Consider the following 43,330-nt stretch of genomic DNA (forward strand, 5'->3'; position numbering starts at 1 on the left):
CGGCGCTGTCGCCGGGGTTGCCGACGCGGTGGACGCCCGCCCGCATGCAGCGCAGCAGCCGGAAGTCGCGGATGTCGCCGAGGAAGACCGCGCCGCTGTCGCCGAGCAGGCCGAACGCCTTGCCGATGACCTCGGTCAGGTAGTCCGCGCTCGGGAAGTACTGCGCCACGGAGTTGATGACGACGGTGTCGAACGTCCCCTCCGGCACGCCGTCCAGGCGGTGCGCCGGGGTGGCGGTGAACCGGGTCCGCGCGGACAGCACCGGGTCGTCCGCGGTCTGGCGCCGCAGGGTCTCGATGACGGTGCCGGACAGGTCGGTGCCCCAGTACAGCTCCACGTGCGGGGCGACCGGCGCCATGATCAGACCGGCGCCGACGCCGATCTCCAGCACGCGGCGCGGTCTCAGCTCCATGATCCGCTCGACGGTGGCCGCGCGCCAGGCGCGCATCTCCTCCTCGGGGAGCACGGAGCCGTCGTAACTGCTGTGCCAGCCCGCGAAGTTCTCGCCGAGCGGTGGGCCGTCCTCGGCGGTGGCCCCGTACACCTCGTCGTTGACGACCTGCCACTTGTCGACCTGGTCGGTCTCCAGACCGGTGTCGCGGGCGTCGCCGGCGTCCTGGGCGGGCACCACGTACCCGACGAGCTTGCGCTCGCCGGGCCGGTCCTCGCGGATCACGACGGCCGCCGACGCCACCTGCGGCTGGTCGGTGAGCACCCCGGCGATCTCGTCCAGCTCCACGCGGAAGCCGCGCAGCTTGATCTGGTCGTCGGCGCGGCCGACGAACTCCAGCCGGCCGTCGGCGCGCCAGTACACGACGTCGCCGGTGCGGTACATCCGCTCCCCCGGCGTGCCGAAGGGCGCGGCGACGAACCGCTCCGCGGTCAGGTCCGGCCGGTTCAGGTAGCCGCGGGCCAGGCCGACACCGGACACGTACAGCTCGCCGGCGACACCGACCGGGACCGGGCTGAGCCGGGCGTCGAGGACGTACGCCCGCATGTTGGCGATCGGGGCGCCGATGGGCGGGACGGCCGCCTCGGTGAGCGGCTCGCTCATCGTGGCGCACACCGTGGTCTCGGTCGGGCCGTAGGCGTTGATCATGCGGCGGCCGTGGGACCAGGTGCCGGCCAGTTCCGCCGGGCAGGCCTCACCGGCGACCGTGAGCACCATGCCGGCCGGCACGGCGGCCGGGTCGAGGCCGGTCAGCGCGACCGGCGGGATGGTGGCGTGGGTGACGCGGTACTCGGTGAGGAAGCGGGCCAGCGCGTCGCCGAGCAGCAGGCCGGTGTCGACCGGGAGCACCAGCGCGGCACCCCGCAGCAGGGCGATGCAGGTCTCGGAGACGGCCGCGTCGAAGCTGGGCGTCGCGTACTGGACGACCCGGCTGTCCCGGCGGATCGCGAACCGCTCGATCTGCGCGGCGGCGAGGTTGCCGATGCCCCGGTGGGTCACGACGACGCCCTTGGGGCGGCCGGTCGAGCCGGAGGTGTAGATGACGTAGGCGGCGTGGTCGACCGAGGCGGGCCGGACCCGCTCGGTGTCGGTGAGCCGGGTGTCCGCCCGTGCGGCGATCTCCGCCGCGGTGGCGGCGTCGTCGACCACCAGCCGGGGCGTGTCCGGGATCACCTCCGCGGCCATCCCCGCGACCTCGGCGCAGGTCAGCAGCAGGGCGGGCGCGCAGTCCCCGGCCATGAACGCGACCCGGTCGCGCGGGTAGGCGGGGTCGACCGGGACGAACGCGGCGCCCGCGGTGACCACGGCGAGCTGGGCGACGACCAGGTCCACCGACTTCGGCATGACCAGCAGGACGCGGTCCTCCGCGCCGATCCCCCGGGCGACGAGCTGCCGGGCGAGCCGGTTGACCCGTCCCTCCAGGTCGGCGTACGACAGCTCCTCGGCCCCGGCGACCAGGGCCAGGGCCTCGGGCGTGCGGGCGACCTGGGCGGCGAACAGGGCGGGCAGGGTGTCGAAGTCGACGGCGCGCGCGGTGTCGTTCCAGTCGACGAGGACGCGGCGGCGCTCGTCGTCGCGGAGCACGTCCAGTTCGCTGAGCCGGCTGTCCGGCCGGCCGGTCGCCCCGTCCAGCATCCGCACCAGCCGCTCGACGAGCAGCTCGACGGTGGAGCGGTCGTACAGGTCGGTCGCGTACTCGACGGCGCACACCATGTGGCCGGGGTCCTCGCCCTCGCCCTGGACCTCGCGGAAGTCGAAGAGCAGGTCCAGCTTGGCGGTGTGGGTGACGGCCGGCTCGATCCACGCGTCGAGGCCGGGCAGGTCCAGGGTGGGCGTCGCGTTGTTCTGGAAGCCGAGGCCGATCTGGATGAGCGGGTGCCGGCCGGCCGACCGCTCGGGGTTGACGGCCTCGACCAGCCGCTCGAACGGCAGGTCCTGGTTGGCGAAGGCGGCCAGGCCGTCGGCGCGGGCCTTGCCGAGCAGGTCGTCGAACCGCGGGTCGCCGCTCAGGTCGGTGCGCAGGACGAGGGTGTTGACGAGGAAGCCCACCAGGTCGTCCAGCGCCTCGTCGGTGCGGCCGGCGATGGAGATGCCGAGCGGGACGTCGTCCCCGGCGCCGAGCTTGCTCAGCAGCGCGGCCAGCACGGTCTGCACGACCATGAACGGGCTGACGTCGAACTCGCGGGAGCACTTCAGGAGCTGCTGGTACAGCTCCGGGGTGAGGTCGAACCGCAGGGTCTCGCCGCGGTAGGAGGCGACGGCCGGCCGGGGCCGGTCGGTGGGCAGGGTGACCTCCTCCGGCAGCCCGGCCAGGTACCGCTTCCAGAAGGCGAGCTGGCCGCGGATGGCGGAGGCGGGGTCGTTCTCGTCGCCCAGGATCTCGCGCTGCCACAGCGTGTAGTCCGCGTACTGCACCGGCAGCGGCCGCCAGTCGGGGACCCGGCCCTGGCTGCGGGCGGTGTAGGCGGTCTCCAGGTCGCGGGTGAGCGGCACCAGGGACCAGCCGTCGCCGGCGATGTGGTGCACCGGCATGAGCAGCGCGTGGTCCTCCTCGGACACGCGGAACAGATGGGCGCGCACGGGCGCCTCGGTCGCCAGGTCGAAGCCGATCCCGGCCCGTTCCGCCATGGCGTCGGCCAGTTCCTCCGCGGCGATCTCGGTCACGCCCATGACCGGCGTGGCCTCGGCGGCGGACAGGATGTGCTGGCGCGGGGTGCCGTCCCGGTCGGGGAAGACGGTGCGCAGGCTCTCGTGCCGGGCGATCACGTCGCCGATCGCGGCCTGCAGCGCCTCCTCGTCGAGCGAGCCGCGCAGCCGCACCACGAGCGGGATGTTGTACGTGCCGGCCCCGCCGTCGATCTTGTCGACGAACCACAGCCGCAGCTGGGCGAAGGACAGCGGGATCTCCTCCGGCTTGTCCATCACGGTGAGCGGGCGCCGGGCCTCGGGCACGTTGCCGGTGCCGGCCAGCCAGGAGATCAGTCCGGCGGGGGTGGGGTGCTCGAAGACGGTGCGGATGGCCAGTTCGACGCCGAACGCGGCGCGGATCCGGCTGACCAGCCGGGTCGCGAGCAGCGAGTGGCCGCCCAGGTCGAAGAAGTTGTCGTCCACGGAGACCGACGGCAGGCCCAGGAGCTCCGCGAACAGGCCGCAGAAGATCTCCTCCTCGGGGGTGCGCGGCGCCCGGCCGGACGTGGCGGCGCCGAGGTCGGGGGCGGGCAGCGCCCTGGTGTCGAGCTTGCCGTTGGTGGTCAGCGGCAGCGCGTCCAGCTGGACGAACCAGGACGGCACCATGTGCTCGGGCAGTTCGGCGGCGGCGTGCTTGCGCAGCGCGGCCGTCTCCACCGCGGTGCCGTCGCCCTGGCCCACGACGTAGGCCACCAGCCGTTTGTCGCCGGGGGTGTCCTCGCGCACCACGACGGCGGCCTGCCGCACGTCGGGGTGGCGCAGGACGGCGGACTCGATCTCACCCGGTTCGATCCGGAACCCGCGGATCTTGACCTGGTGGTCGGAGCGCCCCAGGTACTCCAGGTTCGCGCTGCCGTCCTCGGCCCAGCGCACCACGTCGCCGGAGCGGTACATGCACTGGCCGGCCGGGCCGAACGGGTCGGCGACGAACCGGGTGGAGGTGAGGTCCGGCCGCCCGAGGTAGCCGTCGGCGACACCGGGCCCGCCGACGTACAGCTCGCCGGGGACGCCGGGCGGGGCCGGGCGCAGCGCGCCGTCGAGGACGTACAGGCGCAGGTCCCGGATGCCGAGGCCGATCATGCTGCCGGTGCCTGCCGTGGCGTCGGCGGCGCCCAGCATGTACTCGGTGGAGTGCACCGTGGTCTCGGTGATGCCGTACATGTTCACCAGGCGCGGCGCGTCCTCCGCGTGCCGCTCGTACCACTGGGCGAGCCGGCCGAACTCGAGGGCCTCGCCGCCGAAGATGACGTGGCGCAGGGCGAGCCGGGCGCCCGTCTCCGGCTCGTCGACGTCGGCCTGGATCAGCTGGTAGAAGGCGGACGGGGTCTGGTTGAGCACGGTGACGCGTTCGGCGGCCAGCAGCCGCAGGAACTCGTGCGGCGAGCGGGTCACGTGGTGCGGGGGCACCAGGAGCCCGGCGCCGTGCAGCAGGGCGCCCCAGATCTCCCACACGGAGAAGTCGAAGGCGTAGGAGTGGAACAGCGCCCAGGTGTCGTCGGGTCCGAAGCCGCTCCAGTGGTGGGTGGAGTCGAGCAGCCGGATCACGTTCTGGTGGGCGACCACGACGCCCTTGGGGCGGCCGGTGGAGCCGGACGTGTAGATGACGTAGGCGGCCTGGCGGGACAGCACCGGACCGCCGCGCTCGTCGTCCCCGACCGGCGCGTCGGACACGGCGGCGAGGGCGATGCGGATGAACGGGTCGTCCAGCACGATCGTGGGGACGTCGCCCGCGGGACGCGCCGCCAGGGTGTCCTGGTGCGCGGTGACCATCGCGGTCGGGCGGGCGTCACCGAGGATGTAGGCGGCCCGGTCGGCGGGCGAGTCGGGGTCGATCGGCAGGTAGGCCGCGCCGGCCTTCAGCGTGGCGAGCAGGGCCACGGGCAGGTCCACCGAACGGGGCATGGCCAGGGCGACGAGGTCGCCGCGCCGTACGCCGCGGGAGATCAGCAGCCGGGCCAGCCGGTTGGAGCGCGCGTCGAGTTCGCGGTAGGTCAGGGTCCGCCGGTCGTCGCCGTCGAAGGCGATCACGGCCGTGTTGTCCGGGTGGGCGGCGGCCGCCCCGGCGAAGCGTTCGGTCAGGGTCGACAGCACCGGCTCCGGCGTCGAGCCGGCTCCGCCCCACTCGTGCACGAGCCGGGTCAGCAGCTCGTCGTCGACCGTGTCCAGGGCGCCGACCGGGCGGTCGGGGCGGGCCGCGAGTTCGCCGAGCAGCCGCATGACGAGACGGTGGTGGCGCTCGGCGGCGCCGGAGCGGTAGACGTCCGGGTTGGCCGACATGTCGAAGCGGAAGCCGCCGTCCGGCTCGGCCACCACGATCAGCGAGAAGTCGTCGTCGTGCCCGGCCGTCAGCGGGTGCAGGGTGGCGGGCAGGCCCGCGAACTCCACTCCGGCGGACGCCACGTGGAGGTTGAGGCGCGGGCCGAGCAGTCGGCCGTCGGAGCCCAGGAGCTTCAGGTCGCGTCGCAGGTCCTCGTAGCGGTAGCGCTTGTGCCGGGTCGCCTCGCGCATCCGCAGGTGCGCGTGCCGGACGAGTTCGGCGGCCGTCATCTCCGGCCGCACGTGCAGACGTACGCCGATCACGTTGGAGACCATGCCGGGCACGGCGCGGCCCGCGGCGGTCGTGCGGGCGGCGACGGACAGCGCGATCACCACGTCGGCGCTGCCGGTGACGCGGCTGGTGTAGGCGGCGAGGGCGGCCAGGACCGCGGCCGGCCAGCCGACGCCCACCGAGCGGGCCGCGTCGCGGACCGCCGCTCCGGTGGCGGCCGGGACGTGCGCGCTGCCGCGGACCTGGCGGTCGGGCATCGCCGTGGGCCGGTCGCCGAGGCTCGCGACGGCCGGGGTGTCGGCGAACTCGGCGGTCCAGTGGTCCCGGTCGGCCTCGAAGGCGGCGGAGCGCCGGTAGGCGGCCTCGTCCTCGACCAGCTCGCGCAGCGGCGGGAACGCCTCACCGGTGGTGTCGTCGCCCGCGACGAGCCGGGTGTAGATCTCGGCGACCCGGGACGCGATCAGACTGGCGCCGGCGGCGTCCATCACCACGTGGTGGTAGCGGTAGTAGAACAGGGTCCGGTCGTCGGCGACCTTGATGAGCGCGAACCGGTACAGCGGCCCGCCGTCCATGTCGAGCGGGGTGTCGGCGTCCGCCCACATCCACGCCCCGGCCTCCTGCCGGGGCTGCTCGGCGGACGTGAAGTCCAGCACGTGCACCGGCTGTTCGGACCAGTCACCGACCGGCTCGATCACCTGCACCGGGCCGGTGCCGTCGTCGGTGATCCGGGCCCGCAGGGCCTCGGCCTCGGTGACGGCACGGCGCATCGCGGACACGAACAGCCGCTCGTCGACGGCTCCTTCGATGTCCAGGTAAAGGGCCGCGTTGAAGGTCGCGTTGGGGCCGCTCAGGCTCTGTGCGTACCAGATTCCGGCTTGGCCGGCGGTCAGTGGCAGAACCGTGGCTGACGAGTCAGACATCTGTCCTCTGTTTTCTTCGGGCCGGGCCGATCCGGTGTGCGGGCGGTCAGGGCGTGAAAGGCCGGTGCTCGGGCGTACTGACTCAACGGATACACGATCCGGATAATCGCTGTCGCGGGCCGGTGCAATTTCCGGAAACGACCCCGCTCACCGGCAATTCAGTTCCTTCGGACCGACCCGTCTGCAGCTAGCGGCAAACGGGTCCGGCAAGCGCCGGAAGCTCCTTAGGATCGGCCCGCAAGAAATGACCTCAGCTTCAGATTTAGGGGTAACGTCATGACCGACGCCGAGACGAAGATGGCGAAGTGCCCGGTCGCCCCGCACGGCTGGCCCAACCCGCTGCTGCCGGAGTACGACCAACTGCCGGAAGGCCGGCCGCTGACGCAGGTCACCATGCCGTCGGGCAGCAAGGCGTGGCTGGTCGCACGGCACGACCAGATCCAGCGCCTGCTGGCCGACAACCGCTTCAGCGTCGAGCCGCACCCCACGTTCCCGATCCGGTTCCCCGCGCCGCAGGAACTGCTCGACATGATCGCCCGCGACGCCAAGAACCTGCTGGTGACCATGGACCCGCCGCGCCACACGCGGGTCCGCCAGATGGCGCTGCCGGACTTCACCATCAAGGCCGCCGAGAAGCTGCGCCCGCGCATCCAGGAGCTGATCGACTACTACCTGGACAAGATGGAGGCCGAGGGCGCCCCCGCCGACCTGGTCCAGGCGCTGGCGCTGCCCCTGCCCGCCCAGGTCATCTGCGAGCTGTCCGGCATCCCCGAGGCCGACCGGGACACCTTCACCCGCAACGCGGTGATCATGGTGGGCACCCGCCACTCGTACACCATGGAGCAGAAGCTCGCGGCCAACGAGGAGCTGATGAAGTACTTCGCGGCCCTCGTCACCGAGAAGCAGCAGAACCCCACCGACGACATGCTCGGCAACTTCATCGCCCGGGCCGGCAAGACCGACGAGTTCGACCACCACGGTCTGACCCTGATGACCAAGATGCTGCTGCTCGCGGGCTACGAGTTCATCGTGAACCGGATCGCGCTGGGCATCCAGGCGCTGGTGGAGCACCCCGAGCAGCTCGCGGCGCTGCGGGCCGACATGCCCCGCCTGATGCCCAAGACCGTGGACGAGGTGCTGCGTTACTACAGCCTCGTGGACGAGATCATCGCCCGTGTCGCGCTGGAGGACGTCGAGATCGACGGCGTCACCATCAAGGCGGGCGAGGGCATCCTGGTCCTCAAGGGCCTGGGCGACCGCGACCCGGCCAAGTACGCCGACCCGGACGTCTTCGACATCCACCGCGACGCCCGCGACCACCTGGCCTTCGGCTACGGCGTCCACCAGTGCCTCGGCCAGCACGTCGCCCGCCTCATGCTGGAGATGTCCCTCACCAGCCTGGTCGAGCGCTTCCCGGAGCTGCACCTGGTGGAGGGCGACGAGCCGATCGAACTCGTCGACGGGCTGCCGCCGGTGCACAAGCTGACGATCGGCTGGTGACGTCCATGAAGGTCCACGCCGAGCGCGACCGCTGCATCGGGGCCGGGCTGTGCACGCTGCACGCCCCGTCCGTCTTCGACCAGGAGGACGACGGGATGGTGGTCGTGCTGAACGCGACGCCCACCGGCGCCGACGCCGACGACGCCCGCAAGGTCGCCGAGCACCTCTGCCCGGGCAAGGCCGTGCACATCACCGGCGGCTGACCCCGCTCCCCCGTCCCCGGGCCGCGGGTCCGGTGCCCCGTCGACGCGACGAGGGCGCCGGGCCCGCGGTCGTTTCCCCGTGTTCCCGCCCCCGTACTGGAGTGGACAGCCCCATGACACAGCTCAGCGGATGGAAAGTACTCAGCCCCGGCCGGGGCGGCGACCTGGTGCTCGCCGTCGACTTCGCCACCACGGGCCGGTCCGACTCGGCGTTCTCCGACCTCGCCCCGCGCCTCGACCCGGCGTTCGCCGTGTGGGAGACCCGGCAGCCGCCCGGCACCGCCGCCCTGCCCGCCGAGGACTACCTCGCCCTGTGGGACGGCGCGGCGGCGGCCGACGGCCGTCCGGTGCGGGCCGTGCTCGGCTACTGCGCCGGCAGCGTGTTCGCCGGTGAGCTCGCCGCCCGGGTCGCGGCCCGGCAGGGCGAGGCGCCCCACCTGGTGCTGTTCGAGCCGGAGGTGCCGGACACGGCCGGCCTGTACCGGGACTTCGCCGCGATGATGGGCCAGTTCGCCTCGGTCCTGACCGCCGGGGAGGTGACCGCCGCCCAGCAGGAGGCGGACGCGGCCCGGGCCGGCGCGGCGGACTTCGGCGCGTACGGCGACGTCCTGGTGCGGATCTTCGTGGAGCGGGCGGGCGCGGCGTTCACCCGCGAGGAGCTGGACACCGAGCTGCTGGACGAGTTCGTCGCGGTGTTCCGGTCGTACGTCTCCTACCTGGACGCCGCCCGCCGCATCGACCCGGCCGCCGCCTGGCGCACCGGGACCGCGGTGAGCTCCCGTACGCCCTCGCGGGCGGCGGCGCTGGCGGGGCGGACCGTCGACGTCGACGTCGCCCACGGCGACATGCTGCGCGACGGACGGGTCGCCGAGGCGGTCAACGGGATCATCGGCTCCCACGTGGCGTCCTGAGGCCGACGGCGGACCGGCCCCCCGCCTCGCGGGCGGGGGGCCGGTCCGGTGTCCGCCGCCCGGTCAGGAGGCGGCGGTCATCGCGCGGTCGACGCGCTCCCGCGGCCGGCTGGAGCCGACCAGGGCACCGACCGTCATCACGCACCGGTCGCCGTCCCAGGTCTGCCCGGACACGAACACGTTGTTCGCCATCAGCCGGTCGATGCGCGACACATGGCGCAGGACGGCGCCGGGGCGCACCTCGCCGAAGAAGCGGCAGTCGCGGAAGGACGCGGCCACGGGCACGCCCTCGGCGGTGCCGGTGGACAGCCACAGCAGCACCGAGGCCTGTCCGAAGGACTCCAGCATCAGGCACCGGGGGTACATGTACCGCGACAGGGGCAGCCCGTCGGCCATCCCCTGGTAGCAGGGCTCGGAACCGGAGACCGCCTTGGCCACGGTGATCACGCGGCCGGGGTCGAGGGACTCGACCCGGTCCACCAGGAGCATGGGGTGGCGCACCGGCAGCAGGTCCAGGATGCCGGTGTAGTCGGGTCCGGGCGGCCCGCCGGTCGCGGGGGGCGCCGGGTCCGCCGGCGGCCGCCCGGCGAGGACGGCGTCACGGTCGCCGAGCGTCACCTTCACCGCCGCGACGGGTGTGCCGTCCCGGCGGGTGCCGTCGGCGGTCACCCGCCAGCGTCCCGGGCCGGCGGGCGTCACCGTGACGTCCAGGCGGATCTCGTCGCCGCCGTGCATCGGCGCCAGCCAGCGCCCCGACCGCACCTCGAGCAGGTTCAGCGGCTCGACCGCGCCGACGAGGGTGGTCACCGACTGGCGCAGCGCCTCCAGGACGAACACGGCCGGCAGCAGCGTCAGTCCGGGGAAGTGCCCCGCCATGTACGGGTCCTCGGGGTCCACGGTCTTGTACAGCGCGAGCCTCGCCCCGGGCCCCTCGGACAGCACCTCCATCCGGTCCACCGCGCGCAGCGGTGCCGCGTAGGTGCGCCGCGCGGAGGCAGCGCCGGTCATACGAACCACACCTGGTCGTACTCGGGCCAGCGCAGCGCCAGTTCGGCCTGGCCGACGCAGACGGTCCCGGCGACGAGCCGCTCCGGCGGGAATCCCAGCGCGGTCACCGCCTCCCGGTCCACGTAGACGGTGAAGCCCTCGGCGATCAGGTCGCGCACGGAGCCGCGGTAGTCCGGCAGCGTGTCCAGCGTCATCGTGCCGAGCCGCACCGACGGCCGGTAGACGTCCTCCTCGACGGCCATGGTCACCGCCGCGCCGCGCAGCGCCACGTCCACCCGCTCGAACTGGCCGTGCAGGTCCAGCAGTCCGTACAGGGCGTGGAAGAACTGCACCTCGACCGCGCCCCGGTAGGCGCGGTCCAGGACGCACAGCACGGGCGGGCCGAGGCCGGTGCGAGCGGTGGTGGTGCTGCTGCTCATCAGGCCCCTCCGAGATAGAGCGTCTGCCGGGCACCGGCGATGGTCGTCGCCAGCCGCAGCGGGGAGCGGTGCCGTACCTGCGGTACGTGGTGCACGGCGCCGCGCTCCTCGGTGCAGGCGGTGCAGGCGATCCAGCCGAAGCGGCCCTCGCCGTCGGCAATCATCCGCTGTACGACGGCCGACGGGGACGGGTAATGGCCCTGCGGGTCACGCGTGTTGGGCAGCTTGGTGTCCCCGAAGGTGTCCTGGGTCATCATGTTGGCGTAGCCGCACGCCCAGACCCGTACCGAACCTCCCCGGTCGAGCACCGCCTGCGACAGGCGCAGCGCCGAGGTGACCACGTCGCCGGAGTGCGGGGCCGCGGTGAGGATCAGCAGCAGGTCCCACATCCGGCGTTCCATGCCCGCCATCAGTGCCACACCCCCCGGCAGCCGTCCTCCGTCAGCGCGGCGGCGGCGACGTCCATGCCGGCGAGCCTGACGTGCGGCGACAGGGTGGTGGCGGACAGCGCGCGCTGCGCCGCCGAGAAGTCGTCCACGAGGATCTCGGCCCCGGCCCCGGCCAGCCGCCGGATCTCGGGCACGCCGGTGCCGACGGCGGTCAGCACGCCGTCCTCGACGAGGAGGACCCGTACCCGGTGGCCGGCCTCGGCGAGCACCGCGGCGTCCCGCAGGAAGGCTTCCGCGCCGGGGCCCGCCCAGTTCCCCTTGCTCTCGACCAGGAAGTAGCCGGGGTCCGCCGCCCGCCCGGTCATCAACCGCCCAGCTTCCGGTTCAGCAGAGCGAGGATGTCGGGGAACCTGCGGACCGTGCCGAGCTCCTCCTCGGGGATCCTGATCCCGTAGCGCTGCTCCAGCGTGACCGCGAGCTCCAGGGCCACGACGGAGTCGACCCCCAGTTCCTCGATGAGGAGGACGTCGTCGGTCAGCGTCGCCAGTTCGACATCCAGCGTGTCCGCCACCAGCTCGCGAAGTTCCGATACGTCCAGCGTGGTTTCGGCACTCACTGGAATTCCCTTTCCTCGGGCCGCTCGCGCGTTTTCCTGAATACTGAATTGTGTTTCGCCGACGGATGCTAGGCCAGCGCGCCGTAAGGTGACGAGGCACCCGGCTGATCACTGCAGGTACTTGCAAGCGGCGCGGGCCGGGAATGGCGGTGAATGCATGCTGAATGCCATCGGCCATTGTGCCGTGCCATCGGGGAAAGAACGGACAGCGAGGCGGGTACTCAGGTGACGGTGGTGGTCACGGGACTGGGCGCGGTGAGCTGCTTCGGCAGCGGCACCGCCGCCCTGTGGGAGGGGCTGCTGGGCGCGAGCCGGCGGCCGGATCCCGCGCCGGACGTCTGCGGCCTGCCGGCCCGCCCGCACCTGTACGCGGTGCCGGAGGGCGTGGTGCCCGAGGACGGCACCGGGCGGACCGGCGCGCTGCTGACGGCCGCCGTCGCCGAGGCCGTCACGGAGGCCGGGCTCACCCCCGCGGACCTGCTCGACGCCGGGCTGACCGTGGGCACCTCGCTGGGCGACATCGACCTGGCGGAACGCGCCGCGGGCACGGAGCCGGCCGCCGCGCCCGCCACCCACCGCGTCGCCGCCGCGCTCGCCGCCCGGTTCGGCACCGGCGGCCCCGGCCAGACCCTCTCCACCGCCTGCTCCGCGGGCGCCTACGCGGTCGGCTGGGGCGCGGAGCTGATCGGGACGGGCCAGGCGGACATCGTCGTCGCGTGCGGCGGGGACGCCTTCTCCCGCGTCGCGGTCGGCACGCTGCAACGGTTCGGGCTGCTGGACGGCGAGTGCTGCCGCCCCTTCGACGCCGGCCGCGCGGGCATGGTCACCGGCGAGGGTGCCGCCGCCCTGGTGCTGGAGTCCGCCGAGTCCGCCCGGCGGCGCGGCAGGACGCCACTGGCCGAGCTCGCCGGACACGGCTGGAGCTGCGACGCCCACCATCCGATGGCGCCGGAACCCTCCGGCGAACAGCTGCGCCGCTCCGCCGCCCGGGCGCTCGCCGGGATCGACGGCGCTCCGGGCGCCGCCGTGCTGCACCGCGCCGGTGTGGCGCTGAACGACGCCGTGGAGGCCACCGCGATCAGCGAGGCGGTGACCGCGGCCGGCGGGACGGGCGGCGAGGTGCTCGGCTACGCGCCGAAGGCCGTCATGGGGCACACGGCGGGCGCGGCGGGGGTGTTCGGCTGCGTGATCGCGGCGCTCGTCCTGCGCCACCGCCTGGTCCCGCCCAACGCCCACGTCACCACCCCGGACCCGGACTGCCCGCTGACGGTCCCCCTGGACGGACCGGCCCCGCTCCCCCGCCCCACGGTCCTGGTGAGCGGCACCGGTTTCGGCGGCAACAACGCCGTACTGACCTGGCGGGCCGCCGCGTGAGCGTGCTGATCACCGGTGTCGGCGCCGTCGCCGAGGAACCGCGTCCGGGCGGCGGCGAACCGTGGTTCGACCCGGCCGCCCACCTCGGCCGCCGGGGCTGGAAGTACCTCACCCCGGCCACCCGCTACCTGCTGGCGGCCGGCAACGAGGCGCTCGGCAGGCGCCACGACGACCCGCCGCTCACCGGCGCCGCCGCCGAGCGGTTCGGTGTCGTCACCGGCACCCAGTACGCGATCACCCGCGTCCACCGCCGGATGAACTCCGTCCTGAGCACCGAGGGCGTCCACGGGATCAGTCCCGCCGAGGTCCCGGGCTTCTCCATGAACACGCCCGGCAGCCAGCTGGCCATCAGCACCGGCGCCCGCGCCTTCTCGGTCACGCTCACCAACCCGGTGACCGCGGGTCTGGAGGCCGTGCAGTTCGCGGTGACCGCGCTGCGGGGCGGCCGCGCGGACACGGTGGTGGCCGCCGCGGCCGACCAGGCCCCGGAGGACCACGGCGCCCGCGGCGAGTACGACGCCGCCGCGGCCGTCGTCCTGACGGTGGGGGGGCACGCTCCCGGCCCGGCAGGCGCCGCCCGCCCCCTCGCCAGGGTCACCGGCGGGCTCTCCCGGTTCCTCCCTCCGGGGCCCGCCGGTGACCGGGATCCCGCGGCCCTCGCCGCGACCGCCGCCCGCGTCGCCGCCCTGGCCCACGACGCCGCCATGACCCCCGGCGCGGACGGCGTGCGCCTGGCCGTCGGCGCGCCGGCCGCCGCCGCGCCGCTCGCGGCAGCGGTCCGCGACGCCGTGGCGAAGGTCCTGGCCGGCGACGGGATCCCGGTACGGGACCCGGCCGGCGACGGGACCCGGCGGGCACGGCACTGCGCGGCCTCGGGCCTGCTGGACCTGATCGGGCTGGTCCGCGCGGGCGAACCCGCCCTGCTGGTGTCCCTCTCCGAACTCGGGCATCTCACCGCAATAGGAGTCAACGGCGCCGGTGCCGTTGGTCCAGAATTCATCTGAGGGGCGGATATCCGCAGATGCACCGGGACGCTTTGACCCGTCCACCGACCCCCGGATAGCGTGCCGATATGACAGTAAGGGCAGAACAGCCGACCGACCGATTGTCCAGGTTCCGCCGAATCGGCGGCCTGGGGGCAGCGATAGCGGTAACACCGTACCTGCTCATCAAAATCGTCTGGACTTTCGGTTTCTTCATTCCGACCGAGGAAATGGGCGGCGCCGACTGGCGCGCGATCAACGCGGCGACCGCGTTCCTCGCCGCGGTCGGCATCGTGCTGGCGATGGCGTTCTCCCGGCCCTGGGGCGAACGCCTGCCCGCGTGGCTGGTGGCGCTGCCCGTGTGGGTGGGCACCGGTCTGCTGGTGCCCATGCTGCTGCTGGCACCGGTGCTCGGACCGGCCGCCATGACCCGCGACCAGGACGCCGGCTCCCCGGACTTCTGGATCTACGAACAGATCCTCGTGATGATCTCGCTGGTCGGCGTCGGTGTCGGTCTGCCCGTCGCCCTCGCGGGCTACGCCAGGGCACGCTGGCCGGAGGCCCTGGGCGGCCCGCTGACGTTCGACGAACCGGTGGGCGGCACCCGCGAGTTGCAGGTGACACTGGCCAGGCTGGTCGCGGTCGGCTGCGTCCTGCTGGCCGGCGTCAAGATCTTCTGGGCGGCGGGCGGCACCCTCGGCCTGGAGGCGGACCAGCTGGACCGCCGGGACCTGTGGTGGCACATGCTGTCGCTGAGCACGGCCGCCTGGGCGCTCGCCGGGGCCTGGGGCATCCTCGTCCTGACCGCCCGCCGGGGCACCCGCGGGTTCCTCCCGCCGATGGCCGCCGCGTGGGTGTCCTCGGGCATGCTCTTCGCCTACAGCGTCTACAACCTGCTCACCCTCACGGACATGCAGCAGCCCTCCCCCGAACTCCCCATCGCGGGAGCCCTGGCACGGGACGTCAGCGCGGTCCTCGGCGTGATGATGGGCATGATCCTGCTGCTGGTCCTGCACGACCGCAGGCGAGCCCTGCGCACCGCGGCCTGACCCGCGCCGCCGGCGCCCCGCGCCCCGCACCCTCTGCCCACCTGCCCCTCCACCGGGGCCGGCTGCCTCCGCCGCGGAGGCGGCCGCCCGTTCGCGCGCCCGGGGCACCACGGCCCGGCCCGCGCCGAACGGCCGGACGAACGGAAACCGCCGTGTGACTCCCCGCCCCGCGACGCGGGAGGAGGAGTCACACGGCGGTGCCGTACGAGGCGCTGCCGCGCACCCGGTTCAGGGGGCGGCCGGCCGGGCGGCCCCGGGGACCGGCAGCACGCACCACTGCGGCAGCGTGGACCACACGTCGGGCGTGTAGAAGTGCCCGCCGGGCAGTTCGACGGCCTGGAAGGCACCGTCCGTCAGGGTCCGCCAGTGCCGCTCGACGTCGGCGAAGGGCGCGGTGTCCTCCGTCCCGTACAGCACCCTCAGCGGTACCGACACCCGTGTGCCCGGCACGTAGCGGTAGGACTCCGACACGGCGAGGTCCGCGCGGAGCAGATCCACCGCGATCTTGACCAGCTCCGGTTCGGCCGCGATCGCCGGGGAGACCTGCCCCAGGTCACGCATCCACCGCACCAGGGCGTCCGCGCTGTCGTCCGAGCGCGGCACGACGTCACCGGGCACCTCCCGGCGCTTGGGCGGCGCCACACCGCCCGACACCACGAGCGCCTCGGGCGGTGCGACGCCCAGCCGCTCGAGTTCCGCCGCGGTCTCGAAGGCCACCCAGGACCCCATGCTGTGACCGAACAGGAGGTAGGGACGCCCGGTGAGGCCGCGCACGGCACGCACCACGTCGTCCCGCAGATCCGTCCAGTCACGGGCGAACGGCGTGCCGAACCGCGCCTCCCGCCCGGGATAGCAGATCAGCGCCAGTTCCACGTCGTCCGGCAGGGCGTTCACCCACTGCCGGAACGGTGCGGTGCCGCCGCCGCAGTAGCTCAGGCACACCAGTACCCGCTCGGCGTCCGGCCGCGGCCGTGGCCGGTGCACGGCGGCGCCGCCACCCCTCTGCACGATCGTCGCCCTCCCCACCGGCCTACTGGGCGCCTTCCATCTGGCGGACCAGGCTGAGCGGGCGCATGTCGGTCCAGTTCTCGTTGACGTAGTCGAGGCAGGCCTGCCGGCTGTCCTCGGGGTGCGCCTCCGTCCAGCCCGCCGGTACCTCGGCGAACGCCGGCCACAGCGAGTGCTGGCCCTCGTCGTTGACCAGCACGCGGTACCGGGCGTCGTTGTCCTCGAAGGGATTGGTGCTCATCGTCCACTCTCCAAGCGGTTCGCTTTACGTTCCCTGAACGGCGATGTCAGGCGGTGTCAGGCGCTGCGCTCCAGGTCCCGGCCCGCGCCGGACCGCGCTCCGTGCACGTCCCGCATGCTGTCGATCAGCAGCAGCACGGCACGCACCGACGGCAGGATCATCCGCCCGTCCCCCGTCAACCGGGCACCACTGGGATGCCGGGTGAACAATTTGAATCCGAGGGACTGCTCGAGACGCTGGACCTGGTAGGTGATCGCGGGCTGGGAATAACCCAGCCTTCTCGCCGCGACATCCATGCGTCCGGTTTCCGCGATCAGCACGAAAGCCCGGAACTCGCGCTCATGCATCCTGCCCCCATCTGTGGTCATAGGAACGGCAGAAACCGACCACAAACCCGCCGCACCATCACGCTACAGACCCCCGCCTCAGCCGCCCCGGCCCTTTCCTGAACCTGCACGGACGCCGCACCCGGCACCTCCCGGCACCTCCCGGCACCTCCCGTCGCCGTCCGCGACGACGGCGGGGAGTCCCCCCGGCCGCTCCGGACGGGAGCCGCGCCCCTCGGACCGGTCGGTCCCGGGGCTGGGTCCCGCGCGTCGCCCCGGCGCCCTCCCCGGGTGCGAGCCCGATCAACGACGGCGACGAGCGGGCCGACGCCCGGCGCCTCCCCCTCTTCGCGGAGGGCTGGGTACGGGGCACCGCCCCGGCGGGCCCGGGCCGTACGCCCGTGCTCGCCCTGCACCATCCGGACTCCGCCCTCACCTGCGTCGAAATCGACGACCGCGGCGCGCCGCTGCCGGTCGACGAGGCCGGCGCGGACCTGATCGACCGGGTCGAGGCGTCCTGGCCCCGGCCCGGGTTCACACCGGCCGACGACGGGGCCGGACGTGGCGGAGCCCGGGAGTCGTATCCAGCTCCCGGGCCCCTGGGGATGCCACCCAATTGCGCACGCCGGCGGCGTTTAAGAGGACGGATCAGTCGTCAAGCCGTCGTGTTCTTCCTTTGAACTACCGCGCCGTGCAAGAGGCGCAGGCGAGAGTCGAACTCGCATCCGACGGCGTGGGTCCGTCCCCGGTCGGTCCGGCGATCGGCGGCGATGCTGAGACTGGAGCGAGAGTCTGAGATTGACACGGCCCTTTCGGCGGGCCGCTCTTCAGGCTGAACCTCAGTGTCAGCTTGCGCTCCGTACGCGGGCCGGTCCTCAGTTCCGGCCCGCGTGGTTGCGCACCCCCGCGCTCGCACGCGGGGGCGATCGTGGGGGCTACCCGTGCCGGCGTCAGCCGAACAGGTAGCCGAACACCGCGTCGCCGACCCGCCGGTCGGTGACCTCGGCACCGTTGGCCTCCTCGCGGGCGAACTTGACCGCCTGCTGGAGCTTCTCGACCCGGTCCACCAGCTCGTTCACCCGCCGCGCCGGAAGGGCGCCGGAGAACTTCACGGTGGTCCAGTACCCGATGGGCACGTCCTCGTAGTACACCTCGACCTGCGCCGGGTGCTTGTCCGTCGCCTCCGCCTTGACGTGGTTGCGCGGGACCTTCTTCGTGCGGATGGTGCGCACCGGGTCCGTCTTCCACCAGTCCGTGGACGGGTCGTGGGACCAGGACTCGGCGGCGTCCAGGGTGGGCAGCTTCTTGACGAAGGTGTGGAGTTCGGCGAGCTGCTTCTCCAGGAAGAGCAGGTAGCCGACCGGCACGTCCGCGACGACGGTCCGCCCGTCGACGGTGACGTCCGCGCGGGCCGCGCAGTTCGCCCAGTCCTTCGTGGCGGTCACGTCGAACAGCCGGGTCAGGGACACCGACATCTCCCGCAGCACGTCCTCGGCCTGCACCTGCACCCGCGTGGACTCGGGCGGCAGCTGCTCGCCCTCCTCGTCCTTCGGCTGGTACGTGCGCGAGATGCCGGACAGCAGCGCGGGCTTCTGCACCTTGGCGTGCGCGGCGTTGATGTCCTGGAGCGACTTGCTCTTGACACCCTTCTCGACAGCGATGATCTGATTCAGCTTCGCCACGTGGCTCCCCCTTCGAACACCAGGAAACCTACCGTTCGTACGCCCTGGAGTCCGCTGGTTTTTTTCTCCGCCCGGCCGGACGCGCCGGCATACCGCGGATCAGCCGTGGACCGCTGCCCCGGCGGTCCGGGCGTCCACCGGAACGGGCTGGGCACAGCCGGGCGCATCCGGGCGACAGCGCGTCAACTGCCTTGTCAGAGAAGGCTTTTGATTCACGCGGAGAGGGCCGGGGATCATCCGGCGGCGAAGGTGGTCGCTGATACGTCAGGTTGCGCCTGCGCCGGACCGCACCACCCTGGCACACTCCGCCCGTGGTCCACCCCGTCACCGACAGCACGCGTTCCCGCACCGTTCACCGACGCCAGACTGGAGACGCACATGCGGGTTCTCTTCACCACCGCGCCTCTGGCCGGTCATCTGCTTCCCCTCGTCCCCGTGGCCTGGGCCCTGCGAGCCGCCGGTCACGACGTGCTCCTGACGACCCGGCGGAACGCCGTTCCCATGGCCCTGCGGTCGGGCCTGCCCGCCGTCTCGTGCGGTCCGGCCGCCGAGTTCACGGACCTGGTCGACGGCGAACCGCCGCCGGACGTCATGAGCCCGCCGCACGACAGGGGCGGACAGCGCCACGCGCACGGCCGCGTGCTGGCACGCATGGCGGGCGGAAGCCTGGCGGGGATCGGGAGAATCGCCCGGGCGTGGCGCCCCGATCTGATCGTCAGTGAACGCGCCGAGTCCGCCGGGCCGCTGACCGCCGCCGCCCTCGGCATTCCCTGGGTGCGGTACCACTGGTCGGTCTCCGAGCTGCGCGAGTACCGCCACGCCGCCGACGCCGAACTCGCCCCCGAACTGGACCGGCTCGGCATCCCCGGACCACCGGAGCCGGCCCTCGTCCTCGACCCGTGGCCGGCGGGTCTGCGCGCGGCCCACGCCGTCGGCCACCACGGTGTCCGGCATGTCGCGGCCAACGGTGACGCGGCGCTGCCGGACTGGCTGTTCGAACGGCGCGGCAGACCCCGGATCTGCGTGACGCTCGGCACCCTCCTGCCCCGCTACGGGGCGACCGGAGCGCCCGGCCGCATCACCGGCCTGATCGACGAACTGGCGCGACTGAAGGCCGAGTTGCTGATCGCGGTGGACGACGACGTCGTCGCCGGCTGGCCGCCGCTGCCCTCCGCCGTACGGCACGCCGGGCGGCTGCCGCTGGCCGATGTGCTGCCCACCTGCGACGCGGTGGTGACGCACGGCGGGCAGGGAACGGCGCTGACCGCGGTCGCCGCAGGCCTGCCACAGGTGGTCGTGCCGCACCTGGACGACCAGTTCGACAACGCCGAGGCCCTGTCCGCGGCGGGCGCCGCCGTGCTCGTCCCGCCGTCGGACGCCACGCCCGCGGCCGTGTCGGCGGGCTGCGCCGAACTGCTCGGAAACCCCGCGTACGCGAAGGCGACGGCCCGGCTCGCCGACGACATGGCGCTGATGCCGGCACCCGCGGACGCCGTCGCCCTGCTGGAACGCATCGGAGGAGGTACGCGGTGAGGACCGACCTCGAACCGCTCAACCGCTCGAACGACCCGCGCGGACCGCTCATCGCCGTGCTCGGGGCGTCCGGCTACATCGGGTCCGCCGTGGTCGGCGAACTCGCCCGTCTCCCGGTACGGGTGCGGGCGGTGACGCGCGGCACCGGACCGCTCCGGGCGGACGCGGCAGCCGGTGCCGCCGACATCACGGTGTGCCGGGTGGATCCGGCCCGGCCGGGTGCGGTCGGCGAAGCCGTCGACGGCGCGGACGCGGTGATCCACCTCGCCGCCGAGATCGGCGGGGCGCAGTCGTGGAGGTCGGCCGCGCAGGGGTCGCAGGACGTGGCCGCCGCCCTGATGCGGGACGTCGTCGGGGCACTGGGCGGCGGCGCGGGAACACCGCCGGCGCTGGTCTTCGCCAGCACCGTGCAGGCCGCGGCGACGGGCGGTACCGGGCCGGGGCCGTACGCGCGCCAGAAGATCGCCGCCGAGCGGGTGCTGGCGCGGGCCACGTCCGAGGGGACGGTCCGCGGCGCAGTGCTGCGGCTCGCCACCGTCTTCGGCCGGAGCACGCCGGCGGGTTCCGTCGGGCGGGGCGTGCTCACCGCGATGACCCGGCGGGCGATCGACGGTGAGCCCCTCACGATGTGGCACGACGGCTCGGTCGAGCGAGACTTCCTCCACGTGCAGGACGCGGCCCGGGCGTTCGTCGCCGCGCTGCCGCGGGTGGACGCGGCGCGCGGCGGCGGGCCGTGGGACGTCGGCACCGGCACCACGGCGCGGCTCGGCGACGTCTTCTCCGACGTGGCCGCGCTGGTCGCCGAGCACACCGGACGGGCGCCGGTCCCGGTCGTCTCCGTGGCCCCTCCGGAGTACGCCGACACGGGCGACTTCCACAGCCCGCGCTGCGACCCCTCCGCCTTCCGCTCGGTGACGGGCTGGCGCCCCCGGGTGCCGCTGCGCGAGGGGCTGGACGATCTGGTGACGGCGATGACGGCCACCACGGCCACCACGACAACGGCCACGACGGCCACGACGGCCACGGCTACGACGACAACAGCGCGATCGAAGGACGGGAGCCGGCAGTGAGCGAGAAACGCGGGCAGGGACGGTACACCCGGCTGGGGCGCAGCGCGACGCTGGTGAGCCGGCTGTGGCTGGGCACGGTGAACTTCAGCGGGCGGGTCCCGGACTCCGCGGCCATCCGCCTCATGGACGAGGCCCTCGACCGGGGCATCAACTGCGTGGACACCGCCGACATCTACGGCTGGCGCATCCACAAGGGGCACACCGAGGAACTGCTGGGGCGGTGGCTGGCCCGCAGCGGCGTACCGCGCGAGGACATCGTGATCGCCACGAAGGTGGGCGAGGAGATGAGCCGGCGGGTCAACGACGGCGGTCTGTCGGCCCGGCACATCATCTCCTCCTGCGAGCAGTCGCTGCGGCGGATGAAGCTGGACTACATCGACCTGTACCAGATGCACCGGGTGGACCAGTCCGCGCCGTGGGACGAGATCTGGCAGGCGATGGACCAGCTGGTGGCCTCCGGGAAGGTCCGGTACGTGGGCTCGTCGAACTTCGCCGGCTGGAACATCACCGCCGCGCAGGAGTGCGCGATGCGCCGGCAGTCGTTCGGGCTGGTGGCCGAGCAGTGCCTGTACAACCTGGCCGTGCGCCACGCCGAGCTGGAACTGCTGCCCGCCGCCCGCGCCTACGGCCTCGGCGTGTTCGCCTGGTCGCCGCTGCACGGGGGTCTGCTCAGCGGGGTGCTGCGCAAGCTCGCGGCGGGTACGGCGGTGAAGTCGGCGCAGGGACGGGCCCAGCGTCTGCTGCCGGAGGTGCGGCCCGCGATCGAGGCGTACGAGCGGTTCTGCGAGAAGATCGGCGAGGATCCCGCCGTGGTCGGACTGTCGTGGGTGCTGTCCCGGCCCGGCATCAGCGGTGCGGTGATCGGGCCGCGCACCACACAGCATCTGGACTCCGCCCTGCGCGCCCTCGACCTCGTCCTGGACGACGCCGAGCTGGCCGCCCTGGACGCCATCTTCCCGGCCGTGGGCAACGGCAAGGAGGCCCCGGAGGCCTGGATCGCCTGAGAGCCGGCCGCCCGGGTGGCCCCGGGCGGCCCGGGCGGTCACGCGAACGACCAGCCGCCCCGCCCCACGAACGAGGGGGCGGGGCGGTCAGGTGCGGCGGGCCGACGGGAACCGTGCGGGAGGGGGCGTGGCCCCCTCCCGCTGCTACACGACCTCGAGCCGCGGCAGCGGGAAGACCAGTCTGCCGCCGTTGTCCAGGAACTGCTGCTCGCGCTCGATGAAGCCGTCGCGGTAGATCCACGGCAGGACCAGCAGCTGGTCGGGTTTCCGGGCCTTCGCGTCCTCCTCCGAGACGATGGGGATGCCCGTGCCCGGTGTGAAGCGGCCCGCCTTCTCGGCGCTGACCTCGCCGATGCAGGTCAGGTCCGCCTCGGTGATCCCGCAGTACTGCAGGATCACGTTGCCCTTGGTGGAGGCGCCGTATCCCAGCGTGAGCAGGCCGGCCTCACGGGAGGCGGCGAGGAACTCGCGCAGGGCGTCCCGCTGACCGCGGGCGCGCCGGGCGAACGCCTCGAAGGGCGCCATCGTGTCGAGCCCGAGTTCGCTCTCCCGGGCGCGGATCCGGGCCAGGCCCGCCTCGTCCCGGCGGTGGCGGGTGCCGTTCCTGGCCAGGATCGCGCAGAGGCTGCCGCCGTACACGTCGGTGAGTTCGGCACGGATCACGGTCAGGCCGACCCGCTCCGCCATCCACTCGATCTGCCGCAGCGCGTAGTACTCCAGGTGCTCGTGGCAGACGACGTCGTAGGCGTCGGCCTCCAGCATGGCGGGCAGATAGCTCTGTTCCAGAAGCCAGATCCCGTCCTCGGTGAGGATGTCGCGCACGTCCCGCATGAAGCCCATCGGGTCCGGCAGGTCGTAGAACATCGCGATGGAGGTGACGACCTTGGCGCGCCGCGCCCCGAACCGGTTCACGAAGGTCTCGCGGGAGAAGTAGTCGGCGATCAGCTCGGCGTTCGGCGGGTACAGCTCCCGGAACTTCGCGCCGGTGGGGTCGATGCCGACCAGCTGGGGGCCGTCGGCGGGATAGCAGCGCAGCAGCGTCGCGTCGTTGCTGCCGATGTCGACGACCAGGTCGCCGGGTCCGGGGTCGGCCAGTTCACGGACGGCGGCGACCTTGCCGCGCAGGTGGTTGATCATGAAGGGCCGGATGCCGGACCGGTATCCGTAGCCCTCGCCGTACATCAGACCGGGGTCCGGGGTGTGCCGCAGCTGCACCAGACCGCAGCCGGCGGGCGAGCACTTGACGAGTTCCAGCGGGATCGAGGGGACGACCTCGTCGCGGCGCGTCGGGAACACCCCGGTGAGCGCCTGTTCTCCCAGGTCCAGTACGGGCAGCAGCTCCCTGTTGGCGCAGATGCGGCACGCGGTGACGATCATCGGGGTCCTTTCGGGGCGCTCGGTGGTGGCGGCGTGCGGCGTCGGCTCAGGGGCGCGCCAGTTCCGGAGCCTCCAGCCGGAGGGTGTCGGCGGCGGGCTGCGGGGAGGGCACGAGGTGCAGCGGGCTGATGCCGGCGGTGCGTTCCAGGGCGGCCTGGCAGGGGCAGGTCTCGTCGGTGAAGCCGGCGAAGCGGTAGGCCACTTCCATCATCCGGTTGCGTTCGGTGGGGCGGAAGTCGGCGTTCAGATGGACTCCCCCGCGGTGCGCCTGATCGGTGAGCCAGCGCAGGATCGCCGCGCCGGCGCCGAGTGACACCACCCGGCAGGAGGTGGCGAGCAGCTTGATCCGCCAGCTGTCGGGGCGGCGCTGGAGCAGGACGACGCCGACCGCGCCGTAGGGGCCGAAGCGGTCGCTGAGGGTGACGACGAGCACCTCGTGCCCGGGGTCGTCGATCAGGGCCCGTAGGTCGTCCTCGGAGTAGTGGACGCCGGTGGCGTTCATCTGGCTGGTGCGCAGGGTGAGTTCCTCGGCCCGGGACAGCTGCTGCGGGGTGGCGCGGCCGATCCGCATCCTGATGTCCAGCGACCGCAGGAAGTCCGCGTCCGGCCCGGTGAACTCGGCCCGCTCGGCGTCGCGCTGGAACGACGCCTGGTACATCGACCGGCGGCGCCGCGAGTCGACGGTGACGGTGGCCGGGGTGAACTCCGGGCGGGCCGCGAGGTGCAGGGCCTGCTCGGCGTCGTAGACCCGGACCTCGGGCAGGGTGTGGGTGACCTCGGCCCGCTCGACCGGATGGTCGTCGATGAACGCCATGGTGGTGAGGGCGAAGTTGAGCCGTTCGGCGATGGAGCGGACGGACGCCGACTTGGGGCCCCAGCCGATCCGCGGGAGGACGAAGTACTCCGCGATGCCGAGCCGTTCGAGTTGTTCCCAGGCGTGGTCGTGGTCGTTCTTGCTGGCCACGGAGTGGAGGATGCCGCGCGCGTCGAGTTCGGCGAGCGTGTCGCGCAGGCCCGGCAGCAGCCGGACCTCGCCGTCCTCCAGGAGCGTGCCCTGCCACAGGGTGTTGTCGAGGTCCCAGACCAGACACTTGACGGTGGGCTCGGTGGTGTTCGTGGTCGTGGTGTCGTCACGGCGCATGGTGTCCCCTCCCTGAGACGTCATCGCACGGTCGCCACCGCGTGCTGGGCCAGGATGAGTTCGCAGATCTCATTGCTTCCCTCGATGATCTCCATGAGCTTGGCGTCGCGGTGGGCCCGTGCCACCACATGTCCGTCGTGGGCGCCGGCGGAGGCCAGCACCTGCACGGCCCGTGCCGAGCCCGCCGCGGCGCCGGTGGCGGCGACGTGCTTGGCGAGGACGGCCGCGGTGACCAGGTCGGGGCTGCCGCGGTCCCACAGGTCGCTGGCGTGCTCGCAGGCCCTGGCCGCGTTCTGCTCGGCGATCAGCAGTTCGGCGAGGTGCCGGGCGACGAGCTGGTGGTCCGCCAGCCGGGTGCCGAACTGCTTGCGGCCGGCGGCGTGCCGTACGGCGGCGGTCAGACAGCCCCGCAGGATGCCCACGCATCCCCAGGCCACGGACATCCGCCCGTAGGTCAGCGCCGTGGTGACGAGCAGGGCGGAGCTGCGGTCGACGCCCCGCAGCAGGGCGTCGGCCGGTACCCGGACTCCGTCCAGGCGGATGTCGGCGTGTCCCGCCGCCCGGCAGCCGTGCGCGTCGGTGATCCGCTCGATCCGTACGCCGGGCGCGGACGCGGGCACGACGACGGCGCCGACGCCGTCCTCGGTGCGGCCGAACACCACGAGCAGGTCGGCGTAGGCCGCGTTGGTCGTCCACACCTTGGCGCCGTCGACGACGATCTCGTCGCCGGACCGGGTGAGGCGGGTGGCCAGGGCGGACAGGTCGCTGCCCGCCTCCGCCTCGGTGAAGGCCACGGCGGCCAGTTCACCGCCGGTGAGCCGGGGGACGACGGCGGCCTGCTGTCCGGCGTCGCCGAGGCGGCGCAGTGTCCAGGCGGCCATGCCCTGGGAGGTCATGACGCTGCGCAACGAGCTGCACAGGGACCCCACATGGGCGGTGAGTGCCCCGTTGCGCCTGCTGGTGTAGCCGAGTCCGCCGTGCGCAACGGGCGCCTGCGCGCACAGCAGCCCCCGGGCCCCGAGCGCACGCAGCACGTCCCGCGGGATCTCCCCGGCCCGGTCCCATCCACCGGCACGATCACCGACCAGCTCGGTGAACAGCTCCTCGGCTTCCCGGGCCGGGCCGGAGGCGGCAGGGGCCGTCGTCTCACTCACCGGTGGATCCGGGGGCGGGCGCGGAGGCCCGCAGTTTGCTCACCAGGCGGACCATCGCTTCGACCGTGCGGAAGTTGTCGAGCATCAGGTCGGCGCCGCTGATGGCGATCTCATAGGTCTGTTCGAGGTGGACGACGAGTTGCATGGCGAACAGGGAGGACATGCCGCCGACGGCGAACAGGTCCTGGTCGGTCTCCCAGCGGGTGCGGGTGCGCTCCGCGAGGAAATCGAGCAGCTCGGCGGCGACGTCCTCGTCGCTCGGTGCCGGGCCCGCGGTGTGCACGGCGTCCGTCCGGCCGGAGGGCGTGGTCATCGTATGGCCTCCTCGTAATCGTAGAATCCCCGGCCGCTCTTGCGGCCGAGGTGGCCCTGCCGGACCTTGGCCAGGAGCAGTTCGCTCGGGCGGAAGGCCGCGTCGCCCGTCCTGTCGTGCAGCACCCGCAGCGAGTCGGCGAGGTTGTCCAGGCCGATCAGGTCGGCGGTGGCGAGCGGCCCGGTGCGGTGGCCGATGCAGTCGCGCATGAGCGCGTCCACCGTCTCGGGGGTGGCGCGGCCCTCCCGTACCAGCTCGATCGCGTCGTTGATCATCCGGTGCAGCAGCCGGCTGGTGACGAACCCGGGCCCGTCGCCGACGACGATGCCCCGGCGGCCGAGACCGGCCAGGAGCGTGTGCACGGTCGCCGCCGCGGCCTCCCCGGTGCGCGGCCCGAGGATCACCTCGACGGTCGGGATGAGGTACGCCGGGTTCATGAAGTGCACCCCCACCAGGTCCTCGGGGTGCGGCACGGCGCCGGCCAGCTCCTCGATGGGAACGCCGGAGGTGTTGCTGACCAGCAGCGTGCCGGGGCCCGTCGCGGCGGCCAGGCCGGCCAGCACCGCCGCCTTCTCCTTCGGGTCCTCCGTGACCGCCTCGATCACCGCGGACGCTCCCGCCGCGGCGTCCTGCGTGCCGGCCACGGTGAGCGGGCCCGTGGGCCGGCCTTCGGGCAGCGCGTTCATCATCCGCGCGGTGCGCAGCTGGAGCCGGACCCGGTCGGGGGCCTCGTCGCGCGCCCGCGGTGAGCTGTCGATCAATGTCACCGGATGTCCGTGACCGACGGCGAGCGCCGCGACGGCCGTGCCCATCACACCCGCCCCCACCACGGCGAGCGGCTCATCCGAATTGTTGTCGGACACCGAAACCCTCCAGTTCCCGGACGCTGTTTCTCAGAAATCCACGGCGGATTTCGAGATTATCTCCCGCACCGGGCACGCGAACCACGGACCTAACGGGACTCTGTCAGATGGAGCCCGCCGAGGCCCGCCCCGGCCGCAATTCGCCGAACTATGTCATCTCGGTCTTGTGCTTTCCCGTCCCCGCGTCCTAGATTCCGCCGGCCAGCTGCCGCCGACATTTCCGGGGTTTCTCGCATGGCTCATATCGCATTTTTCATCCTGCCGGCCGCCGGTCATGTGAATCCGACACTGGGGGTGGCCGAGGAACTGGTGGCCCGCGGGCACCGGGTGACGTACGCGCTGTCCGGTGACCTCGCGGAGCGGGCCCGCCTGGTGGGCGCCGAGACCGTCACCTATCCGCTGGACCGGGAACGGTTCCTCGCCCAGATGGTGCCGCAGCAGGACTCCGACGCCTACACGGACCAGGGCGAGTTCACCCGCGTACTGGAGTGGCTGCTGGACATGACACGGCAGACCCTGCCCGCCCTTGAGCAGGTCTTCGCCGAGGACCGGCCGGATGTGATCGTGAACGATCCCTCCTCGTTCTGGACGGGACGGCTGCTCGCGGACCGCTGGGACATCCCGGTCATCCGCAGCACCCCGACCTACGCCGTCAACGAGCACTGGTCGCTGCACCCGGCCGTCGACACGGCGGCACCGCCCGACGATCCCGCGCTGCGCGACCTGCTCGCCCGCATCGAGCGGCTGCTGCACGACCAGGGCGCCAAGGACGACCTCGCCGCCTTCACCGAGGTCCTGCACGGTGGGCCGGCGCTGCTCTACATGCCGCGCTCCTTCCAGTACGCGGGGGAGACCTTCGACGACGACCACCACTTCGTCGGCCCGTGCCCGCCGGGTGTCGCGCTGCACGGCACCTGGCGTCCGCCGGGCGACGGCCGGCCGTTGATCATGGTGAGCCTGGGCACGCTGTACAACGCGCGGCCGCAGTTCTTCCGCACCTGCGTGGAGGCGTTCCGTGACGAGCCCTGGCACGTCCTGCTGGTGCTCGGCGGCGGCCTGACCGCACCGGAGCTGGGCTCGCTGCCCGACAACGTGGAGGTGCGCGACTTCGTCCCGTACAACGACGTCCTGCCGCACGCCGCCCTGGTGGTGAACCACGGCGGAATGAGCACGTCCATGGAGGTCTTCGCCCACGAGGTCCCGGTCGTGGCGGTGCCGGTCATGCCCGAGCCGCGGGCCACCGCGCGGCGGATCACCGAATTCGGCCTCGGCGCCCAGCTGCTCGCCCCCGACCTGACCGCCGAGAGTCTGCGGGACACCGTCCGCGGGGTGCTGGCCGACCCCGGGATCCCGGACCGGCTGCGGCGGATGCGGGACGAGATCCGGGCGGCGGGCGGCGCGGCGGCGGCCGCCGACGCGGTCGAAGGGCTGCTCCCGGCCGTCTGACGCGACCGCCGGCCTTTCAGCGCGCGACCGTTTTCCTTCTCGACCGTTTTCCCTCTCGGCGGTTTTCCTTCGCGCGGATTCGCCGGCCGCTTTCTTCGCAGCGCCGCCTTCTTCGCATTGCCTTTCGTCACACCGCGCTTTCATCTCGTGACCACTTCCGACCAGCGGGGGCGCATGATGCTCATCACCGAGACGGCGGTGCTCGACGCCTACCGGGCCGATCCGGAGCCGATACCGGACCACCGGGGTCTTTTCTACGAGGCGCTGCGGCACGAGTCGCTGCTGGCCGCCACCGGGCAGCCCCTGGAGGTCCGGCAGGTCCATTTCACGGTCTCCAGGCGCAACGTCCTGCGCGGCATCCACGGCACCACGCTGCCGCCCGGCCAGGGCAAGATCGTCACATGCGTACGGGGCGCCGCGCTGACCGTCGTCGTCGACCTGCGGGTGGGTTCGCCGACCTTCGGCGCCCACGACGTGGTACGGCAGGACGCGCGCTCCGGCACCGCGCTGTGCCTGGCCGACGGGCTGGGCCTCGCCTACCTCACCCTCTCCGACGACACCTGCATGAACTACCTGTGCACGCGCGAGTACGTCCCCGGCACCATCATCGACATCGACGCGCTCGACCCCGCGCTCGGCCTGCCGTGGGAGCTGCCGGAACCCCCGGTACGGTCCGCGCGGGACGCCGCGGCCCCGACGCTCGGCGCCGCGGCGGACCGGGGACTTCTGCCCGCCTACGAGGATTGTCTGCGGGCCTATCGTTCATTTCCGGACACGTCTACCCCGGAGGCAGCGACGAAAAACCGGTAGCCATCGGCGCACCACCTATACAATGATTTCGCACAACCCGGCACCTCCCTCATTCCCAGGGGCCTCTGGACAAGCGGAATAAGGCCCTATATCCTGCTAAAGACCAAGCAAAGCATGGAACGAGGGACGTGCATGGGTGACCTGGGTTCTGCGGACGGGGAATACGCTGAGAACCAGGTAGAAGACTCCTTGGCATTTCTGGAGTTAGTGGCCCGGTCCGCACCACGGGCGGAATACGACCAGCTCGTCGCGCGCGCGGAACGCCAGGGCGCCGACGAAAATCGGTTGCGTCACATGGAGCGGCTGAACCGGCTCGCGCTCACCGCGCACTCGCTGATCGAGTACCGCCGTGACCGCGAGGCCGAGCTGCTGACGCTGGTCGACGCGGCGCACGAGTTCGCCGCCGCGCGGCACCACCGGGACCTGCTGGACGCCGTGCCCCGCCGGGCCCGGCTGCTGCTCAAGGCGGGCGTCTCCTACATCCTCGCGGACGCCGAGGACGGGCCGGGGATGGTGGTGGAGAGCGCGGACGGCAACGCCACTCCGCTGTTCGTCGGGCTCAGGGTGCCCGCCGGCAGCGGGCTGGGCGGCATGGTGCGCGCCCGTCAGGCGCCCTTCTGGACCTCCGACTACCTGGCCGATCCGGGCATCCCGCACGACGACGTCATCGACGAGGTCATCCGGGCGGAAGGGCTGCGCGCGGTCCTCGGGGTGCCGTTGCGCGTGGGCGACCACCATCTGGGCGTGCTGTTCATCGCCGACCGCCAGGTCCGGCACCTCAGCCCCAACGAGATCACCCTGCTGGGGGCGCTCGCCGATCTCGCCGCCGCCACCATGGAGGGGATCCGGCTGGTGGAGGAACTGCGCGGAGACATCCGGCAGTTGCGCGCCAACGCGTCGAGCGCCGACGCAGCGCTCGCGGTCGCCCGCGACTCCTCACGGCTCCAGTCGGACCTCATCGCGCTCCTCCTCGACGGCAGCGGGCTCGACGCGCTGCTGCGCACCGCCGGTGAGGCGCTGGGCGGCGGGGTGGGCATCTGCGGTGTGCGGGGCGAGCCGCTCGCCGAACACGGCCGGCTGCGCCGGGTCGGCCGCGCCGACCTGCATGCGGCCTGCGCCGGCGCGCTGAGCTCCGGGCGGCCGGTCCGCGTCGCCGACGGTTTCTGGCTGGTCGCGCTGGACCCCGAGGCGCGGGAGGCCGGGTTCCTGATGGCCGACGCGGGTGGCGCGGCCGAACACGCCGTCGTCCCCCTGCTCGTCGTCACCTCGCAGGCCGTCGCCCTGCATCTGCGGATGCGGCGCGGCGACCCGGCCAAGGACCGGTACCGGCAGGAGTTCTTCGACGAGCTGGTCGGCGCCTTGCCCTCCCCCGAACTGCGCCGGGAACGCGCCCTGATGTTCTCCCTGACGTTCGGGCGCCCGCATGTCGTGCTCGTCGCGCGCGGGCCGGGGCAGGTCTCGGAGGGGTTCGCGGCGTGCGCCACCGCGTACGCGCGCCGGCTGGGGGGACTGCGCAGCGTGCGGGACGACGCCGTCGTCCTGCTCGTGCCGGGCGACGACCCGGACGCGGCGGCGCAGGACGCCCGGCGGGAGCTGTCGGGGCGGCTGAACCATCCGGTCACCGTGGGGGCCGCCGGGCCCGCCGACACGGTCGACTCCGTGGGCGAGGCGTACCGGGAGGCCGCGCAGTGCATGGAGACGCTGCTCGCCCTCGGTGGCGAGGGCGGCACCGCCTGCGCCTCGGACCTCGGCTTCCTCGGCATGCTGCTGGCCGAGGACAACGACGTCCCCGGGTACATCGAGCAGGTCATCGGACACGTCGTCGACTACGACACCGACCGGTACACCGATTTCGTCGGCACGCTGCGGGTCTATCTGGAGTCCGGCAGGAGTCCCACCCGCGCCGCGGAGATCCTCAACGTCCATCCGAACACCGTTTCCCGGCGGCTGGAGCGCATCTCCCAGCTCCTCGGCGAGGACTGGCAGACCCCGGACCGCGTACTGGACATCCAACTGGCCCTGCGCCTCCACCAGGTCCGCTCGGCCCTGTCGGGCCGCCAGGGGGCGGCCTGAGGGAGGGCGCCCCAGGGGGCACCTGACGGGGTGCGCGCCGGGCGGCCTCCCCCCGGCCCCCCGACGGCCCTCACCCCCCGGCCCGCTGCGGGCCGGGGGAGGCCGCCCGGCGGGCCGGGGGGACGCGTATCCCACCAGCCGCCCGGGCGGGGCGTTCGGTCAGCGGGACGGGGAGGCGTTCGCGGGGGTGTGGGGGGTGTCGGTGCGGGAGAGGCGCAGGGCGTGCGCTATCGAGGCCAGTGTCACGTGGCGGTGCCAGCCCTGGAAGGAGCGGCCCTCGAAGTCGCGGATGCCGACGCCCACGCTGACGCGGTTGAAGTCGGCGTCCACCCGGGAGGTCAGCATGGCCAGCCGCAGCAGTGCGCCGCGGTTCCAGGACGTGAGGTCGGTGAGCCACAGGTCCGCGGGTCGCCTGCGGTTGGCTCGCCACACCCCCAGCAGGAGGAGCGTGCGCTGCGGCAGCTGATCGGTCAGCACCACGTTGCACGGGGCGACGAAACTGATGGAGCCCTGCCACTCCACGGGGCGGCTGAGCCGCTTGAGCTGTTCCATGAGGTGCTGGGCGGGCGAGATCTGCGGACGCCGGTCCGGCTGGCCCCGGACACCGGCGGGGGCGAGCGGAAGGTCACCGCTCACCCTTAACAGAAACGTTTGGTCAGCCGCGGACAGCGCCCGCACCAGCCGGGGCAGCGCGGCGATCCGCGCGTCCATCACCACCGGACGCGCCAACGCCCGGTTGGTGTGGGCGAGTTCCGCCACCAGGCCGACGAGTTCCTCCTCCTCGCCGTGCGCGCTCAACTGCCGGTCGTGGCGGTCCCCCGGCTCGCGGCCCAGCGTCAGATGCCAGCTCACCGGCGCCGCCATGGTGTCGGAGGCGAGCCAGAGCCCGTAGCTCTGCTGACAGCTGACCACCCGCCCCAGGTCGGGTACGAAACGCCGGCCCACGCCGACCGACCGTCCCCCTGCCTTGTAGACCACCATGGGGCGGATCACCCACGCGTCCCCGCGCACCGTCTGGTCGGCGTAGCGGGCCAGCGCGGCACGCACGGAGTGCCAGTTCCAGGTCGATCCGGCCACGAAGTGGTGGAGATTCTGGTCCGCGGCGCCTTCACCGACGAACGCGGCGAGATTGCGGGCGGTCTTGCGTCCGTGAGCGGTGAGCAGACCGCGGACGTACTGTTCGCCCCTTTTCCGCTGGTCGGCCCGGCGCAGCGAGCTGAACAGCTCCGAGCAGGTCTCGGAGATGTGCGTGTCGAAGTCGTCTTCCGCGCCGGGGTCCCGCCTGGAGGCCGACGGTTTTGAGCCACACGAGATACTGTTCACCATGACCCTCACAAGCCTCTTGATCCACTGGAAAAGACCTGCTGGCCAGCTTCCGGTAATTCTTTCCGTGAATCCAGGTGCTGAGGTCACACAATTTTCCCGCGCACCACACGCGACACACCCACGGAGAGCCGTCACCCGTGTTTCCGGATGACCACATCCTCGTCGCCCGGTGACGAAACCACCGTCGCCGGCCGGGCGGTGGTGAGAACACACCACCACCGCGCGACGGCTCCCACTCTTTGTCAGATACGCCTTGCCAGGCGGCTGCGCGACGGCCTAGACATCTGCTTCCATCCGTCCGTCCGTCCGTCCGCCGCGAGGTCACCCATGCCCCTGCCGAAACACCTTCCCGCGCTCGGCGGGATGCGTTTCATCTCCGCTCTGCTGGTATTCACCTCCCACATATCGACCCAGCCCTTCTTCAAGAACACCGAAATCAATTCCACGCTGCAGTTCCCGCTGAATCGGCTGGGACCGCTGACGGTCACGTTCTTCTTCATGCTCAGCGGTTTCGTCCTCACCTGGGCGGGTCTTCCCGACAAGTCCAAGGTGAACTTCTGGCGCCGGCGCACGGTCCGCGCGTACTCGCTGCACCTGCCCGTGCTGCTGGTGACGCTGCTGATCGTGCTGTCCCTCGGCGAGCCCAACATGGGCCGGTCGGTGTGGGACGGCCTGCTCACGAACCTGCTGCTGATCCAGTCGTGGTTCCCCGACCACCACGAGTACGGCAGCATGAACCCGGTGGCGTGGTCGCTCTCCTGCGAGCTGTTCTTCTACGCCATGTTCCCGTTCCTGTTCGCCTTCTTCACCAGGGTCCGTACGGACCGGCTGTGGCACTGGGCCGCCGCGGTGTCCGCGGCCGTCGTCGCCGTCCCCCTGGTAGCGCTGCTGCTGCCGGCCAGTTCGCCGCTGCCGTGGGACCCGGACATGCCGCAGCTGCGGTGGTGGTTCGTCTACATGTTCCCGCCGGTCCGGCTGCTGGAGTTCGTGCTCGGGATACTCATGGCCCAGATCGTGATACGGGGACTGTGGAAGGGGCCGCGCCCCCTGGCCTGCGTCGCGCTGTTCTCGGCGGTGTTCGCGGTGACGTTCGCGGTGCCGAACCACTACTCCCCCGGTGCGGTGACGATCCCGGTGGTCGCGCTGCTGCTCGCCTCGGTGGCCGCCGGTGACGTGCGCGGCGTCCGCTCCTGGCTGGGGACCAGGACGATGGTGCTGCTGGGGGAACTCACCTTCGCCTTCTACCTCGTCCACTACCTGATCATCCAGTACGGGCACCGCTTCGCCGGCGGGGACCAGGGCTATTTCCGGCAGTGGGACACACCGGCCGCCGTCGGACTGACCCTGCTCGCCTTCGCGCTGGCGCTGGGGCTGTCGGCGTTGCTGCACTTCTTCGTGGAGAAGCCGGTCATGCGAACCCTGGGACGGCCGCGGCGGGCTCCGGACACCGGCTCCACGCCCAGGTCCGAACCTTCCGCGTCCGCCACTCCGTAGCCGGCGGCAGCACGGACGGACCGGTGCGGGGCGTGCCCTCGGGCGCGCCCCGCACCCCTGTGCGTCAGCGCCCGCGGAGTTCCTCGAAGAGCGTGAGCCACTGGCCCGGGGTGACGTAGGCGACGACCACGCCCTGTTCCAGGCGGGCCGTGCGGAACGCGGCGGCCACCCGCCGGGCCGGGAAGCGCCGGCGCAGCGAGGCGTCCAGCGAACCGCCCTTCCCCGTGAACCCGGTCTCCACCAGGTCCCGGAAGTCGTGCATCAGACCGGGCGGGATCAGCGGCACCGGCCGTCGCTCCAGTCGCAGCACCGCGGAGTCGACGGCGGGGACGGGCCGGAACCGGTGGCGGCCGATCCGCTCGCCCATCCGCCACTCCACCTCGGGCCAGGTGGCCACGGTGAGCCGTGACCAGCGCCGGTAGTCGCCGGTGCGCTTGCGGGCGTACTCGAGCTGGGTGACCAGGGTGGTCGTACGCAGCCGCCGCGCGTTCAGGCACCAGTCCACGACGTCCGCGGTGTTGCCGAACGGGATGTTGCCGACCACGGAGAACGGTCCCTCGGGCTGCGGGGACTTAAGGAAATCGCCGGTGACGACTTCGATCCGCGGATCCCCGGCGGTCGCCTCCCGTAACCGGTCCGCGAAGTGCCGGTCGATTTCATACGCCACCACTCGTCGACATAATCGCGCCAGCTCGCGGGTGATCACGCCATTACCGGCACCGACCTCGACAACGACCTCCCCCGGGTCCGGATCGGCGAAACGCGCAAATCGCCGCACCGTCTCCCGGTCGATGAGGAAGTTCTGCCCGTGGACCCTTCTTCTGCGGTCGGCCTCACTCCGGCCCGACCGCTGCGCAGTTTTGCGCCACTGTGCCCCGGTTGTGCGCGTTGCGGCCGTGCGCCCGCGTTCTGGCCTTTTTTCAGCCATGCGTCTCCTAGGCTTGCGCTTCCGGAGCGCAACCATTACGTACGGGAATCCCTGCGGGCCGGTACCTTACCCTTGCTTTACCTTCGCTGCCACTACACCCGTCCCCCGGGGGCGAAATCAAGCCGCGGTGGCGGAAAACACCGGAGCAGCCGCAGCCCGGGGGTGCGGGATGCGGCTGCGGGGGGCGGCACGGGCCGAGGCCGCACCGGGATTCAAACCGATTCCGGAGGAACTCGCGGGACTAGTAGGCCGCGTGTGCACAGGTGATGAGCGTGCGAAGCTCGACATTAAGGTAATTTCCGTGCGCAAGCAGTTCGGTGAGCTGTCCGAAGGTCGCCCACCGGAAGCCGGGCGGACAGTCCGCCGGGATTTCCGCGCCGGCCTCGATCACCAGGTAGCGATTCCGCGCGTGATAAAATCGGCCGCCCTCCTCGGAGTGGACCACGTCGTACCGGATCCGGTCGGGCCCGCAGGCCCGGACGTAGTCGAGGTAGGGGGGTGCCTCGCCGGACAACTCGGCCGGTCTGCACTGCACGCTCGGGCCGAACTCGGCGACGTTCAGTGTCCCGGCGCCGGACCGGGCCGCCACCAGGGCGTGCAGCACGCCGCCGAAGCGACGGGTGATCAGTGCCACCAGCCCCTGGGAACAGGGCCGCAGCAGCGGCTGGGTCCAGGACGCCACCTCACGCCGTTCCGCGGTGACCGCGACGGCCATGATCTCGAAGTGCCGGCCGTCGCGGTGCCGGATCGTGGTCTCCGTCCGCTCCCAGCCGTACGCGTAGGCCTGCTCCAGCGGCACGCTCTGCTGGCGCAGGGTGCGCAGTGCCCGCACGTCGGTGAGGCAGCCGGTGATGGCGTGCGGCTCGTGCAGCGGCTCGGCCTCGCCGTAGAAGGACGTGCGCAGCGCGTCCGCGAACCCCTCCCCGCCGTCCGGTGCCCCGGTCCCGTGGGAGGCCCCGCCCGCCGTCGGCAGACAGGCCAGGACGCTGCGGGTGTCCATGTTGACCAGGTCGTCCCGCAGCATCAGCCGACGGATCTGACCGAGCGTCAGCCAGCGGAAGGCGTCGTCCGCCTCCACCACCACGTCGGTCTCCACGACCATGTTGCGGTTGTGCTTGTGCAGGAACCAGTCGGCCTGTTCCGACTGGATGCTGTCGGCCAGCACGCGCCGGCCCGGGCGCTGGATGAACCAGTCGAGGAACGGGGTCGGGCGACCGTGGTGCACCTCGTCGAAGTTGCTGCGGGTGGCCTGCACGGTGGGTGACAGCTGCAGCCCGTTGACGTTGCCGGGCTCGGGCTTGGCCTGCATCAGGAAGTGCAGGACGCCGTCGAACTCATGGGCCAGGATGCCCAGGAGCCCCACCTCGGGCTGCGCGATGATCGGCTGCACCCGGTCGGCGGGCTCGTCGTCCGAGCCGGTGCGCAGCCCCTCGACGGCGAAGAAGCGGCCGGTCTCGTGGCGCAGGTCGCCGGTGCCGGGTTCGAAGTACCACCGCCGGAGCCGGTCGAAGGGGATCGGCTCGGCGTGGAAGTGGTGGGCCCGCGCGTAGTCGTCCAGCCATCCGGGCACCTCCGCCATCGGGTGCACCCGGCTGTCGGCCGCGTCGGCCGACACACGCACCCGCTCGGCCGTGCGCCGCCGGTCGACGTAGTCGGCACCGGACACGGCCCCCGGCTCCGGCCGCCCGGCCGCCGGCCCCCCCGGGGCCCCGGTCCGGGCAGGCCGTGGGGCCCCTGCCGGAGGTGCCGGGATCCCCGCCGCTCCCCCCACGAGCCCCGGATCCCCCGTCGCCGGCCGCGGCGTTTCCGCCGAAGGTCCCGGTGTTCCGTTCGTGCGTCCCGGGAGGCCCGGCGGGAGGGGCGGCGTTCCCGGGGGGAGTACGGGAGCGATCGCGCCCACGACAGCCGTGCAGACCTCCGTCGGCCGTTCGAACAGGAAGAAGTGGCCGCCCGGGAAGGTGTGCACGCGGGAGCCGGCGGCGGCCACCTGGCTCCAGGCCGAGGCCTCCGCCGCGCTCACGTTGGGGTCGTCGGCGCCGGTGAGGACGGTCAGCGGGCAGGACAGCGGCGTGCCGGGACGGTGCACGTAGTGCCCCACCGCGCGGTAGTCGTTGCGGATCGCGGGCAGCACCAGCTCCAGCAGTTCGGGGTCGGCGAGCAGGCTGCCGTCCGTGCCGTCCAGGGAGCGCAGTTCGTCGACGAGCCGGTCGTCGTCGTACAGGTGCACCGCGCTGACCGCGTTCACGGTGGGGGCCCGGCGGCCGGAGACCACCAGCGCGGCAGGCCCCGCCCCCCGCTGTTCCAGGGCGCGCGCCACCTCGTAGGCGACGATGGCCCCCATGCTGTGCCCGAAGAGCACCAGGGGCGGCCCGGCCTGCGCCCGGAGCACGTCGGCGAGCGGGGCGACCAGCTGCTCGATGCTGTCGACCAGCGGCTCCGCCCGGCGGTCCTGCCGGCCCGGGTACTGGACGGCGAGCACGTCGACCTCCCGGGGCAGCTCCCGGATCAGCGGCAGGAAGGCACTCGCCGAGCCGCCCGCGTGCGGGAAGCAGGCCAGCCGTACCACGGGCGCGGTGCTCGGACGGTACCGGCGGAGCCACAGGTCGCACAGGTTACGCAGATCCGCAGATGTCGACACGGGGGTCATCGTCCTTTCCTCGGGGGCTGCCGCCACGTCCGCTGCGCGCTCTCCGGTCGCCGGGCCTCCGTGAAGCCGCCGGTGGGGCCGCCCTCGCCGGCCGTGCGGGAGGCCACCTCCATCAGGTAGGCGCCGTACGTCGAGTTGCCGTACTCCCGGCCCAGCGCGAACAGCGCGTCCGCGTCGATGAACCCCATGCGCAGCGCTATCTCCTCGACGCAGGCGATCCGCACGCCCTGGCGCTGTCCCAGCAGCTGCACGTACTGGCCGGCCTGGAGGAGGGAGTCGTGCGTGCCCATGTCGAGCCAGGCGAAGCCGCGGCCCAGTTCGGTCAGCCGGGCCCGCTTCTGCTCCAGGTACACCTGGTTGACGTCGGTGATCTCCAGTTCGCCCCGCGCGGACGGCCTGATGTCCGCGGCGATGTCGACGACGTCGTTGTCGTACAGGTACAGCCCGGTGATGGCGAGGTTGGAGCGTGGGCGGGAAGGCTTCTCCTCGAGCGACAGCAGCAGCCCCTGGTCGTCGATCTCGCCGACGCCGTAGCGCCACGGGTCGCTCACCGGGTAGCCGAACAGCACACAGCCGTCGAGGTGCCGGATGCTGCCCTGGAGGACCGAGGAGAAGCCGGGGCCGTGGAAGATGTTGTCACCGAGGATGAGCGCCACCTGCGAGTCGCCGATGTGTCCGGCGCCGATGGTGAGGGCCTGGGCGATGCCCCGGGGTTCGGGCTGCTCGGCGTAGCTGATGTCCAGGCCGATCCGGGAGCCGTCGCCGAGCAGCCGCCGGAACAGGTCGAGGTGCTCGGGCGAGGAGATGACCAGGATCTCGCGGATGCCGGCCAGCATGAGCACGGACAACGGGTAGTGGATCATGGGCTTGTCGTAGACGGGCAGCACCTGCTTGGACAACACGCCGGTCAGGGGCCTCAGCCGGGTGCCTCCGCCGCCGGCGAGGATGATCCCCTTGACGCCGCGGCCGGTGCCGGGACTCCGTGACGTGGTGTCGGTCATGGCCGCTCCGTCACCGGCAGGAGCCTGCCGCCGGCCGCCTCGGCGGCGGCGCGCACCGCGTCCACCACGGCGCTGACCGCGTCCTCGTCCAGGTGAGGGCCCATGGGCAGGCTGAGCGCCTCTGCGGCCAGGCGTTCGCTGTTGGGGTGGGTGCCCGCCGGTCCGCCGGCCGGGTCGTCGGCGTAGGCCGGCGACCGGTGCGGCGGCACGGGGTAGTGGATGTGGGTCTCCACCCCGGCCGAGTGGAGTCCGCGGCGCAGCGCGTCGCGTTCGGGGCTGCGGATGACATAGAGGTGCCACACCGGGTCCGCCCAGGGTGCGCGGGGCGGGACGGTGACACCGGGGACGGCGGCGAGGGCGCGGGTGTAGCGGTCGGCGACCCGGACCCGGTGGGCGTTCCAGGCGCCGAGGTGCGGCAGCTTGGCCCGCAGGACGGCGGCCTGGAACTCGTCGAGCCGGGAGTGCGGGGAGCGCACCTCGTGCAGGTACTGCTCGCGGCAGCCGTTGTTGCGCAGCATGCGTATCCGCTCGGCCAGCGCGGCGTCCCCGGTGACCACCGCGCCGCCGTCCCCCATGGCGCCCAGGTTCTTGGCGGGGTAGAAGCTGAACGCGGCCACGTGGCCGGAGCCGATCCGACGGCCCCGGTAGCGGGCGCCGTGTGCCTGGGCGGCGTCCTCCACGACGGCCAGACCGTGCCGCTCGGCGAGGGCCAGCAGCGGGTCGAGGTCGGTGGGATGGCCGTACAGGTGGACCGGCATCACGGCGGCGGTGCGCGGGGTGACGGCGGCCTCGACGCGGGCGGGGTCCATGGACAGCCCGTCCGGGTCCGGGTCGACGGGCACCGGCCGCGCCCCCGCGGCGGAGACGGCGAGCCAGCTGCCGATGAAGGTGTGCGCGGGCACGATCACCTCGTCGCCGGGCCCGATCCCCAGGGCGCGCAGCGCCAGTTCCAGGGCGTCGGTCCCGCTGCCGACGCCGGCGCAGTGTTCGTTGCCGCAGGCCGCGGCGTACTCGGCTTCGAACGCTGCCAGTTCGGCGCCGAGCAGGTAGCGCCCGGACGCGGCGACCCGGGCCAGGGCCGCGTCGATGCCGGCCCGCACCTCCTGGTAGGCCGCCTTCAGGTCGACGAAGGGCACGGCGGGGGCGGGCGCGGTCACTTCAGGCTCCAGGCGGCGCGCAGGAAGGTGTCGTAGTCGCGGTAGTAGTCCGACTCCTCGTAGTGCTGCGAGGCCAGTACGAGGGCGACGGAGTCCGCGGAGAAGTCCTTCAGGACCCGCCACACCATGGGGCTGATGTAGAGCCCCGCGCCCGGCTCGTCGAGCCGGTAGGTGGTGCTGTGGAAACCGTCGTCCAGGGTGATCGAGAACGATCCGTGCACGGCGATCACCAGTTGTTCCAGGGTGCGGTGGGCGTGCAGGCCGCGGGGCGGCGAGGACTCGCCCTGGCCGTGCATGTAGTAGACGCGCTCGATGGCGAAGTCCACGGTCGTGCCGGCCTCGACAACGGAAAGGCTGCCCCTCGGATCGATGTGTTGTTCGAGTCCGATCAGCCTGCACGGCTTGATCCTGCCGACGCGACCGGCATTGGACGACTCGGCTGTCTTCTCAGCGATGGCGGCGCTCCTCTCAGGCGGCGCGGCTCCACGGCCGTCATCCGGACCGCGAGGTCCGGGGCCGGCGGCTCCCGTCAGCGCCACTCGATGTGGACGGGCAGGTACTTCGCGGTGAGCTGGTCGGCCTCGTAGTAGCCGGCGTTGTCGTGATCTATGCGGAACCCCTCGATCCGTTCCAGCATGAGTTCCAGCAGCACCTTGCCTTCGAGCCGGGCCAGGAAGGCGCCCAGACAGTGGTGGATACCGTGTCCGAACGCCATGTGCCGGGTGCCGCCGGAACGCCGGATGTCGAATGTGTCGGGGTCCGGGAAGTGCTCGGGGTCGCGGTTGGCGGACTGGCTCCAGGCAATGACCAGTTGCCCTTTCCGCATGGTGGGGCCGAGTATGTCGGTGTCTTCCTTGAGGAATCGGAAGATGTTGTTGAAGGGGCTGCGATAACGCAGCGTCTCCTCGATCGCACCCAGCACCAGTTCACGGTCGGCGCGCAGATCCGCCCATGCCTGCGGGTTCTCCTCCAGCACCAGAAAGAGATTACTGAGCAGAGTGCTCGACGAAACGTGCCCCGCGGTCAGCAGCAGCGCGACGATATTGATGATCTCCAGGTCGGTGAGCCGGCGCCCGTCCTGTTCGGCCTGGACCAGACCGCTGATCAGGTCGCCGGACGGATTCTCCCGCTTGGCTCGAATGTGCCCCTGGAGATATTCGGTCATCTCCCGCAGCGCGGGTGCGATCGTCTCCGCGAAGTTGTCGGGCAGGTCGGGGTACTCCATGCCCTCGTTGGAGAGCAGGGTGTCGACCCATTCCCGGAAAAGATCCCGGTCAGCGCTGGGGACGCCCAGCAGTTCCGCGATGACGATCACCGGCAGCGTATAGGCGACGTCACCGACGACGTCGATGGTCTTCTGCCCGCGCACCCGGTCCAGCAGCTCCTCGGCGATGACCCGGATCCGCTGCTCCTGACCGGCCATCCGCCGGGGTGTGAACGCCTGGCTGACCAGCTTGCGCATGGGGCCGTGGGCCGGCGGGTCCAGGGCGCCGATGGTGCCGGGTCCGAGGATCATCTCCAGCTCGGGCGGGGTCGGCGCGACCTCCGTGAAATCCGACGAGAAGAACTCCGGATGATTCGAGACGGTCAGGTAGTCGTCATACCGGAACACCTGCCACGCCTGGCGGCCCTCGTCCCAGAAGACGGGATGGTGGGTCCGGTTATGGCTGAACCAGTCGAGCAGCTCCTTGGCGTTCGCGTCCTTGCTGAGCCCCATCGGCCCGGTCACGCTGTCGACCATCGACATTCTCCTCGCGAAAAGTATTCGAGACCCTCGACGCCGACGGAGCGTACGAACCCGCGTGGCCCCGCGCCAAGACGGACCTGACACAATTACGGCCCCGCGTCCTCTCCCTCCGGGACCTGACATATTCGCCACCACCGCGTTGCCCCGCTCCTCCCCTTGCTGTTGAGTCACTGGTCGATCACTGCTGTTGTCGGTCGCGCGCGTATCGGGGAGGCAGGAACTCCATGGCAGGGCATCGTGACGCCACCGCACAAAAGGCGCAGGGCGCGAAGAAAGATGAGGACCGGTCCGGCGCCATCGCCGTCATCGGCATGTCCTGCCGTTTTCCGGGCGCACCGGGAACGGCGGAATTCTGGCGGCTGCTGAGCAGCGGGGCCGACGCGGTGGCCCCGGCGGCCGACGGCCGGCGGCGCGGCACGATCGACGCGCCCGCGGACTTCGACGCCGCCTTCTTCGGCATGTCACCCCGCGAGGCCGCCGCCACCGACCCGCAGCAGCGCCTGGTGCTGGAACTCGGCTGGGAGGCGCTGGAGGACGCCGGGATCGTGCCGGGGTCACTGCGCGGCGAGGCGGCGAGCGTGTTCGTCGGCGCCATGAACGACGACTACGCGACACTGCTGCACCGCGCCGGCGTCCCGGCCGACACCTACACCGCCACCGGCCTCCAGCACTCGATGATCGCCAACCGGCTGTCGTACTTCCTCGGCGTGCGCGGCCCGAGCCTGGTGGTCGACACCGGCCAGTCGTCCTCGCTGGTCGCCGTGGCCCTCGCGGTGGAGAGCCTGCGCGGCGGAACGTCCCGGATCGCCCTCGCCGGAGGCGTCAACCTGGTCCTCGCCGAAGAGGGTTCGGCCGCCATGGAACAGGTCGGCGCCCTGTCGCCCGACGGCCGTTGCCACACGTTCGACGCCCGCGCCAACGGCTACGTACGCGGCGAGGGCGGCGCCGTCGTCGTCCTCAAGCCTCTCGCCGACGCGCTGGCCGACGGCGACCGGGTGTACTGCGTCGTACGCGGCGTCGCGACCGGCAACGACGGCGGCGGCCCCGGGCTGACCGTCCCCGACCGCGCCGGCCAGGAAGCGGTGCTCCGGGCGGCCTGCGACCAGGCCCGGGTACGCCCCGCGGACGTACGCTTCGTCGAACTGCACGGCACCGGCACCCCCACCGGTGACCCGGTCGAGGCCCAGGCGCTCGGCGCGGTGTACGGCACCGGACGCCCTGCGGACACGCCCCTCCTGGTGGGCTCGGTCAAGACCAACATCGGGCACCTGGAGGGCGCCGCCGGCATCGCCGGGTTCGTCAAGGCCGCGCTCTGCCTGCACGAACGGGCGCTGCCCGCGTCCCTGAACTTCGAGACACCGAATCCGGCGATACCGCTGGAGCGGCTGCGGCTGAAGGTGCAGACGGCGCACGCGGCCCTCCGGCCCGGTGCCGGGGGCGAACCGCTGCTCGCCGGGGTCAGCGCGTTCGGGATGGGCGGCACCAACTGCCATGTGGTGCTGGAGGAGTCGCCCGGGGGGAGGCAGCCGGCCGAAACGGGGCGGGCGGACGCGGGCCTCTTCTCCGCGTCACCGATGCTGCTGCTCTCGGCCCGCTCGGAGCGCGCGTTGCGGGCACAGGCGGCACGCCTGCGCGAGCACCTGGAACACACCGGCGCCGACCCGCTGGACATCGCCCACTCCCTGGCCACCACGCGCACCCGGTTCGAGCACCGCGCGGCAGTGCCCTGCGGGGACCGCGACCGCCTGTCCTCGGCCCTCGCCGGACTGGCCGCCGGGCAGACTCCCCGGGGTGTGCGGATCGGCAGCACGGACACGGACGGCCGCCTGGCGATGCTCTTCACCGGCCAGGGCGCCCAGCACCCCGGCATGGGCCGGGACCTCTACACGACGGACCCCGACTTCGCCACCGCCCTGGACGACGTCTGCGA

General features: G+C 72.4%; 35 protein-coding genes and 1 pseudogene (1 of these 36 running past the window's edge). 14 read left to right on the plus strand and 22 right to left on the minus strand.

Annotated features, from left to right (window positions below; genetic code table 11):
* A protein-coding gene (locus ACF07S_RS13800) for an amino acid adenylation domain-containing protein (protein WP_391974232.1) crosses the window boundary here: on the minus strand, window positions 1-6,607 show its 5' portion. Its footprint begins 1,079 nt before the window's first position; only the first 6,607 of its 7,686 coding nucleotides appear in the window; its start codon is at window positions 6,605-6,607; the stop codon falls past the left edge of the window.
* Window positions 6,608-6,883: 276 nt separating this feature from the next.
* On the opposite strand from ACF07S_RS13800, the gene ACF07S_RS13805 reads away from it, so the two are divergent.
* From ACF07S_RS13805 to ACF07S_RS13815, 3 genes are all read left to right on the plus strand, one after another.
* Complete coding sequence (locus ACF07S_RS13805; protein ID WP_391967089.1) at window positions 6,884-8,107, plus strand: cytochrome P450; 1,224 nt, start codon at window positions 6,884-6,886, stop codon at window positions 8,105-8,107.
* A 5-nt stretch (window positions 8,108-8,112) separates the two neighbouring features.
* On the plus strand, window positions 8,113-8,310 hold the full coding sequence (locus tag ACF07S_RS13810; protein ID WP_391967094.1) for a ferredoxin: 198 nt from the start codon (window positions 8,113-8,115) through the stop codon (window positions 8,308-8,310).
* A gap of 113 nt (window positions 8,311-8,423) precedes the next feature.
* Window positions 8,424-9,221 (plus strand): hypothetical protein, encoded by a 798-nt coding sequence (locus ACF07S_RS13815; protein WP_391967088.1) that lies wholly within the window; start codon window positions 8,424-8,426, stop codon window positions 9,219-9,221.
* A gap of 63 nt (window positions 9,222-9,284) precedes the next feature.
* Here ACF07S_RS13815 and ACF07S_RS13820 read toward each other — a convergent pair whose 3' ends face one another.
* From ACF07S_RS13820 to ACF07S_RS13840, 5 genes are read right to left on the minus strand one after another with little or no spacing between them, the layout of a single operon-like run.
* On the minus strand, window positions 9,285-10,229 hold the full coding sequence (locus tag ACF07S_RS13820) for a hypothetical protein (RefSeq protein ID WP_391967087.1): 945 nt from the start codon (window positions 10,227-10,229) through the stop codon (window positions 9,285-9,287).
* The gene (locus ACF07S_RS13825; protein ID WP_391974233.1) at window positions 10,226-10,648 is read right to left on the minus strand and encodes a hypothetical protein; all 423 of its coding nucleotides are present in this window, start codon (window positions 10,646-10,648) and stop codon (window positions 10,226-10,228) included. Before ACF07S_RS13825 ends, ACF07S_RS13820 begins: the two co-directional genes overlap by 4 nt.
* Window positions 10,648-11,067, minus strand: coding sequence for a hypothetical protein (locus tag ACF07S_RS13830; protein ID WP_391967085.1), 420 nt, complete (start codon window positions 11,065-11,067; stop codon window positions 10,648-10,650). Before ACF07S_RS13830 ends, ACF07S_RS13825 begins: the two co-directional genes overlap by 1 nt.
* Window positions 11,058-11,402, minus strand: a complete 345-nt coding sequence (locus ACF07S_RS13835) for a hypothetical protein (protein WP_391967084.1) — start codon at window positions 11,400-11,402, stop codon at window positions 11,058-11,060. Before ACF07S_RS13835 ends, ACF07S_RS13830 begins: the two co-directional genes overlap by 10 nt.
* A complete protein-coding gene (locus tag ACF07S_RS13840) occupies window positions 11,402-11,653 on the minus strand; it encodes an acyl carrier protein (protein ID WP_391967083.1) in 252 nt (83 codons plus the stop codon). The genes ACF07S_RS13835 and ACF07S_RS13840 overlap by 1 nt, the downstream gene beginning before the upstream one ends.
* A 231-nt stretch (window positions 11,654-11,884) precedes the next feature.
* Here ACF07S_RS13840 and ACF07S_RS13845 point away from each other — a divergent pair, with 231 nt between their 5' ends.
* From ACF07S_RS13845 to ACF07S_RS13855, 3 genes are all read left to right on the plus strand, one after another.
* Window positions 11,885-13,027 carry a beta-ketoacyl-[acyl-carrier-protein] synthase family protein gene (locus ACF07S_RS13845; RefSeq protein ID WP_391967082.1) on the plus strand — a complete coding sequence of 381 codons (1,143 nt, stop codon included), beginning with the start codon at window positions 11,885-11,887 and terminating at the stop codon, window positions 13,025-13,027.
* On the plus strand, window positions 13,024-14,031 hold the full coding sequence (locus ACF07S_RS13850) for a beta-ketoacyl synthase N-terminal-like domain-containing protein (protein WP_391974234.1): 1,008 nt from the start codon (window positions 13,024-13,026) through the stop codon (window positions 14,029-14,031). Before ACF07S_RS13845 ends, ACF07S_RS13850 begins: the two co-directional genes overlap by 4 nt.
* A 209-nt stretch (window positions 14,032-14,240) precedes the next feature.
* On the plus strand, window positions 14,241-15,059 hold the full coding sequence (locus tag ACF07S_RS13855; protein WP_391967080.1) for a hypothetical protein: 819 nt from the start codon (window positions 14,241-14,243) through the stop codon (window positions 15,057-15,059).
* Between the two features lie 228 nt (window positions 15,060-15,287).
* Here the strand turns inward: ACF07S_RS13855 and ACF07S_RS13860 are convergent, their stop codons facing one another.
* The 4 genes from ACF07S_RS13860 to ACF07S_RS13875 form a co-directional block, all read right to left on the minus strand.
* Window positions 15,288-16,067, minus strand: coding sequence for a thioesterase II family protein (locus tag ACF07S_RS13860; protein ID WP_391967079.1), 780 nt, complete (start codon window positions 16,065-16,067; stop codon window positions 15,288-15,290).
* A 22-nt stretch (window positions 16,068-16,089) separates the two neighbouring features.
* Complete coding sequence (locus ACF07S_RS13865; protein ID WP_391967078.1) at window positions 16,090-16,308, minus strand: MbtH family protein; 219 nt, start codon at window positions 16,306-16,308, stop codon at window positions 16,090-16,092.
* A gap of 56 nt (window positions 16,309-16,364) precedes the next feature.
* The gene (locus ACF07S_RS13870; RefSeq protein WP_391967077.1) at window positions 16,365-16,655 is read right to left on the minus strand and encodes a LysR family transcriptional regulator; all 291 of its coding nucleotides are present in this window, start codon (window positions 16,653-16,655) and stop codon (window positions 16,365-16,367) included.
* Between the two features lie 929 nt (window positions 16,656-17,584).
* Window positions 17,585-18,316 carry a hypothetical protein gene (locus tag ACF07S_RS13875; RefSeq protein WP_391967076.1) on the minus strand — a complete coding sequence of 244 codons (732 nt, stop codon included), beginning with the start codon at window positions 18,314-18,316 and terminating at the stop codon, window positions 17,585-17,587.
* A gap of 378 nt (window positions 18,317-18,694) precedes the next feature.
* Here ACF07S_RS13875 and ACF07S_RS13880 point away from each other — a divergent pair, with 378 nt between their 5' ends.
* Genes ACF07S_RS13880 through ACF07S_RS13890 form a run of 3 tightly spaced genes read left to right on the plus strand, consistent with a single transcriptional unit; the run spans window position 18,695 to window position 21,923 of the window.
* On the plus strand, window positions 18,695-19,849 hold the full coding sequence (locus ACF07S_RS13880) for a nucleotide disphospho-sugar-binding domain-containing protein (protein WP_391974235.1): 1,155 nt from the start codon (window positions 18,695-18,697) through the stop codon (window positions 19,847-19,849).
* Window positions 19,846-20,919 (plus strand): NAD-dependent epimerase/dehydratase family protein, encoded by a 1,074-nt coding sequence (locus ACF07S_RS13885; RefSeq protein ID WP_391974236.1) that lies wholly within the window; start codon window positions 19,846-19,848, stop codon window positions 20,917-20,919. Before ACF07S_RS13880 ends, ACF07S_RS13885 begins: the two co-directional genes overlap by 4 nt.
* Complete coding sequence (locus tag ACF07S_RS13890; RefSeq protein ID WP_391967073.1) at window positions 20,916-21,923, plus strand: aldo/keto reductase; 1,008 nt, start codon at window positions 20,916-20,918, stop codon at window positions 21,921-21,923. The genes ACF07S_RS13885 and ACF07S_RS13890 overlap by 4 nt, the downstream gene beginning before the upstream one ends.
* A 144-nt stretch (window positions 21,924-22,067) precedes the next feature.
* Here ACF07S_RS13890 and ACF07S_RS13895 read toward each other — a convergent pair whose 3' ends face one another.
* From ACF07S_RS13895 to ACF07S_RS13915, 5 genes are read right to left on the minus strand one after another with little or no spacing between them, the layout of a single operon-like run.
* Window positions 22,068-23,300 (minus strand): class I SAM-dependent methyltransferase, encoded by a 1,233-nt coding sequence (locus tag ACF07S_RS13895; protein ID WP_391967072.1) that lies wholly within the window; start codon window positions 23,298-23,300, stop codon window positions 22,068-22,070.
* Window positions 23,301-23,346: 46 nt separating this feature from the next.
* Entirely contained in the window at window positions 23,347-24,441 is a 1,095-nt protein-coding gene (locus ACF07S_RS13900) for an HAD-IIIC family phosphatase (protein ID WP_391967071.1), read from the minus strand.
* Between the two features lie 20 nt (window positions 24,442-24,461).
* Window positions 24,462-25,541 carry an acyl-CoA dehydrogenase family protein gene (locus ACF07S_RS13905; RefSeq protein ID WP_391967093.1) on the minus strand — a complete coding sequence of 360 codons (1,080 nt, stop codon included), beginning with the start codon at window positions 25,539-25,541 and terminating at the stop codon, window positions 24,462-24,464.
* Between the two features lie 46 nt (window positions 25,542-25,587).
* Window positions 25,588-25,908, minus strand: coding sequence for an acyl carrier protein (locus tag ACF07S_RS13910; protein WP_391974237.1), 321 nt, complete (start codon window positions 25,906-25,908; stop codon window positions 25,588-25,590).
* The gene (locus ACF07S_RS13915; RefSeq protein WP_391967069.1) at window positions 25,905-26,771 is read right to left on the minus strand and encodes a 3-hydroxyacyl-CoA dehydrogenase family protein; all 867 of its coding nucleotides are present in this window, start codon (window positions 26,769-26,771) and stop codon (window positions 25,905-25,907) included. The genes ACF07S_RS13910 and ACF07S_RS13915 overlap by 4 nt, the downstream gene beginning before the upstream one ends.
* A 234-nt stretch (window positions 26,772-27,005) precedes the next feature.
* On the opposite strand from ACF07S_RS13915, the gene ACF07S_RS13920 reads away from it, so the two are divergent.
* The 3 genes from ACF07S_RS13920 (at window position 27,006) to ACF07S_RS13930 (ending at window position 31,100) form a co-directional block, all read left to right on the plus strand.
* Window positions 27,006-28,217: a macrolide family glycosyltransferase gene (locus ACF07S_RS13920; RefSeq protein ID WP_391967068.1), complete on the plus strand. Its 1,212-nt coding sequence runs from the start codon at window positions 27,006-27,008 to the stop codon at window positions 28,215-28,217.
* 147 nt (window positions 28,218-28,364) lie between these two features.
* On the plus strand, window positions 28,365-29,027 hold the full coding sequence (locus ACF07S_RS13925) for a dTDP-4-dehydrorhamnose 3,5-epimerase family protein (protein ID WP_391974238.1): 663 nt from the start codon (window positions 28,365-28,367) through the stop codon (window positions 29,025-29,027).
* Between the two features lie 189 nt (window positions 29,028-29,216).
* Window positions 29,217-31,100 carry a helix-turn-helix domain-containing protein gene (locus ACF07S_RS13930; protein ID WP_391967066.1) on the plus strand — a complete coding sequence of 628 codons (1,884 nt, stop codon included), beginning with the start codon at window positions 29,217-29,219 and terminating at the stop codon, window positions 31,098-31,100.
* A gap of 159 nt (window positions 31,101-31,259) precedes the next feature.
* Here the strand turns inward: ACF07S_RS13930 and ACF07S_RS13935 are convergent, their stop codons facing one another.
* Window positions 31,260-32,426, minus strand: a complete 1,167-nt coding sequence (locus ACF07S_RS13935) for an IS701 family transposase (protein ID WP_391974239.1) — start codon at window positions 32,424-32,426, stop codon at window positions 31,260-31,262.
* A 327-nt stretch (window positions 32,427-32,753) separates the two neighbouring features.
* On the opposite strand from ACF07S_RS13935, the gene ACF07S_RS13940 reads away from it, so the two are divergent.
* A complete protein-coding gene (locus tag ACF07S_RS13940) occupies window positions 32,754-33,920 on the plus strand; it encodes an acyltransferase family protein (RefSeq protein ID WP_391967064.1) in 1,167 nt (388 codons plus the stop codon).
* Between the two features lie 64 nt (window positions 33,921-33,984).
* Here the strand turns inward: ACF07S_RS13940 and erm are convergent.
* The 6 genes and pseudogenes from erm to ACF07S_RS13970 form a co-directional block, all read right to left on the minus strand.
* Window positions 33,985-34,746, minus strand: a pseudogene (erm, locus tag ACF07S_RS13945) (ErmE/ErmH/ErmO/ErmR family 23S rRNA (adenine(2058)-N(6))-methyltransferase); the annotation flags it as partial.
* A gap of 343 nt (window positions 34,747-35,089) precedes the next feature.
* Window positions 35,090-37,486, minus strand: a complete 2,397-nt coding sequence (locus ACF07S_RS13950) for an alpha/beta fold hydrolase (protein ID WP_391974240.1) — start codon at window positions 37,484-37,486, stop codon at window positions 35,090-35,092.
* Window positions 37,487-37,491: 5 nt separating this feature from the next.
* Entirely contained in the window at window positions 37,492-38,496 is a 1,005-nt protein-coding gene (gene rfbA, locus ACF07S_RS13955; protein WP_391974241.1) for a glucose-1-phosphate thymidylyltransferase RfbA, read from the minus strand.
* Window positions 38,493-39,653: a DegT/DnrJ/EryC1/StrS family aminotransferase gene (locus tag ACF07S_RS13960; RefSeq protein ID WP_391967061.1), complete on the minus strand. Its 1,161-nt coding sequence runs from the start codon at window positions 39,651-39,653 to the stop codon at window positions 38,493-38,495. The genes rfbA and ACF07S_RS13960 overlap by 4 nt, the downstream gene beginning before the upstream one ends.
* Complete coding sequence (locus ACF07S_RS13965; protein ID WP_391967060.1) at window positions 39,650-40,192, minus strand: FdtA/QdtA family cupin domain-containing protein; 543 nt, start codon at window positions 40,190-40,192, stop codon at window positions 39,650-39,652. The genes ACF07S_RS13960 and ACF07S_RS13965 overlap by 4 nt, the downstream gene beginning before the upstream one ends.
* Window positions 40,183-41,394: a cytochrome P450 gene (locus tag ACF07S_RS13970; RefSeq protein ID WP_391967059.1), complete on the minus strand. Its 1,212-nt coding sequence runs from the start codon at window positions 41,392-41,394 to the stop codon at window positions 40,183-40,185. Before ACF07S_RS13970 ends, ACF07S_RS13965 begins: the two co-directional genes overlap by 10 nt.
* Window positions 41,395-41,624: 230 nt before the next feature.
* Here ACF07S_RS13970 and ACF07S_RS13975 point away from each other — a divergent pair.
* A partial coding sequence (locus ACF07S_RS13975) for a type I polyketide synthase (RefSeq protein ID WP_391974242.1) occupies window positions 41,625-43,330 on the plus strand: 1,706 nt, incomplete at its 3' end.

The organism is Streptomyces sp. NPDC016640 (assembly GCF_043076215.1).
Taxonomy (GTDB): Bacteria; Actinomycetota; Actinomycetes; order Streptomycetales; family Streptomycetaceae; genus Streptomyces.

Coding starts and splice junctions, on each gene's coding strand:
- ACF07S_RS13970 (WP_391967059.1), bottom strand. CDS start 41,394: ATGGTCGACAGCGTGACCGGGCCGATGGGGCTCAGCAAGGACGCGAAC.
- ACF07S_RS13820 (WP_391967087.1), bottom strand. CDS start 10,229: ATGACCGGCGCTGCCTCCGCGCGGCGCACCTACGCGGCACCGCTGCGC.
- ACF07S_RS13920 (WP_391967068.1), top strand. CDS start 27,006: ATGGCTCATATCGCATTTTTCATCCTGCCGGCCGCCGGTCATGTGAAT.
- ACF07S_RS13810 (WP_391967094.1), top strand. CDS start 8,113: ATGAAGGTCCACGCCGAGCGCGACCGCTGCATCGGGGCCGGGCTGTGC.
- ACF07S_RS13870 (WP_391967077.1), bottom strand. CDS start 16,655: ATGCATGAGCGCGAGTTCCGGGCTTTCGTGCTGATCGCGGAAACCGGA.
- rfbA (WP_391974241.1), bottom strand. CDS start 38,496: ATGACCGACACCACGTCACGGAGTCCCGGCACCGGCCGCGGCGTCAAG.
- ACF07S_RS13805 (WP_391967089.1), top strand. CDS start 6,884: ATGACCGACGCCGAGACGAAGATGGCGAAGTGCCCGGTCGCCCCGCAC.
- ACF07S_RS13900 (WP_391967071.1), bottom strand. CDS start 24,441: ATGCGCCGTGACGACACCACGACCACGAACACCACCGAGCCCACCGTC.
- ACF07S_RS13895 (WP_391967072.1), bottom strand. CDS start 23,300: ATGATCGTCACCGCGTGCCGCATCTGCGCCAACAGGGAGCTGCTGCCC.
- ACF07S_RS13855 (WP_391967080.1), top strand. CDS start 14,241: ATGGGCGGCGCCGACTGGCGCGCGATCAACGCGGCGACCGCGTTCCTC.
- ACF07S_RS13880 (WP_391974235.1), top strand. CDS start 18,695: ATGCGGGTTCTCTTCACCACCGCGCCTCTGGCCGGTCATCTGCTTCCC.
- ACF07S_RS13940 (WP_391967064.1), top strand. CDS start 32,754: ATGCCCCTGCCGAAACACCTTCCCGCGCTCGGCGGGATGCGTTTCATC.
- ACF07S_RS13835 (WP_391967084.1), bottom strand. CDS start 11,402: ATGACCGGGCGGGCGGCGGACCCCGGCTACTTCCTGGTCGAGAGCAAG.
- ACF07S_RS13815 (WP_391967088.1), top strand. CDS start 8,424: ATGACACAGCTCAGCGGATGGAAAGTACTCAGCCCCGGCCGGGGCGGC.
- ACF07S_RS13865 (WP_391967078.1), bottom strand. CDS start 16,308: ATGAGCACCAATCCCTTCGAGGACAACGACGCCCGGTACCGCGTGCTG.
- ACF07S_RS13910 (WP_391974237.1), bottom strand. CDS start 25,908: ATGACCACGCCCTCCGGCCGGACGGACGCCGTGCACACCGCGGGCCCG.
- ACF07S_RS13825 (WP_391974233.1), bottom strand. CDS start 10,648: ATGAGCAGCAGCACCACCACCGCTCGCACCGGCCTCGGCCCGCCCGTG.
- ACF07S_RS13935 (WP_391974239.1), bottom strand. CDS start 32,426: ATGGTGAACAGTATCTCGTGTGGCTCAAAACCGTCGGCCTCCAGGCGG.